This window comes from Plantibacter sp. ME-Dv--P-122b (genome assembly GCF_030209375.1).
Lineage (GTDB): Bacteria > Actinomycetota > Actinomycetes > Actinomycetales > Microbacteriaceae > Plantibacter.
Genome location: NZ_JARVSC010000010.1, coordinates 1 through 56001 on the forward strand (window position 1 = coordinate 1; position 56001 = coordinate 56001).

Consider the following 56001-nt stretch of genomic DNA (forward strand, 5'->3'; position numbering starts at 1 on the left):
TCTTCGTTGAAATGGCCACCCAAGGTTCTTGGGTGGCCATTTTGCGTTAAGTCGTAGAAACACGAATTTGCAAAACGCCTGGTCACAGCGTACGCTTGACCCTTGGTGTGGACGCTCCATGTCCACATCGTGTTCACGATCCCCCACCGCTCACGCCGACCGGGATCGCGCACGCCGACAAGAGATCTTGGGCAGGGCAGTCGCCCTGCGGTAATGAAGGAGAAACTACTATGGCAGCAGTGTGCCAGGTGACAGGAGCCGTTCCCGGCTTCGGTCACAACATCTCGCACTCGCACCGTCGCACGAAGCGCCGCTTCGACCCGAACGTGCAGAAGAAGACCTACTACGTGCCCTCGCTGCGTCGTAACGTCACCCTGAAGGTGTCCGCCAAGGGCATCAAGGTGATCGACGCCCGTGGCATCGAATCCGTCGTCAAGGACATTCTCGCTCGTGGGGTGAAGATCTAATGGCTAAGCAGCAGGACGTCCGTCCAATCATCAAGCTCCGTTCGACGGCTGGTACCGGTTACACGTACGTGACCAAGAAGAACCGTCGCAACAACCCAGACCGTCTCGTGCTCAAGAAGTACGACCCCGTAGTGCGCAAGCACGTTGAATTCCGAGAGGAGCGCTAAACATGGCTAAGAAGAGCAAGATCGCCCGTAACGAGCAGCGCAAGGTTATCGTCGACCGCTACGCCACGAAGCGCGCCGAGCTGAAGAAGGCCCTCGTCGACCCCGCCGGGACCGACGAGTCGCGTGAAGCAGCTCGCCTCGGCCTCCAGAAGCTTCCTCGCAACGCTTCGCCGGTTCGCCTCCGCAACCGCGACGCGATCGACGGTCGCCCGCGAGGCAACCTCTCGAAGTTCGGCATCAGCCGCGTTCGCTTCCGCGACATGGCGCACAAGGGCGAACTGCCCGGCGTCCGCAAGTCGAGCTGGTAACACCCGCTCAGTCGGAGCTCACATTCCGCTGACACAGCATCGCAACATCGAAAGGGCCGTCCGCATCGCGGGCGGCCCTTTCGCGTTGTCGGCGACAGCTGCAAGGATCGAACGATTCCCACATCCACCGAGGAGGCGCTGCTGGACGTCCGCACGCAACGAGCCATCGCCCTCCTGGTCGCCGGCTGCTTCTTCATGGAGAACCTCGACGGGACCATCCTCACCACAGCCGCACCGAGTATCGCCCGGGACCTCGGCACCTCGTCGACCGCCGTCGGGCTCGCCGTCACCGCATTCCTGCTCACGGTGGCCGTCCTCATCCCCGTCAGCGGTTGGCTGACGGACCGGTTCGGTGCCAAGCGCATCTTCGCGCTGGCGATCGCGGTGTTCACGATCGCCTCCGTGCTGTGTGCGTTGAGCTCGAGCCTGCCAATGCTCGTCGGCTTCCGGGTGCTCCAGGGTGTCGGCGGGGCGTTGATGGTGCCGGTCGGCCGCTTGGCCGTGCTCCGGGTGACGCCCAAGGAGCGGTTGATCCAGGCCATCGCCCTCCTGACGTGGCCCGCCCTCGCCGCCCCGATCATCGCGCCGTTCCTCGGTGGGGTCATCACCCAGTACGCCTCCTGGCATTGGATCTTCCTCATCAACGTGCCGATCGGTGTCGTCGCCTTCGTCGTGGCGCTCCGCATCGTCCCCGACTTCGCCGCCGACGAGGTGCCTCCGCTCGACTGGCTCGGCCTGTCGCTCGCCTGCGTCGGGCTCGCGTCGCTCCTCGTGGCGGCGTCCCTGGTGTCCGGCGCCGGGTTCGACGCCCGGTGGTTCGCCGGGTCGCTCGTGGCGGGCATCGTCCTGCTCGCCCTCGCGATCCGACACCTGTTCCGTGCGCCGCACCCGTTCGTCGACCTCCGTTCGCTGCGGATCGAGACCTTCCGGCTGGCCAACGCCGGCGGCAGCGTCTACCGACTCACGATCAGTGCCGTCCCCTTCCTCCTGCCGCTGCTGTTCCAGGACGCCTTCGGCTGGACGCCCGTGCAGGCCGGTTCGATGGTGCTCTTCCTCTTCGCCGGCAACCTCGCGATCAAACCGGCGACGACCTGGATGCTGCGGCGGTTCGGATTCCGGCTGGTGCTCGTGTCGTCGAACCTGATCGGGGTCCTGTGCATGGCGGCGATGGCGTTCCTCACCGCCGACACGTCGATCGTGCTGACGGCGGCGCTGCTCTTCCTCAGCGGGGTCGCCCGGTCGATCGGGTTCACGGCCTACAACACCATCACCTTCGCCGACGTCGAACCCGCTGCGATGTCGCGGGCCAACACGCTCAACTCGACCCTGCAACAGGTCGCGAGCGGCTTCGGTGTCGCTGTCGGAGCGATCCTGCTGACGACCGGATTCTCCCTCGAGGGCGGGATCGGTGGCGGCGAACTGCTGCCGTATCAGTTCGCATTCCTCGCGATCGCCGTCCTGACGCTCTTTCCGACGGTCGAGGCGTGGTTGCTGTCGCGAGCGGCCGGGCACAGTGTCATCGGCGTCCGCTGAGCGGCCATACCGACGCCTCCCAGCTGGGAAACGACCGACACGCGGGACCGTTTGTCCGCGTACAGCGGAGAAATCCGCGAAATCTCGCGGATTACTGCTACATTCGAGGCGGTCACACCGACCAGTTGGTGCCGTATCAGCGACACCTTCGCTACCAACACATCAGCTGTACGTTGCAGCAACGTCCGAGGAGGACCCTCACAATGGCAAATTTGAACAAGACCGAACTCGTCGCCGCCATCGCCGCATCGACCGGCCAGAGCCAGGCGACCGTCGGCAGCGTTGTCGACGCGCTGTTCACCACCGTCGCTGAGACCGTCGCCACGGGCGGCAAGGTCTCGATCCCGGGTTGGATCGCCTTCGAGCAGACCGACACCGCCGCTCGCACGGGCCGCAACCCGCAGACCGGCGCCGAGATCCAGATCCCGGCCGGCAAGCGCGTCAAGGTGACCGCCGGCTCGAAGCTCAAGGCTTCCGTCAAGTAAGTCGTCGCGGGCGTCAGCCCGCATGGACTCGGACCACGGAAACACTCCGCCGGTCCAGACCACACGGCAGGGCGTCGCGCGAGCGGCGCCCTGCTGTCGTTCGTCCAGGGGTGGACCAGGCACGGGGCGAGGTGTCGGCGGCTCCGCCTAGCATTGCTGTCATGCGGATCCTCCACACCTCGGACTGGCACCTCGGCCGTTCGCTGCACGGGGTCGACCTGCTCCCCTTCCAACGCGAGTTCCTGACGCACCTCGAGCAGGCGGTCGTGGACCACGAGGTCGACGTCCTCCTCGTCGCCGGCGACATCTACGACCGAGCGATCCCGCCGGTCGAGGCGGTGACGCTCCTCTCGGAGTCGCTCGGTCGTCTTGCCGGCCGCACCCGCGTCATCCTCGCCCCGGGCAACCACGACTCGGCCATCCGGCTCGGCTTCGGCGCCGCCATGCTGCGCGACGGGATCGACATCAGAGCCGACCTCGCGCGCGTCGGTGAACCGGTCCTGGTGGACGACGAACACGGACCTGTCGCCTTCTACCCGCTGCCCTACCTCGACCCCGACACCGCACGAGGTGTCCTCGCCCCGGACGACCAGCCGCTCGTGCGGTCGCACGCCGCCGTCATGGGTGCGGCCCTTGATCGAGTCCGCGTCGATCTCGCGCAGCGTCGCAGGCACGGAGCGGTCCGATCGGTCGTCGCTGCGCATGCGTTCGTCATCGGTGGTCTCGCGAGTGACAGCGAACGCGACATCCGGATCGGCGGGGTCGATGCGGTGCCCGCCCAGCTGTTCGACGACTTCGACTACGTCGCGCTCGGCCACCTCCACGGTGCGCAGCGCGTCGGGGCCGCGACGGGCGTCGACCGCATGCGGTACTCCGGGTCGCCGCTCGCCTACTCCTTCTCCGAACGCAACCAGGTGAAGTCGAGCGTGCTGGTCGACCTCGCCGCCGACGGTTCCGTGCACCTGGAGCTGCTGCCGACGCCGGTGCCGCGACGGCTCGTCGACGTCACCGGAACCCTCGCAGCGCTGCAGGGTCCCGCGGGAGACGACGCCGTCGACGCCTGGGTGCGCGCCACGGTCACCGACGACGTCCGGCCACCGGAGCTGTACGCCACCCTGACCCGCCGCTTCCCGCACCTGCTCGTCTGGTCGCACGCGCCGGCGAACCGCTCGGAGGAGGCACGTGCCGCCGCCGTCACGGCGGTCTCCGACCCGGTCGAGGTCACCGCCGAGTTCATCGAGTACGCGACGGGTGCACCGGCGACGACCCGCGAACGAGAGCTCATCGTGGCGGCGAACGAGGCCGCACTCGCCGCGGAGGTGAGCGCCTGATGCGACTGCACCGACTCACGCTGCAGGCCATCGGCCCGTACGCCGGTGAGCACACCATCGACTTCGTCGAACTCGGACGGGCGGGTCTGTTCCTGCTGGAAGGCCCGACCGGCGCCGGCAAGTCCACGATCATCGACGCCATCGTCTTCGGGCTGTACGGCGAACTCGCCGGGACCGGGGCCAGCAAGGACCGCCTCCACTCGCACCACGCGCAGCCCGGGACGGAACCGTTCGTGGAGCTCGTGTTCGAGACCGGGTCCGGCGTGTACCGGGTACGGCGGACGCCGGCCTACCAACGGCCGAAGCAGCGCGGTGCCGGCTTCACGCCGCAGCAGGCGAGCGCAACCCTCGTCCGCCTGACCGATCCCGACGCTCCGGCGGGAGAGACCCTGTCGACCCGCGCGCAGGAGATCGGTCCTGAGATCAGCCGGATCGTCGGTCTCACCCGGGAGCAGTTCGTCCAGACGATCGTCCTCCCGCAGGGCGAGTTCGCGAAGTTCCTCGCCGCCGGCGGTGAGGAGCGCAGCGAGCTGCTCCGGTCCCTGTTCGGGACGGAGCACTACGAGCGGCTCGCCAAGCATCTCGTCGAACAGCGACGACAGGCCCACCGCGACATCGAAGGGGCTCGCGAGGCGCTCGGCCGCGCGATCGCCCGGTTCGCGGGAGCGGCCGAGCTCGACGACGCACGGGAACTCGTCGCGGGCCGGGGAACGGACGCCCCGGCCGGGATGGATGCCGTGGCGACGGCTGACGCTCTCGGCGACGACGCCGCGACGGCCTCCGACCCGTCGACCGCAGCACCTGACCCGGAGGTCGACACCGACCAGGCGACCCTCGCGGTCCCGCTCGAACCCGATTCCGAAGACCTCGTCGGCGATGCCGGGCGCATCGTCGCCGTCCTCGAGCGCCACGCCGCCGCCGACGCCTCGACCGCTGCCGAGGCGCGGGACGCTCTCGACCGCGCTCGCGCCGACCACACTGCCGCTCAGACGCTGCTCGCGTCCATCGAACGTCGCGCAGAGCTGCTGACCGAGCGCGAACTGCTGTCGGTGGACGACGAACCGGTCGCGCGGCTCTCCGAGCGGATCGCGGCAGCGGCTCGGGCGGACACCGTGGCGTCCGCGCTCGCCGGAGCGGCCAGGGCATCGGCGGCGCTCGACGACGCCATCGCGTCGCTCGCCGCGGTGGAGGAGCAGGCTGACGAGGCGATCGTCGCGCTCGACGACGCGTCCGTTGCTGCGCGCCGCGAATCCCTCACCGTTGAGCGGGCGTCGATGGCCGCCGTGCTGGTCCTCGAAGCCGCCGCCGCCGAGCGAGAGCTCGCGCTCGCAGCGCTCACTGAGGAGCTCGCGACGGTCGACGAACGACTCGCCGAGCTCGCAGCGGAACAGACACGACGAGACGCGCGCCGGGCAGTGCTCGGCTCGGCACCGGAGCGCGCGTCGCGTGCCGCCGCCGAGCTGGCCACGGCCGCCCGGTCCGTCGAGCGCGTGGCTGAACGCCGCGCGGTGCTGGATCGGGTGGACGCGGCCGACGAACGCCTCGCCGGGCTCGCCGACGAGGTCACCGAGGCCGCCACGGCCGCGAAGTCCGCGATCGAAACCGAGACGTCGCTGCGTCTCCGCCGGATCGAGGGCATGGCGGGCGAGCTCGCCGCGGGCCTGCGGGACGGCGAGCCGTGCAGCGTCTGCGGGTCGCTGAGTCACCCGGCGCCCGCCGTGCTCGACGGAGACCACCCCGACGAGGACGCGGTCGACGCGGCGTCCGTCGTACGGGCCGATGCCGAGGCGACGATGCAGGCGGCGCAGAACACCCGCGACATCGCTCGAGCCGAGCACCGTCGCCTCGTCGAGCAGTTCGTCGCGCTGGCCGACGACCCGAGCGACGTGGCTGCGACCGGCTCCACCGACGATCCGACGGCAGCGACGACCGGCTTCGACCCGGTCACTGCGCGAGCGGCCGTCGAGGCGGCCGCTGCGGAGGCCGACCGGCAGCACGCGGAGGCCGTGGTCATCGCCGAGCTGGCGGACGCCGAGGTCGCGGAGGCCGGGCGCCTCGCGGACGAGCACCTGGCCGGCGTGGTCGCGGTGGCGGAACGCACTGCCACCCGGGCGACGCTGACCGAGCGGCTCGCCGCCGCGCAGCGCGTCCACGAGCAGGCCCGCGCCGAGGTGGCCGGCGCCCTCGACGGTCGGGCAGCCTCGCTGGCCGAGCTCGACGCGATGCTCGAGGCCGAGCTGTCCTCGCTGTCCCTGCTCGCGGCGGCACGGGCGACCGTCACCGACCGGCGGCAGCGTGACGCTGAGCGCACGGTCGAGCTCGCGACGGCGCTCGAACGGGCCGGGTTCCCCGACCGCGCAGCCGCGGAGGCCGCAGCCATGACCGGCGTCGAGCGGGCGAGTGCCGAAGCGCGGGTGGCCGATCACCTGCGTCACACGACCGCGAACGCGGAAGCGCTCGCGAGCCCGGCCATCGCCGGTGTCGCCGGGGCCGAGACCCCCGACGTCGAAGCGACGGCCCGTCGACTGGCCGACGCCGAGGCGGCGGCAGACACGGCGACCGCAGCGGCCGCCGTCTCCGCGCGACGAGCGACCAACGCGGCGGCGGCCTGTACGGCCCTCGCCGAGGCGGCCGACGAGAACGCCGACGCGGTCCGCGAGGCCGCGGCCGTGGTCCGCCTCGCCGACGTGGTGTCGGCCACGGGTAGTGAGAACAGCACGAAGGTCACCCTCGGCACCTACGTCCTCCTGCGCCGCTTCGAGGACGTCGTGGCGGCGGCGAACGCGCGCCTGGAGTCGATGTCCGGAGGTCGCTACGAACTCGTCCGCAGCGACCTCAAGGAAGGACCGTCCCGCAGTCAGCGCGTCGGGTTGTCGCTCACGGTCCACGACCACCGGACCGACCGGCGTCGCGATCCGAAGTCGCTGTCCGGTGGCGAGACGTTCTACGCCTCGCTCTGCCTCGCACTCGGGCTGGCGGACGTCGTGACGGGCGAGGCCGGCGGCGTCGAGCTCGGCACGCTCTTCGTCGACGAAGGGTTCGGCAGTCTCGACCCCGAGACGCTCGACACCGTGATGGCCGAGCTCGGTCGGCTCTCGGCCGGCGGGCGCGTCGTCGGCGTCGTCAGCCATGTGGAGGAGATGAAGCAGCGCATCGGTGAGCGCATCGAGGTGCGGCGGCTCGAAGACGGCTCCTCGACCCTGCTCGTCCGGGCGTGAGCGGCGCCCTTCGACAGGCTCAGGGACCAAGTGCCGGCTGAGCCCGCTGCGGTCTGGGTTCCCAGCAGCGCCGCGTAGGCTTGCAGCGTGAATCGTGTCGTCCGCCTCGCGGGTCCTGCCCTCCTGCTCCTCGTGGCTGTGGCGACCCTCCTCGCGGGACTGGCCTTCGGCGGCGGAGCGGATGCGCAACTCCTGGGTGATCCCGGTGCCGTCGTGCGGTGGGGACTCCCGATCGCACAACTGCTCGTCAACCTGAGTGCCGCCGTCACCATCGGCGCGCTGCTCATGGCGTGCTGGGCGCTCAGCCCGGACCGACGCGAGTACGGCGCGGCGCTCGACGTCGCCGCAGCCGGCGCCGCCGTCTTCACCGTCGCGTCCGGTGTGACGGGCTTCTTCACCTTCCTGAACGTCACGCAGGTGCCGCTCACCTTCGACGACGCGTTCGGCGCGAAGCTCAGCCTCTTCTTCACCGGTATCGAGTCGGGCCAGGCCTGGCTGCAGACGACCCTCATCGCCGCGGCCGTCACGGTGCTCTGCTTCGCCGTCCGCAACCACACGGTGCTCGTGTTCGTCTTCGGACTGTCACTCGTATCGCTGCTGCCGATGGCCCAGCAGGGTCACTCCGCCGAGGCGAGCGGGCACAACGCCGCCGTCACCGCGCTCGGCCTGCACCTCGTGTTCGCCGCCATCTGGCTCGGTGGTCTGCTCACGCTCGTCTTCATCCGCAAGACCCTCGAAGACGGCCGGCTCGCCCCCGTCCTCATGCGGTACTCGACCGTGGCGCTCGTGTCGTTCGTCGTCGTGGCGGTCTCCGGGTACGTGAGCGCCGAGCTGCGCATCGGCTCGCTCGACCGCCTGGGCACCCCGTACGGCATCCTCGTCCTCGTCAAGGTCTTCGCGCTGCTGGCGCTCGGCCTGTTCGGGGCGCTGCAGCGCCGGGTGCTCATCGGCCGCATCGAGCGCTCCGCTGCTGCACGTGCGGACACCCCCGCGGGCCGCACCGGCACCTTCTGGTGGCTGGTCGCCCTCGAGCTCGGGTTCATGGGCATCGCCTCCGGTGCCGCCGCAGCCCTCGCGAAGACGGCCCCGCCGGTCGACCAGACCGTGCCGACCGCGCCGACACCCGCGGTGCTGCTCACCGGTGAGGAACTGCCGCCGGAACTGACCTTCGCGCGGTACTTCACCGAGTGGAACATCGACCTCCTCTGGCTGCTGGCCTGCGCCTTCGGCATCTTCTTCTACGTCGCCGGCGTCGTCCGCCTCCACCGTCGTGGCGACTCCTGGCCGATCCTGCGCACCGTCAGCTGGGTCCTCGGGCTGCTCGTGCTCTTCTACCTCACCTGCGGCGGTATCAACGTCTACCAGCCGTACCTCTTCAGCGTGCACATGCTCGGTCACATGGGTCTCACCATGCTCGTCCCCGTGCTCCTCGTCCCCGGAGCCCCGGTCACGCTGCTCGCGCGCGCCGTGCGGAAGCGATCCGACGACTCCCGAGGGGGTCGGGAGTGGGTCCTCCTGGCCGTGCACTCGAAGTTCGCGGGGATCATCTCGAACCCGATCGTCACTGCGGTGCTCTTCGCCGGATCACTCTGGGTGTTCTACTACACGCCGCTGTTCCGCTGGTCGATGGAGGACCACATCGGTCACGAGTGGATGGTGGTGCACTTCCTCATCACCGGCTACCTCTTCGTGCAGTCGCTCATCGGCATCGACCCGGTCCCGTACCGCCTGCCGTACCCCATGCGTCTGCTGCTGCTCTTCGCGACGATGGCGTTCCACGCGTTCTTCGGGCTGGCGATCATCTCCTCGACCGGGCTGTTCCTCGCCGACTGGTTCGGGGCGATGGGACGGACCTGGGGGCAGGCGCCGCTCCTCGACCAGCAGACGGGCGGCGGGATCGCCTGGAGCGTCGGCGAGATCCCGACCCTGGCGCTCGCCGTCGCCGTCGCGATCTCGTGGAGCAAGAGCGACGCCAAGGACCAGAAGCGCCTCGATCGCAACGCGGACCGCACGAACGACGCGGAGCTCAACGAGTACAACGAGCGCCTCGCGCGCATGGCGGCCAACGACACCCGCTCCTAGCCCGCGAACTGTCACTCCGGAACAGTGTGAGGGGTGTCGGACTGTGCCGGAGTGACAGTTCGCGGGCTTCAGCGGAGGTCGATGTAGAGGGAACCGTCGTCGCGGATCGTCACGAACGCCGACAGGGTGAAGGGGACGTCCTCGTCGAGGGTCGAGACCGTGCCGTCGAACAGCGACTTCACGTCGACGACGAGGTGCGCGGCTCCGGCCGTCGCCGGCATCTGCCAACCGGTCTCGCCCGGCTGGACCGCGACCACGGGGTAGGCGGCGATGGACCACACCGGCAGGTCGTCCACGCGATCGCGGATCACCATGCCGAACGGGCACCCGGTGGGCTGGAGGACCTGTTGCGTGGCGCAGTTGTCGAGGTAGCCGTCGATCTGCGTCTGGACCTCGGAGACGAAGTCCGTGGTGGCGCTCGCCGTCACCTCGGCGTCGACGACGCTCGCGACCTCGGTCGTCGTCGCCGTCTCCACCGACGCCGCCAGGTAGGTGGTGTCGACGTCGAAGTCGACGCTGCCCGGTGTGAAGGTGAGGAGCGGGATGGTGGAGGTGAAGGCCCCCTCGGTGCCATCCGCGACCCGGCGGGTGTCGAGCTCGAAGCCGTTCGCTCGGAACCCGGTCGTGTGTGCGACGGTCAGCTGGACGACGCTCAGTGGGCTGGTCTCGAAGCGCCACGACGGGAACAGCCCGAAGGTACGCTCGCCGCTCGTGATCGAGAACGCCGTGCTGTGCGGCTGTCCCGCCAGTCGGTACGAGAACGTCACCTCGTGGGCGCCCGAGGCGGTCGTGACGTCGGAGACGAGGCGCACGTCTTCGATGGTGCCGAGCGCCTCGCTCCGGAGCAGGGCGTCCGAGCTCTCGGCGGGCAGGCCCGCGTCGGCGAGTTCGGTGGAGCTCAGGGCGACCCCTGGCAACGCGAGCGCGGTCGCGGCGTCGCCGTCTGCGAGGGCATCCAGGTACCCGCGCGCGAAGGAACCGGCGCCGTAGACGTCGCGCGCGACGGCCGACCAGGCGGAGACGATGGCCGCGACGAGCAGTGCCGCGATGCAGAGCCACAACACGACGGCGCGGATGAACGCACCGCGCACCGTTCCCGGGCGTCGCAGCTCCCCACGTGTCGCGACATGGCTCATCCTGACATCCTAGGCGGGCACCTCGCGTAGGATTGGAGGGCGAAAACGGGAGGGAACCGAAGCATCATGAGCGTAGCCCTCTCCGCCGAGCAGCAAGCCGTCTTCGACCGCATCGAGAGCACCCGCGAGCACCTGTTCGTCACGGGTCGAGCGGGCACGGGGAAGTCGACGCTCCTCAACCACCTCGCCTGGAACACCTCGAAGCAGCTCGCGATCTGCGCCCCGACCGGAGTCGCCGCGCTGAACGTCGGCGGACAGACGATCCACTCGCTGTTCCGCCTGCCGATCGGGCTCATCGCCGACCACACGATCGACCAGAACGATCAGACCCGCAAGCTGCTCAACTCGATCGACACTCTCGTCGTCGATGAAGTCTCCATGGTGAGTGCCGACCTGATGGACGCCATGGACCGGAGCCTCCGACAGGCTCGGCAGCGCCCTCGCGAGCCGTTCGGCGGCGTGCAGATCGTGCTCTTCGGCGACCCGTACCAGCTCGCTCCCGTGCCGGGCAGCCTCGAGGAACGGGCGTACATCGCCGACACCTATCGCTCGTTCTGGTTCTTCGACGCCAAGGTGTGGTCCGAGACGCCGCTGCAGCTCGTCGAGCTCACCGAGATCCACCGTCAGCACGAGGCCGAGTTCAAGTACCTCCTCAACGGCGTCCGGCACGGCCAGGTCACCGCCGAGATGGCCGGCCGGCTCAACGGCATGGGGGCGAGGACCCCACCGGAGGACGGCGTCATCACCCTCGCGAGCCGCAACGACACCGTCGACCGCATCAACAAGGCGGCGCTCGCCAAGCTCGACGGCAAGCCGCTCACCGCCAACGCTGAGGTCTCGGGCGACTTCGGCGGGCGGGCGTTCCCCGCCGACGAGGCGCTCGACCTCAAGGTCGGTGCGCAGGTCATGTTCCTCCGCAACGACAGCGAGCGTCGCTGGGTGAACGGCACGCTCGGGACCGTCGTGAAGATCGACTCCACCGTCTGGGTCGAGGTCGACGGCGAGCAGTTCGAGGTCGAGCCGGCGACGTGGGAGAAGTACAAGTACTCCTACTCCTCGGTGACGAAGCAGCTGAAGCGCGACATCGTGGCCGAGTTCACGCAGTTCCCGCTGCGACTCGCGTGGGCGGTCACCATCCACAAGTCGCAGGGCAAGACCTACGACCGCGCGATCGTCGACCTCGGCAGCCGTGCGTTCAGCCCGGGGCAGAGCTACGTCGCGCTCAGTCGGATCTCGACGCTCGATGGTCTCTACCTCTCCCGGCCGCTGCGCCCGAGCGACATCATCGTCGACACCGACGTGAAGCGGTTCATGTCGGGGCAGTAGCGTCTCCGGTCTCGGCCGAAGCCGTCCGGTCCCTGAGCCTGTCGAAGGGCGACGTTGCATCGGTGGCACGTGCCCTTCGACAGGCTCAGGGACCGGGTTGGGCTCAGGGACCGGGGTCGGGCTCAGGGACCGTCAGAGTTTCCGCGAGCGGGACGGCACCCGAAGAACTACGCTTATCGCTCATGACCTATGGACAAGCTCAGTGGCCGCAGCCCGGTCCGATCACCGCCTGGCGCACGCTCGAGCTGAACGCCAGCAAGCCGCCGTTCGCCGGATACTGGGGGTTCATCCCACTCGTGGTCCGCATCGACGGTTTCGAGCACCGCCCGAGCTGGGGCCCGTCGCAGTTCACGGTTCCGGCCGACCGGCCCGTGCAGGTCTCGTGCTCGATGGCCTGGCTGTGGGAGTTCGGCCGTGCCGACTACCTGCTGCAGCCGGGCGAGGCGCCGACGCTCGACTACATCGCCCCGGCGCAGCAGTGGGTCTCAGGCTCGCTCGCGCCGAGGGGTCAGGCGGTCATCAAGGGACGCGGCGCGCAGATCGCCGTGTACGCCGTCCTCGCGCTGGTCTTCGTCGCCATGTTCGGCGTGCTGGCGCTCTCGCTCGCGATGTGAGGTGACCACGCTTCGTTCGCCCGTCTTCAGGACGGCGAGCACCCGGTCGCCCGAGCGAATGGATGAACGGGTGCTCAGGCGACGGCGGTCGCTGCGGCCTTCGCCGTCGCGAGGTCGCGGAAGAGGTCGGTGTTGAAGCGGTACGCCACCATGACCTCGTCGATCACGCGGGCCTGCTCCTCGTCGTCCCAGGGGACGGCGTCGAGCTGCTCGCGGTAGGTGTCCTTGAACTCGCGCGGCTTCGCGATGTCGCCGAAGAGGTAGAAGCCGACGCCGTTGGTGTCGAAGCCGAACTGGCGCTGCATGAGCGTGCGGATGATCTGCCCGCCCGAGAGGTCGCCGAGGTACCGGGTGTAGTGGTGCGCGACGAAGCCGCCGGGCCAGACGGCGCCGACCTCGTTGATCCGTGCCACATACCGGGCGGTGGTGGGGAGCGGGGTGATCTGATCGCGCCAGTCCGGACCGATCAGGAACTCGAGGTCCTGCACGATGGCGGGGAGCCGCGTCAGTTTGTCGCTGATGAACGGAGCGGCGACGGCATCGGCGCGCATGCGGTCGGCTGCGGCCTCGAGCGCCTCGTAGATGAAGAAGTGCTGTGCGACGAGGGCGATGTAGTCGTCCTTCGAACCCTTCCCGGTCATGAGGTCGCTCATGAAGTCCGCCCCCTCGCTGGAGGAGTGGCCGGACGACGTACGCTCGCGCAGGGCCTGGGAGAAGGGGATCACAGTGCTCATGTCGGACTCCGCGTCGGCTGGTTCGGTAAGGGTTGCCTAAGTGTAACGGGCCGGGCTCGTGAACGGGAGGGTGGATCTGTCGCTGTGGAGGGAATTAGTGGCTGCTGTGCAGGGAACCGTGCGGGACCGCGAACGCACCGGCGTTGGTCTGGGCCAATGCAGGGGTGGTGATCGCCGCCACGACCGCTGCCCCGGCGAGCAGAGTGAGCACGTACCGTCCGGTGCTCGGCTCGCGATGTGGCCGACGGCTCGCGCGCGTCACCAGGGCGTCGAGCTCGAGTTCGTCCGGCGCCGTCGATGCGAGGGTGACCCGCCGGAGTCGCCGTGCGAGCACCCCGGCGACGATGAGCAGCAGGACCGTGGATGACAGGGTCGGCAGGAACGGGGGCACGGTCGTGACACCGAGGGAGGCGAGACCGTACAGCACCACCCAGACGACCACCGCGCCGACGGTGCCGGCGAACGACGCGCGGAGTCCCGGCACCCGGTCGCGGACGAGGACCACGACTGACCAGAGCAGCGCGGCGACCCCCAGCGTGACAAGCGGGATCGCCCCGACAGGGGAGGACCCCGCTCCGGTCGCGATCAGCACGAGACCAGCGCCGAGTGCGCACATCGCGAGCAGGCTGTTCGAGATCGACGTCGTCCCGGAGCGGACCGCGGTGTCGCCGACCGCCCGGGCGTCCTGACGTTCGACGTGGACCGACATGTCAGGCGGTCGCGACGCGGTGCGTGCGCTTGTCCGCGGCCAGTCCGGCGCCGAGGAGCACCACGGCGCTCGCGAGGTGGAGGAAGTGGTCGGCGGTGTTGAGCGCGAGGATGTTGAGCGCCGAGCCCACGATGAAGAACCCGACGACTCCGAGCAGGAGGTAGAAGCCGCCGACCACCGTGTTGACGGTCTTGGCCGCGACGACGTTCGAGAGCCCGGCGATGAGCAGGGCCGCGCCGATGAGGACGTGCGCGATGTTGTGCAGCGGGTTGACCTCGAAGATCCCGAGCAGGAGGCCGCCCTCGGTGGTGAGGAACGGTAGGCCGCCCGCGACGATCCCACCGAGGAGTCCGACGACCACGTAGACCGCGCCGAACACGGTCGCGAGCAGACGGTTGGGTGAGTGACGCATGAGTGCCTCCTGATCCTTCGTGCCGCGAGTCGTCTCGAGGCGTTGAGGAGTTCGGAGGTGCGGGTGTCGACGGTTTGGTCGCCCGATGCCGTGACCCGGGGCCGTCACCCGAGGTCGACGGCCGAGGGAGGCTGTCGCTCAGTCGTGCGGGCGTGGCTCCACGCCCAGTCGGGCGCACGCGGCGTCGTAGAGGGCCACGACCTCGCGCCGGATCTCGCCGCGCTCGGTGATCGCTCCGGCGGGCCAAGGCACCCGCCCACCCGCGGCGGTGCCGTCGACCGTCCAGGTCCACTCGCCACCCGTCCCGTCCAGCGCGATCATGGTGGCGGTCTCGGCCGCCGGCTCCAGGAAGGCGCGCACGATGAGCACGTTGTCGTCGGGGTGGTCGCCGTTCATGTGCGCCAGGACGGCGTCGACGGTGGTCTGCGGGAAGGCGTTCGAGGTCACCTCTCCAGGGAACACCATCGACGGGCCCCGCACCAGGTCCGTCGCCCGAGTGACCGGCACGCGGCGTGCGGCCGCAGCTCCCAGCCGAGCCCGGTTACAATCGGGAACAGTCTGCAGCTCCGCAGACCGCTCATCAGGGGGATGACTTGACTGCAACAGCTCCGAGGCGACGGCGTCTCGCCGCACTCCTTACCGCGGCGACCCTCGCGACGGTGCTCGTCGGCTGCTCGGGCCCTTCGGTGTCCGACACCGACTTCCCCGACCAGGTCAGCGGCACGCTCGCCGGCGACACGACCGACGCCATCACGGCGGCGGTCGAGGCCGCCGTCACCCAGTCCGGATCCTCCGGTGCCATCGTCGGCGTCTGGGCGCCGTGGGCCGGGAGCTACACGGCCGGCGTCGGCACGACCGAGCCGGGTGGCGAGACCAAGATGGACCCGTCCATGGTCTACCGCATCGGCGACACCACGCGCCCGATGACCTGCACCGTGCTCCTCGAACTCGTCGACGAGGGCAAGATCAAGCTCACCGACCAGGTCCACAAGACCCTCCCGCAGGTCCAGGGCATCGAGGGCATCACCTACCAGCAGCTGTGCAATGGCACGTCGGGGCTCGGCACCTACACGCCCGCGCTGAACGCCCAGTTCGTCACCAACCCGACCCGCAACTGGTCGATGGCCGAGATCCTCGCGAACGGCCTCGCGAGCGGCACGCGGACGGCTCCGGGGGCGCTCTTCGGCTCGAGCGACACCGGGTACATCCTGCTCGGCATGGCGCTCGAGGAGCTGACCGGTCAGTCGTGGCAGTCGTTGTACGACCACTACGTGTTCTCGCCGCTCGGCATGTCGAAGTCCAGCTTCCCCGACGCCTCCACCGTCGAGTTGCCGGGCTCGCATCCCAGGGGGTACCTGACGCCGCGCATCGCGGACGGCACCTACCAGTGCGACGCACCGACGGACGAGACCGAGCTGTCGCCCTCGATGGTGTGGACCGCCGGCGGCGTCGTCTCCTCGGTCGACGATCTGCGGAAGTTCACCCAGTCGTTCGCGTCCGGCTCGCTGCTGAACGACAGCACGTACAAGAAGCAGTGGAAGGACCCCGTCTCGCTGGGTGAGGCCGAGCCGACCTGGAAGAGCTTCGGCGTGGGTGGGCTGCAGATCGGTCCGCTCCGGGGGCAGGCCGGGTCGATCCCCGGGTCGCTCTCGGCGGCGTTCTCCGACCCGACCTCCGGCCTCACGGTCGTCGTCATGCTCAACAACTCGACGCTCGGTGCGGGCTTCGCGCAGACGCTCGCCATGCAGCTCGCGTCGATCGGTGCGAAGGCGGCACCGGCGAGCGGGCAGAAGGCCCCCGAGATCGCACTCCCGTGGTCCGAGCAGCAGATGGCGGAGCAGCTCGCCGCCTCGGCGATGGTCTGCGCCCCGCCGGTCGCCCCCGCCGGGTAACGGAGGCATCGGCACGGCGCCGCCCGCGGACGGTGGCGGCGGATCGCGGCACGATGACGCTTTCGCGAGGGCGCTGAGCCGCGCTGCTTCCTAGAGTGATCCCATGACGACGCACACCCCCGACGACGACACCATCGTCCCGGACACGAAGAACTGGACCTGGGTCCTCGAGCGCGCCTGTCCCGAGTGTGGGATGGACACCTCGCGGTTCGGGTTCCGTGACCTCCCCGGCTTGATCCTGGCGAACGCCGCCGCGTGGCCGGCCGTGCTGGAGCGCGCCGACGTCCGGGAGCGGCCCGACCCGCAGACCTGGTCGCCACTCGAGTACGCGGCCCATGTGCGTGACGTGTTCCGCATCTTCGACGTCCGGCTGCGGCTCGTCCTCGACGAGGACGATCCCGCCTTCGAGAACTGGGACCAGGACGCGACCGCTCTCGAGGAGCGCTACGGCGAGCAGGACCCGAAGCGGGTCTCGGCGGAGCTCGTCGAGGCCGCGACGGCGCTCGCCGCAGCGTTCGAGCGGGTGCCGGACGAGGCGCTCACTCGGACGGGTCGACGGAGCGACGGCGCGCGCTTCACGACCGAGACCCTCGGCCGCTACTTCATCCACGATCCGGTGCACCATCTCTGGGACGTGACGAGATCGCAGTAACGGTCGGCATCCCGGTCTGGTGACGACCGCTACTGCGCTCTCGCGCGGAACGCGATCGTGTTGACGCGATTGCTGCAGCGGACGGAGCAGTAGCGTTTCGAACCGTTGCGGGACAGGTCGACGAGGAGGCCGTCGCAGTCGTCGGCGGCGCAGAGCCGCAGGCGGTCCCAGGCGTCGGACCGGACGACGTCGACGAGTGCCATGGCGATCTCGGTCTGAACGCGGTCGACGAGCGGCGCGTCGAACTCGGTCGCGTGGAGATGCCAGTCGAAGCCGTCGTGGCGGCGCAGTTGGGGGAGTGCGGCGGACTCCCGGAGCATCGAGTTGATCTCGGCGACGGCGCGGTCGCGGCTGTCCGGAGCGTCCGCATCGGAGGCCCAGAGCGCATGGATCCGCTCCCGGAGCCCGGCCACCGCGGCCCGCTCGGGCTCGTCGCCGTCGACGCGGCCCGAGTACCGGCTGACCCGCAGGAGCTCGACGAGCTGCGGCGGTGTCGCGAGCTCGTCGGATCCGCTTCGGGATGCCGATGCGCGGGTGTTCACGAGCAGCGCGGCGAAGAGCAGCGCATCCTCGGTGTCAGGGGCAAAATGCAAGTTGACTCCTTACTCTCTGCGAGAGTAGCTTCATCTCAGCCGGGCGTCCACCCCTTCTGCCGGCCCCACTCGCGGCAGCTGGAGGCTCGCATGAAGCACTCATCCTCGACCACGGTCGGTCTGCTCGTCGCGGTGCTCGCCGCGGTCGCGTTCGGCACCTCCGGAGCATTCATCAAACCGGTGCTCGCGTCGGGGTGGAGCCCCGCTGCCGCGGTCACTGTCCGCGCCCTGATCGGCGGCCTGGTGCTCGCGCCGTTCGCCCTCATCGCGCTCCGCGGTCGCTGGGACGCGGTCTGGCGTGGCCGCTGGCGACTGCTCGGCATGGGCCTCATCGGGGTGGCGGCGACGCAGCTCGTCTACTTCGCGGCGCTGCAGACCATCGCCGTCGGGACCGCGATCCTCGTCGAGTACATGGCACCGCTGCTGCTCGTCGTCGTCGCGTGGGTCCTGACCCGACGTCGTCCCGCGACGGTCGTCCTCGTCGGCTCCGTCGTATCGCTCGTCGGGCTCGTGCTCGTCGTCGCTCCGAGCGGTGGTTCGACGCTCGACCCCGTCGGTCTCCTGTTCGCCATCCTCGCGATGGTGGGCTGCGCCGCGTACTACGTCATCTCGGCCCGACCGGCCAAGGGACTGCCGCCGGTCGCGTTCGCGTCCATCGGGCTGCTCATCGGGGCGCTCAGTCTGTGGCTCGCCGGGCTCGTGGGCGTGCCGTTCACGACCTCCGACGCCGACGTCACGGTGCTCGGCACCGACGTCGTGTGGTGGGTACCGCTCCTGTTCGTCGGGGTGGTGTCGACGGCCGTCGCCTATGCGGCGAGCATCACCGCGAGTCAGATGCTCGGCTCGCGGCTCGCCTCCTTCGCCGGTCTCCTCGAGGTGGTCGCGGCGACCGGCTTCGCGTGGATCCTGCTGGGAGAGCAGCTGTCGCTCGCGCAGCTCTTGGGCGGGGTCTGCATCCTGCTCGGGATCGGCTTCGTGCGCTCCGAGCGGGCTCCCGCCGTGCCGATCCCCGTGCCGGTGCAGTGACGGACTCAGTGCAGCGGGACCGGGACGGCTGCGTCGAGGTCGGCGAGGATCGCCAGGACCGCCGCCCGACCGGCCCGGTTCGCGCCGACCGTCGACGCTGACGGGCCGTAGCCGATGAGGTGCACCCGCGGCTCGTCGGCCGCCCTGGTGCCGTCGATACGGATGCCGCCCCCGGGCAGCCTGATGCCGAGCGGCGCGAGGTGGTCGAGCGCGGCCCGGAACCCGGTGGCCCAGAGGATGGCGTCGACCGGAAGGAACGAGCCGTCGGCGAGGACGACCCCGTGCTCCTCGATGCGGCGGAACATCGGCTGACGCGCCAGGACGCCTCGCGCCTCGGCCGCCCGCGCCCACGGCGTCCAGTGCATCCCCGTCACGGAGATCACGCTGCCCGGTGGGAGGCCCTGGCGCACGCGTTCCTCGACGCCCTTGATCGCCTCCACCCGGGCGGCGGTGTCGAAGTCGTCCTCCACCCACTCCGGTTCGCGCCGCGTCATCCACACCGTCTCCGCCACCCGCGAGATCTCCTCGAGGAGTTGGATGGCCGAGATGCCGGCACCGACGACGACGACGCGTTGGCCGCGGAACTCCTCGGCGGAGACGTAGTCGGCCACGTGCAGCTGGCGTCCGGCGAAGCGTTCGCGCCCCGGATAGGCGGGCCAGAACGGTTTCGTCCAGGTGCCGGTCGCGTTGACGACCGCTCGTGCCCGGAACGCAGCGACGGGGGAGTCGGCACCCGAGGATGCGGCGCTCGCAGCGGTCTCGACGAGGAGTCGGCCGTGTGGATCGTCGTCCTCGCGGCGGACGGCACGCACCTGTACCGGGCGGCGGACCGCGAGGGCGAACCGCTCCTCGAACGCGGCGAAGTACGGCGGGATGACGTCGACACTCGGCGAGGCCGGATCGAGCTCGGGCTTGGGCATGCCCGGCAGGTCGTAGATCCCGTTGACGGTCGACATGGTGAGCGACCGCCACCGGTGCTGCCAGGCGCCGCCCGGCGCATCGTTCGCGTCGAGGACGACGAAGGTGCGCGCTGCGCTCGCGCCCTCGGTGGTGCCCAGTGGCACGAAACCGCGGCGATGCAGGTGGTACGCGGCCGACAGCCCCGCCTGACCCGCGCCGATCACGACGACGTCGACGGTCTCCGGAGTGCTCACGTGCTCTGCAACGTCGTCGAGCGTCCGGGCATTTCCGAGGTGGTCCGAGCTCGAGTGAGCGGTTCAGCCGTGGGCCAGGACCTGCACGCCGATGACGAGGACACCGAGCAGCACGAGGGCCGCGAGCGCGACGAGCTGCTGCCAGACGGACAGCCGCGCGCGCCGGACGGCGAACCATCCGCTCAGTCCCAGGGTCACGAGGTAGACGATCGCGGACACCCGCAGTGAGGTCTCCACCTCCATGACGTCGAAGACGGCGAGGACGAGCAGGATCGTGGGCGTCGCGACGGTGAGGAGGGATCCCCAGGCGATCCGGAGCATCGTGCGCCAGCCTCGTTCGTCGGGGAAGGCTCCGTGCGCGGCGAGGTGCGCGATCATCTCGGCGACGAGACCGGCGAGGGTGATCCCGACGACACCGATGACGAGGGAGAAGAGCGCGTCGGCAGCGTCATGGTGCTCCGCGTTCGCCGCCAGCACGAGGACGATCGCGAGGCCGGTGAAGCTCGCGTAGACGCGCTCCTTCAGGTACTTCGAGACGGTCTCGACATCGCCCGGCGGGAGTCCTCGGCTGGCTGGACCGTACTCGTTCCCCCGTCGTCCCCGTCGTCGATCCGCCCACGTTCCGCCGTCCGTCATGGTCCAGAGCGTAGCCGCCGTCGGGGATAGAGTGCCGGGTATGAGTGAAACGATCATCACCGTCGAAGGGCGCTTCGACTACCACCACCCGGCCGAGCGTGGCACCGTCCTCATCTCGGCGGGGTTCCAGGGGCCGGAGCGTGAGCCCGTCGTCTCGCACACCACCTCGCTGCACCGCGCACTCAGTCAGGCGGCGGAGCAGTTCCGCTCGCAGTCGGCCGTGACCTGGTGGTCCGCCGACCGGCTCCGAGTGTGGAGTGAACGGCCGTGGAACAAGGACGGGAAGCAGTTGCCGCTCGTGCACCACGCGACGGTCGCGCTCGAGGTGAAGTTCGCCGACCTCCAGGCACTGGCCCGCTGGGCCGAGGAGATCGCGGCCCAGGACGGTGTCACGGTCACGGGGGTCACCTGGGCGCTCACCGAGGCGACGAAGCACCGCATCACGGCCGAGGCCCAGCACAACGCCGTCCGAGACGCGGTGGACCGCGCGACCGCGTACGCCAGGAGTCTCGGGCTCGGCTCCGTGCGGCCCGTCGCGCTGGCAGAACCCGGCATGCTGGGCGACGACACCCGCTCGCCGTCGAGCCAGGCCGCGGCACCGATGATGCGCGGGGCCGCGGCTCCTGCCGGCGACACCGCACTCGATCTCAAGCCGGAGGACATCACCGTCTCCTCCCGCGTGCACGCCCGCTTCGCAGCGGCATGAGCTGAGGTTCAGCTCGGCGCGATGCTCGGCTGCACCTCCGGTGCACGACCGCGCCGGGCCGAGAGCACGGCGCCGATGCCGGCACCGACCACGCAGACGATGCCGAGCCACTGCGGTGTCGTGAGCTGCTGACCGAGTACGAGGAGTCCGGCGATCGCGGCGATGGCCGGGGCCGAGGCGAGCAGGATCGAGAACGTCGCTGCGCTGAGTCGGCGGAGGGCGACGAACTCCAGCGCATACGGCACGGCCGACGAGAGTGCGGCGACGCCCAGGCCGAGCAGGAGGATGACGGGGTTGAACAGGGCGGTGCCGGCGGTCGTGGCAGCGAGCGGGATGGTCACCAGGGCGCCGATCGCGGCGGCGATCGCCAGACCGTTCAAGCCGGGGAACTCCGCGCCCGTCCGCGCCGACAGCAGGATGTAACCGATCCAGAGGGCGCCGGCGGCGAGTGCGAGGACGACGCCGAGCGGATCGAGCGCAGCGGTCGGTCCGCTGTGGAGGAGCACCCCGCCGAGGAGGAGGACGCCGACGAGGGCGACGCCCGCCCAGAGCGCGCTCGTCCATCGACGACCCGCGACGACGCTGAGCGCCAGCGGGCCGAGGATCTCGAGGGTCACCGCCGGGCCGAGCGGGATGCGGTCCAGTGCCAGGTAGAAGCAGACGTTCATCGCGGCGAGGACAAGCCCGAAACCGATCGCCGATCGCCAGGCGCTCCTCGGGTGTCCGCGAAGGGCCGGGCGGGCGACGGCCAGCAGGATGACGGCGGCGAACACGAGGCGCAGCGTCACCATGCCGATCGGACCGACCTGCGGGAAGAGCGTGACCGCGATCGACGCGCCGAGCTCCTGGCACACGAGTCCGGCCAGGACGAGGAGGGCGCCGGTCGCCGCCTGGCTCGGTCGCGGACTGCGGATCACTGCACCACGCTAGCGCGCCCCGGTCGCCGCGCTGCATCCGGTCACCGAGCGCCACCCCCGGTCACCGAGCTTGTCGAGGTGCGCCCCAGCCGGGCTCGCCGGTGCGGCATCATGAGGGCATGAGGATCGACGAACTCGCGTACCTTCGGGCGCTCGCCGAAGACGGTCACGTCCCGTACGCCGCTGAGGCGCTCGGCATCTCCCAGTCGACGCTCACGCGGGCGATCGGCCGGCTCGAGGCGGACGCCGGTGTCGAGTTGTTCGACCGTCACCGCAGTCGGCTCGAACTCAATCGCTACGGCGAGATCCTCCTCGTGCACGCGCTCCGGGCGCAGACCGAGCTCGACAACGCGCAGTCGCGGATCGACGAGCTCCGCGACCCCTCGGCCGGCCTCGTGTCCATCGCCTACGTGTCATCCCTCGGCGGCTGGCTCATCCCGCGCATCGTGAGCGAGTACCGCCAGCTGTTGCCGGACATCCGGTTCGTCCTCGACGGTGGGAAGGCCGACAGCGTGCTGGACGCGCTCCGCTCCGGCTCGGCCGACGTCGCCTTCCTCAGCCCGGAACCGCGTGATCCGGACATCGAGTGGCGTCCGCTCACCTCCGAGCGGCTCGCGCTGGGTGTGCCGGTCGGGCACGCGCTCGCCGATCGGACGTCGTTGGCGGCGTCCGACCTCGAGCAGACGGAGTTCCTCGCGATGACGACGGACTCGGGGCTCCGGCAGATCGCGGACGCCTACTTCGCGAGGCACGGCGTCGTGCCGCGGGTGACGATGGAGGTGTCCGAGCTGTCGACGCTCCGGGGTCTCGTGCGCGCCGGGGTCGGGATCGCGGTCCTTCCCGATTCCACGAGCATGGAGGGCGTCGTGCTCGTCCCGCTCGACGACGAGGCGGTCCGGGTGATCGGCGTCGCCACCAGCCGTGCCCGGGCGGTGTCGCCCGCCGTCGAGCAGTTCGTGCGGTTCGTCCGCGAGGAGTGGGTGAGCGCGCGGATCCACTGAGTCGCCCAAACCTGCACGAAATCGACCGAGATCCGAACCGTTTCGGGCAGTTGACGGGCCCGCTGCTCAGTGTTCGTGGGTGGTGCTCCATGGCGTGAAGGCGTCCGGGTAGTGCGCCCACGCCGCTGGCCCGGCGAGGAGTTCCTCGTCCGTCAGGGTGCAGGCGTGCAGGGCGGCGGTGATGGCGACCTCGTCGAGGTCGATCCCGGTGACGACGAGCTCCTGACCGAGCGGTGCGCCGGGGTCGTTCGTCTCGAACGACGTGGGTTCCAGATCGATCATCGAGCCGACGTGCTGCAGCACCCCGACGCGGGAGGCGCGCGTCGCGAGGACGAGGAACCCCGCCGTACGGAGGACCTGTCCGAACCGCCCCGCCTCGATCGGTCCGTCGAAGCAGGCGAGGAGTCGTTCCGGGTGCATCGGTCGGGGGCTGTCGAACCGCAGGGTGGTCACGCGGTCGTGATCCACCCAGGGCCGGTGCTCGCCGTTCAGCATCGCGATCCACCCGGGGGACGTGCTGAAGCGGTCCAGTTCGAAGGGGGAGTCGCGGTAGCGGGCGAGCGGCTCACGGGTGCTCACGGTGGCCGGAGCGCCGGGTGTGGCGCGCGGTCGGGCCGCGACCGGCTCGACCATCCGCGTCAGCGCCGTCGGGTTCAGATGGCTGAGGAGGGCGAGGAGCACCGCGAGTCGTTCGTGCGTCACGCCGCGTCGACCTGCGACGGCGATGGTGTCCGCATACTCGAGCTGCTCCACGGTGATCATCGATCGTGCGGTGTACGCCGTGTCGCCGTCCTCGTCGTGGGTGACGTACTCGTCGTCCTGGAGGTCGTGCAGGAGATGGGCTGCGTCGACGACGGTCACGACGGCGTCCAGGACGGCCGTGTCGCGGTGCCCGAGGACGGCGGAGACCGCGTCGACGGGACGGACCGTGCTCCCGCAATCGAGGACGAGATGCCGGGGAGCGAGCGGGTGTCGTACGACGGCGTCGATGGCGTCGTCGATGTCGGGGTGGGCGCTCTCGTTGTCATCCTGCCGCTCGATCGTGACGAGCGCCGCGGATCGTCCGGCGATCTGTCGGGCCACGGTGCGACGCTCCGGCGGGCAAGCGCCGAGGACGAGCGTCACGGTCAGCGGGATGCGAGGCGTGGTCACGGCGGGTGCTCCTGGTCGATGGGGTGCTACAGTGCGTTCTGTTGAGAACCGTTCTCAACAAGGTAGCACGCATCGTGATCACAGGAGGTCGCCATGAAGGTCCGCGCATCACTCAAGTCGCTCAAGGACAAGCCGGGGTCGCAGATCGTCCGCCGCCGTGGCCGGGTGTTCGTCATCAACAAGCAGAACCCGCGGTGGAAGGGTCGCCAGGGCTGAGTGTCAGCCGCGCACCACGTTCACGACGATGGTGACGACACCCAGTGCGCCGATGACGTACGCCCAGAAGCGGACGGGGATGAAGAAGAGCGTGGAGCTCGGACGGCTGTAGAGCTGCTCGCCGGTCTGCGGGTGGCGCACGGGGACGGCCTCCTGCTTCACGGTGATGCCGTGCTCGTTGACGTACGGCTGCGCGAGCGGCTGCCAGACGACGACCGGCCGCGGTGCGTCCAGCTTCGCCAGCGCGAACTTCCCGAAGGCCCAGCATGCGACGGCGCCGAGCAGGAACCCGATGCCGACGAACACCCCGGACTGCGCCGATCCGCCGTCGGGTGAGACGATCGCCTTGAGGAGGAAGCCTGCGCCCACGGAGAGCCCGAAGATCAGGAAGACGACGATGCCCCAGCGGGTCCAGATGATCATGTGTGCTCCTCTTCGGGTGTCGGTCGCGACGCGCAGCTGAACGCGCTGTGCCCGCGCGACCGGCGGTTCGTCCATCACGGTACCGAGGTCGGGTGGCCGTCGGCGATGGGCACCACTCCCCATCTGCGGAGTGTTATCGCTCACAACGTTGTCGTGGCGCGGGGAGTCGTCGCAATGCCACGTGACCATTTCGTGACCAATCATCCTTGTGTGGCGAGAATTGTGAGCGCTAACATCAACCAGGCCAGAACGAACTGGTCCCCGGCACCCGCACCACAGCACCCTGGAGCACGCCGGTTCGCTGAACAAGGAGGTTCATTGTGAACAAGAAGATTCTGGGCGGAGCCCTGGCCGGCGCCATGCTGCTGGCGCTCGTCGGCTGTGCATCGGGCGGCGACGATTCCGCTGGAGGCGCGAAGGACCCGTCGGACATCGTCGTCGGATTCGCGCAGGTCGGTGCGGAGAGCGGTTGGCGCACGGCCAACACGAAGGACATCCAGTCCGCGTTCAAGGATGCCGGCATCGAGCTGAAGTTCTCCGACGCGCAGCAGAAGCAGGAGAACCAGATCAAGGCGATCCGCTCCTACATCTCGCAGCAGGTCGACGTCATCGCCTTCTCGCCGGTCGTCGAGTCCGGCTGGGACGCGGTCCTCAAGGAGGCGAAGGACGCCGGCATTCCTGTCGTCCTCACCGACCGGGCCGTGGACTCCAAGGACGACAGCCTGTACGAGAGCTTCCTCGGCTCCGACTTCGTGCTCGAGGGGCAGAAGGCCGGCGAATGGCTCGTGAACGAGTACAAGGACACGACCGAGCCGGTCAAGATCATGCAGCTCGAGGGCACGACCGGTGCCGCTCCGGCGATCGACCGGGCCGAGGGCTTCGCCGAGGCCATCAAGGACGACGGCAAGTTCGAGGTCGTCGCATCGCAGACGGGCGACTTCACGCGGGCCGGCGGCAAGCAGGTCACCGAGGCGCTCCTGAAGTCCAACCCGGACGTCGACGTGATCTACGCGCACAACGACGACATGGGCCTCGGCGCGATCGAAGCCGTCGAGGCGGCCGGTCTGAAGCCGGGCACCGACATCAAGATCATCACCGTCGACGCGGTGAAGGACGGCATGCAGGCGCTCGCCGACGGCAAGATCAACTACATCGTGGAGTGCTCGCCGCTCCTCGGGAACCAGCTCGTCGACGTGGTCAAGAAGGTCGTCGCCGGTGAGCCGGTCGAGAAGCGGATCCTCACGGAGGAGACGACGTTCGACCAGGAGCAGGCCAAGGCGGCACTGCCCGATCGCAAGTACTAGGCACCACGCCACCGGACACCGGCCGACCGCTCATCCGATCGGTCGGTGTCCGGCACCCCGCGACGACCAGACCCGCCTCGACGAAGAGAGCGCACCATGACCACTGTGCCGAGCACGCAGTCGACCCCGCACACCGCGACGATCACGCCCGTCGTCGACATGGCGGACATCTCCATCACCTTCCCGGGCGTGAAGGCGCTCGACGGCGTCGACTTCCGGATGTACCCGGGCGAGGTCCACTCGCTCATGGGCGAGAACGGCGCTGGCAAGTCGACGCTCATCAAAGCCCTGACGGGCGTCTACCAGATCGACTCCGGCACCATCACCCTCGAGGGCCGCTCCGTCTCGTTCAGCGGCACGGCGCAGGCCCAGGCGGCCGGTATCAGCACGGTGTACCAGGAGGTCAACCTCCTCACGAACCTCAGCGTCGCCGAGAACATCATGCTCGGCCGTGAGCCACGACGCTTCGGCGGCATCGACTGGCGGGCGATGCGCCGCCGGTCGGCCGAGCTGTTGACCCGCGTGAACCTCGACATCGACCCGGGTTCGCTGCTCGGGTCCCATTCCCTCGCCGTGCAGCAGCTCGTCGCCATCGCCCGTGCCATCGACATCAACGCGCGCGTCCTCATCCTCGATGAACCGACCTCCAGCCTCGACGTCGACGAGGTGCAGGAGTTGTTCCGCATCATCCAGACGCTCAAGGCCGACGGGGTCGCGATCCTGTTCGTCTCCCACTTCCTCGACCAGGTCTATGAGATCTCCGACCGACTGACAGTGCTCCGCAACGGCAAGCTCGTCGGTGAGTACCGCACGGAGGAGATCCTCCGCATCGAGCTCGTGCAGAAGATGATCGGCAAGGAGCTGACGATCCTCGACGACCTCGAACAACGCGCGAAGTCCACGACGGCCGAGAACGGCGACGACGAGGAGACGCCCTTCGTGCTCGCCACGGGCCTCGGACGGAAGGGCTCCATCGAACCCGTGGACCTGCGCGTGTACGAGGGTGAGGTCGTCGGGCTCGCCGGTCTCCTCGGTTCCGGTCGCACCGAACTCGCCAGATTGCTGGCCGGCGTCGATCGTTCCGACTCCGGTGAGCTGCAGGTGACCGGCAAGCCGACGCGGTTCCGCAACCCGCGCCAGGCGCTCCGCGACCGCGTCGTCTACTCGAGCGAGAACCGGCGCACGGAGGGGATCGTCGACGAACTGTCGATCCGCGACAACATCGCCCTCGCGCTGCAGGCCGACCGAGGATGGTTCCGCCCGATCCCCAAGCGTCGTCTCGACGAACTCGCGGACAGCTACATCACCGCCCTCAACATCCGTCCGGCGAACCCGGATGCGCTCGTCAAGAACCTCTCCGGCGGCAATCAGCAGAAGGTCCTCCTGGCACGGTGGCTCGCGATCGCGCCGCGCCTGCTCATCCTCGACGAGCCGACCCGCGGCATCGACGTCGGGGCGAAGGCCGAGATCCAGAAGCTCGTCGCCAACCTCGCCGACAACGGGATGAGCGTCATCTACATCTCGGCGGAGCTCGAGGAGGTCCTACGGCTGAGCCACCGGATCGCCGTGATGCGCGACCGGAAGCTCGTCGCCGACCTGCCCAACGAAGGGCTCACCACCGACACGTTGCTCGCGATCATCGCCGACGGCTCACAGGAGGAACCCACCGCCGAGGTCGACGTCGACACCGGCCCCGACCCCTTCGGGCCGGACCTCCCGGAGCGCCCCGCCATCGACCAGGAGACGACCCGATGAACCTCCTCGCCCACCGCCTGTTCTGGCCCATCGCCATGCTCGTGGCACTGCTGCTCGTGAACCTGATCGCGTTCCCGGGGTTCTTCGCCCTGCAGGTCCGAGACGGTCACCTGTTCGGTAGCCTCATCGACATCCTCCGGAACGGTTCGCCGACGATGATCATCGCGGTCGGCATGACGCTCGTGATCGCCACCCGCGGCATCGACCTGTCCGTCGGTGCGGTCTGCGCGATCTCCGGTGCCGTCGCCTGCTCGATCATCCTCGGGGCTCCAGACCCGGACAACCTCGGCACGGTCCTCGTGGCCGTCGTCGTCGCGATCCTCGTGTCGCTCGTCCTCGGCGTCTGGAACGGCTTCCTCATCGCCGTACTCGGCATCCAGCCCATCATCGGTACGCTCATCCTCATGACCGCCGGACGTGGCGTCGCGATGCTCATCACCGAAGGCCAGATCCTGACGATCCGCAGCGATCCGTTCAAATGGCTCGGCTCCGGCTTCATCCTCGGACTGCCGGTGTCGGTCGTCATCGCGGCGGTGATCCTGGCGCTCGCCGCGATCATCACCCGGCGGACCGCCCTCGGGCTCTTCATCGAGTCGGTGGGCATCAACCCGGAAGCCAGCAGGCTCGCCGGTGTGCGGTCGAAGAGCCTCCTGATCGGCGTCTACGTGTTCACCGCCTTCTGTGCGGCGATCGCCGGCCTGATCATGACGAGCAACCAGACCTCGGCCGACGCGAACAACACCGGCCTGTTCATCGAACTCGACGCGATCCTCGCGGTGGTCATCGGCGGCACCTCACTCGCCGGTGGTCGGTACTCCCTCTTCGGAACGCTCATCGGAGCCCTGGTCATCCAGACCCTCGTCACCACCGTCTACACGGTCGGTATCCCGCCGATCACGACCATGGTGTTCAAGGCGGCGGTCGTCACCGCCGTCTGCCTGCTGCAGTCGCCGCGTACCGCTCAGGCGATCGCGGGCTGGCGCCGGAGAGCGAACCGCACGAGCCCGAAGGAGGTGGTGGCGTCATGACCGCGACCCGTCAGGAACCGAAGCTGCGCCGACCGGTCGACGGTCGACCCAGCCGTCCGGGTCGGCCCGGCCGAACCGCCGCGGGTGGACCACTCGCCCTCGTCCGCGACGTCTTCACGAACCCGAAGTACGGGCCGGTGCTCGTCACGGCGATCCTTCTGGTGCTCATGTTCGTCGTCGGTGCGTCGCGATACCGCGGGTTCACGAACCCGCAGATCGTGTTCAACCTGTTCATCGACAACGCGTACCTCATCGTGCTCGCGGTCGGCATGACCTTCGTGATCCTCACCGGTGGCATCGACCTGTCGGTCGGTGCGGTGCTCGCGATGTCGACGATGATCACGGCGAAGCTGCTCGAGGCCGGTTGGCCGCCGGCGGTGATCATCCCACTCATCCTGGTGATCACCTCCACCCTCGGCCTGCTCGTCGGGTTGATGATCCATCGGTTCAAGATCCAACCGTTCATCGCGACCCTCGCGGCGATGTTCCTCGCCCGTGGCCTCTGCTACGTCATCAGCAACACGACGATCACCATCACCGATCCGCTGTTCGTGGACCTCGCTAACACCCGCATCCCGCTCGGTGGGCGGTTGAGCATCACCTGGAGTGTCGTCGTCGCGGTGGTCGTCGTGATCGCGGCCGTGCTCGTGCTGCAGTTCACGCGGCTCGGGCGGACGGTGTACGCGATCGGTGGGAGCGAGCAGTCCGGCAACCTGATGGGTCTGCCGGTCGCCCGCACAAAGGTACTCGTCTACGTCATCAGCGGCTTCTGCTCGGGGCTGGCGGGGATCCTGTTCACCTTCTATACGCTCTCCGGCTACGCGCTCACCGCGATCGGGACCGAGCTCGATGCGATCGCCGCGGTGGTGATCGGCGGGACCCTGCTCACCGGCGGGTACGGCTACGTGCTCGGTTCGGTGCTGGGGGTGCTCGTGCTCGGCACCATCCAGACGCTGATCACCTTCGACGGCAATCTCACGTCGTGGTGGACGAAGATCTTCATCGGTGCGCTACTGCTCGTGTTCATCATCCTGCAGAAGGTGCTCACCTCGAGACGGACTTGAGCGACGGGAGGTCGGCGCCGTCGCGGCGACCTCCCGGACAGCCAGATAATCTTCTCTGAGAGCGACGTGCGGAAGCCGTCAGGTGGGAGCCGGCAGGACTGGTGGGTAACGACGACGAGAAGGCACGGGTCGCGAACATCTTCGATGTGGCGCGCCTCGCCGGGGTCTCGCACCAGACCGTGTCCAGGGTGCTCAACGAGTTGCCGAACGTGCGACCGGCGACGCGGCAGCGGGTCGAGCAGGCGATCAAGCAGTTGCGGTACACGCCCTCGCAGGCTGCGCGGGCACTCGTCACCCGCCGTTCGCGGACGATCGGCCTCATCACGACCGGGGGGCCGGACTACGGGCCGTCGAGTACGGCGCTCGGCTTCAACGAGGCAGCACGGGACGCCCGATACGCGGTGAGTATGGCGAGCATGCTCGAGTCGGATCCGGCTTCGCTGCGGCAGGCCGTCGAGTTGTTGCTGCGGCAGAACGTGGAGGCGATCGTGCTCATCGCGGCGCATCGCGGGGCGCTCGACGCGGTGCGCGGGATCGAGCTCGGGGTGCCGCTCGTCGCGGTCGAGTCGAGTCGTCGGGACGGGTTCCACAGTGTCTCGATCGACCAGTACCAGGGGGCGCGGATCCTCGTCGACCACCTCGTCGGGTTGGGCCATCGCCGTATCGCGCATCTCGCGGGCCCGGCGGATTCGGTGGACGCGTTGGAGCGGGTGCGGGGGTGGCGGGATGCGCTGTCCGAGCACGGGCTCGTCGCCCGCGAGCCGTTGGTGGGCGACTGGACGCCGGCGAGCGGGTTTCGACTCGGGCGGGAGCTCGTGGCGGACTTCAGGGTCGATCGCGGGGACGGCGGCGCTGGGCGGTCCGGTGGTCGGGTCGGCGAATCGTTCACGGCCGTGTTCGCGGCGAACGACCAGATGGCGCTCGGCATGATCCATGCGCTGTCGGAGCGCCGCCTGCGGGTGCCGGGCGACGTGAGCGTCGTCGGGTTCGACGACATCCCGGAGGCCGAGCATTTCGCGCCGCCGCTGACGACGATGCGGCAGGACTTCCCGGAGCTCGGGCGGACGATCATGTCGACGCTGCTCGAGGTGCTGAGTGATGCGGACTCCGTCGGCGTGGTGCGTTCGGTGCCGCAGCTCGTCGTGCGGGAGTCGACGGCGGCCCCGAGCGCTTGAGCTGAACTCTTCCCGTCCCTCGAGCTGGCGCCCTGCGCCGAGGTAGCGGCCCAGGTCTTCGAGGCGGTGTCCCCGCCCCCTGAGCAGGTGTCCCCGGTCCCTGAGCCTGTCGAAGGTCAGGTGGTCGCTCGTGTGCCGACAGGCTCAGGGACCGGGATGGCCGGTCTGTCGAAGACAGCGTCATTCCCTGACGTGTCTGGGTGTGCTGGGTCCCCGTTTCGGTCCCTGAGCTTGTCGAAGGGTGGTGGTTGTCCGTGTGCCCTTCGACAGGCTCAGGGACCGTGGGGTCGGGTTCTCGGCTCTGGCGCCGGTGGCCGGTGGCTGGGGCGCGCGGTGGTTCCTGTGTCGGTCCCTGAGCTTGTCGAAGGGTGTGTGCAGGCAGAGGGGTGCCCCGGGTTCAGGCGGCGAGGTGGATTCGTCCGCCTCGGATGGGGGTTCGGTGGCGGTCGATGTGGCTGGGTGGGATGAACCAGGGGATGCCGTTCTGGATGGTGATGGTCCAGTGGTCGTCGTGGATGCGGTGGTGGTGGAAGGGGCAGAGGAGTACCCCGTTGTCGAGGTTGGTGGGTCCGCCTTGGGACCACCATCGGATGTGGTGGGCTTCGGTGAAGGATGGTGGGTGGGTGCAGCCGGTCCAGGCGCAGCCGCCGTCGCGTTCGGCGAGGGCGAGTTTCTGGGCGCGGGTGAAGAGGCGGGTGCTGGTGCCGAGGTCGAGGACTTGGGAGGGGCCGTTGAGGATCATGGGGATGAGGTTGGCGTCGGCGGCGAGGCGGCGGAGGGCGCCAGGGCCGATGGGTTCGTCGATGCCGTCGATGGTGGCGGTGCCGAGGCCGGTTTGCAGGGTGTCGTGGTCGGTGCGGATGATGACGGTGACGGGGGTGAGTTCGGTGGCGGCGGCGCTGCAGCCGGCCAGGTGTCGGAAGGTCTCGGTGAGGGCGATGGCGCGTCGTCGGTCGATGGGGATGAGGGTGGGCCCGTCGGGCATCGGGGTGCCGGATCCGTCGGGTTGCTCGGCGGGGTCGGCCGTGTCGGGGTGGATGAAGTGGGGACGGCGGGTGGTGGCTGCGATGAGGGCGTCGAGGCCGGCGCGGATGAAGGCGGCGCTTTCGGGGGCGAGTTCGGCGCGGAGGAGGGTCATGCCGGTGGGGAGTTCGTGGATGGTGCAGCGTTCGGCTCGGCGGAGGAGTTCGTCGCGGGGTTCGCGGCCGTCTTGGTCGAGGCGGGTGCGGACGAGTTTCGCGATGCGGGTGACGTCCTGCAGGGGTGCATGGGCGGCGTGCTCGATGGCGATGACCGATGCGGCTTGCAGTTCGGGTTTGGTGCAGATGCGGCCCGCGTTGCGGAGCTCGCGGACGATGACCGCAGCACCATCGACGCTGAGGGGTGATCGGGGGCTGCCGAGCGTGCCGTGGTCGTGTGGATCACCTTCGGCCACGGCGGAGCGGGGATCGGCGGTGGGATCGGTTGTGCCGTCGAGAACGTGGGTCGGTTCGGTGTCGTCGTCGGGTTCGGGCGTCGGTTCGAGGGCGGCGGCGATCTCGGGGAACGGGCATTCCTCCAACTCGCCGAGCAGCCCGCGCGGTTGGGTGATGGCGGCACCGACCTCGGCGATCGCCGCGCCGCGGGCGCGGGAGACGCGCCACCGTTCGGCGACCATGACGCCCGGGTTGGCGTAGCCGGCGGCGCGCACGAGGGTGCCGTCGCGGCCACTGGGCGACGGCCGCAACGCGATCGCGCCGACGACGCGGGCCGCGAGGACCTCGACCGCATGCTGCACGGCACCGAGTTCGTCGAGGACCCGCAGGATCGCCTCGTCGTTCATGTTCTCGAGCTGCTCCGCGACACCGGAACCTGAACGGATCGCGTCGAGCGCACCCTGCCACACCGCATTGAACCCGGCCGCGGCGGCGGCGAGCGGGCTTGGTGCGGTGCTGGTCATGGATCCATCCAAACACGGACCACTGACATTCGAACGCACGCCGAATCAGCCTTTGATCTGGTTATTTATCCGACAGGTGACGTCCGCTCGGGGCGCCCTTCGACAGGCTCAGGGACCGGCGGTGACACGGTCGCGGAGTCCGTGGAGGTGCGGTGGGGTAGGTCGCTCGGGGTGCCCTTCGACAGGCTCAGGGATCGGCGGTGATGCGGTCGTGGAGTCCGTGGAGGTGCGGTGGGGAAGGTCCCTCAGGGCGCCCTTCGACAGGCTCAGGGGTCGGCGTGACGCGCCGTGGGAAGGTCGCTCGTGGCCGCTTCGAGAGGCTCAGGGAGCGAGGTTCGGCGGTTCTCGAGGAACGGGGCGGGAGATTCCCGCGGGTCGCACGATCGGTGCAGAGACTGAGACGCCGGCGATCGGCCCTTGAGCTTGTCGAAGGGCCCCACGCGGACACCTTCCCCGACCGCAGCGCCAGGCCCGCGCGTAGGATCACCGCATGCGTCCATCGGCGATCGACACGGTTCTGGCGTTCATGCGGGCGTTCCGCGAGCAGGATCGGGCTGCCGCCGAGGCGCTCATGCACGAGGACTTCGTCTTCACGAGCCCGCAGGACGACCACATCGACCGAGCGGCGTGGCTCAAGCGCTGCTTCCCGAGTGCCGACCATTTCGACACTCCGGGCGTGACGCTCCAGATCGTCGAGACCGACGGCATCGTCCTCCACCGCTACGAGTACGTCGTACAAGGGAAGACGTACCGCAACCTGGAAGCGACTCGTGTCGTCGCCGGCACCGTCCGGGAGGTCGAGGTCTACTTCGGTGGCGCTGTCTGACGGGTCTCCGCCGATTCGCCCGGCAGGTCCGCGACTCAGTGGGCGAGCAGCGCGTCGAGCCGTTCGAACCCCTCGACGACGCCGCGCTCCATCCCGTTCTCGATCATGCCGTCGCGTCCTTCGATGCTCGGGAACACACTCCATCCCGACACGCGCGTGCGGCCGTCGCCGAGGTCTGAGAACCGCATCGTCTCGAGGCTCACCTCGTCCGGCATGCCCTCCCATTCGAACGTCTGGATGATGAGCTCATCGGGCCGCACCCGGTGGAAGACGCCGGTGAAGGCGTACTCGTTCCCCTCCGGATCGGCGTGGACGTAGCGGTAGCGGCCGCCGGTCGTGAGGTCGTAGGCGTCGATCCGCATCTCGTAGCCGTTCGGGCCGTTCCACCTGCGGACGAGGTCCGGGTCGGCGTAGGCGTTGAAGACGGCGGCGATCGGGGCGTCGAAATCGCGGACGATCTCGATGAAGGGTGTGCCCTCAGGTGCGGTGATGGTCACGGGACTGGTCATGATTCCTGCTCCTCTGCGGCGAGGTGGTGTGGTGGTGTCGGTCGCTCCGGCGTCGACGTCGACGCCAAGAGCGTGTCCAGCCGGCGGAAGCGCTGCTCATGGTCGAGGCGGTAGTGGTCGATCCAACCGGTGAGCCGCGCGAGCATGGCGGGCGCGAGATGGACGGGTCGGCGCTGGGCGTCTCTCGTCCGGGTCACGAGGCCGGCCGTCTCCAAGACCTGGATGTGCTTGGACACCGCCTGCACCGTGATCGAGAACGGCTCCGCCAGCTCGTTGACCGTCGCTGGTCCACGACTCAGGCGGGCGATCATGCGCCGCCGGATCGGATCCGCCAGCGCGAGGAACGCTCGGTCGAGCAGTGGTTCGTCCTGCTCGATCTCCTGTTCGCCCACGTCGTCCGATCCGATCTATATTCAACTGTACAATTGAATACGACTCTAGAGTGGTCGGTCGAGATCCGTCAAGGTTCGTGCTGCCCATCGGGCCGAATGACTCGCTCTGACAGGATTGAGTCATGCGCATCACTTCTCGTCGAACGACCCTGGCCGCAGCTCTCGCGGTCGCTGCCCTCGCCCTCGCCGGTTGCTCCGCCGGCTCATCGTCGGACGCCGACCGCGCCTCCGCCTCACCGACACCGTCGGTGTCGCAGCCGCCGAGCACACCGGTGCAGGAGCAGACGCTCACCGACGCCGTCGACGGCACGAAGGTGACCGCCCTCGCGATGGTCGACGACTTCCCGGCGCCTGCAGGCACCACCGATGGCCTGCGTCCGATGCTCGTCCAGGTCCGACTCGAAGCCGGCGACGAGTACGGCGGGAGCGTCTTCCCTCATCGCGTCTCGGTCACCACCCGTGCCGTCAACCTCGATTACGTGACACTCGGCCTCGGCACGCCCGAAGAGTTGAAGGCGCCGATGGCGTCGGCCGGCTACTCGCTCCTGCAGGCGACACCGGCCGGCGAGACGGCGACCGGCTGGATCGGCGCCTGGGTCCGCACCGACGAGACCGAGTTCGACCTCGTCTACGACCGCCCGGAGGGCAAGGTCATCGGCGGCAGCAAGAGCGGCGAGGTCGTGCCGCCGAGCCGTGACATCGTCCCGCTCATTCCGCAGGACTAGCCGGACCATCGAGCTGACGAGGCCTCACAGCAGGACGAGTACGCCGCCCGTCGTGTCCTCGAGGAGCGCGGCGAGGCCCGCCTGGAAGGCGTCGCCCGCACGCTGAGCCACCTCGGGCATGCCGTTCGGCGCCGTCCGTGGTTCGTCGGCCCGCCGAGCGGACGCACCCGGCCAGACCACCGCGGTGACGTTCACCGTCGGTTCGGGCAACTGCGCACCGACGACGAGGAACTGCCGCCCGAGGTTCGACGCCGACGAACGGTCCGCCGCATCGAGCAGCTCGGGGCCGAGGACGACGACGAGATCCGGCGCGTCGGCCAGCACGTCCGCGAAGGGATCGCCGGAACCGGACGCACCGGGAGACACCGTCGCCGTGCGAACCGTGGCAGAAGTCGCACGTGAGCGGATCGCGTCCACCGCGGCGTCGAGCTCGGGGTCGGTGCCAGGTGCCACGGCGGTCACGATCACGACGGTGAACCCGGCCGGCGCGACCGCGGTCGACCACGTCGTCGGGTCGGGCGTGCTCGATGCTCCCGGCACCGGCTGCGTGACCGCGTTCGGGCCGACCGGTGCCCTGGGCGTGCCGGTCGCGTCCGCCACCGACCCCGTGACGTCGCTCGCGGCTGGACCCGTGCACGCGGTGAGGGCGATGGTGAGCGCGACTGCGGCGGTGACCGCCGAGACGGAACCGACCGTTCGCCGGTCGGATGTGCGGAACAGTGGCATACAGGATCCGATCACGGGATGAGTGGTTGGTCCAGCCGGGGCCGGACGACGGGAACGCGGGCGTCCCCGTCGTCCGCTCGCTGACGAGCACGGGCGACGAGGACGCCTGCGGGGTTGCGTCAGCCCTCGCGACGCGCGCGGGCGCGACGCTGCAGCAGCGTCAGCGCGCCGCCCAACAGGAGCATGAACGCGATCGCGACGATCCCGCCGATCTCCGCGCCCGTGTTCGCGAGCGGGTCGGAGCCGGATGCGACCGGAGCCGGGGATCCCGCCCCGGTACCGCCCCCCGCACCAGGCGTGCCGGGCACGGCGGGAGCCGCGGTGACCGTGACCGTGCGGCTCGCCGTCGCCGTGTTGCCGGCGGCGTCGGACACCGCGTAGCTCAACGCGTATGTGCCCGGCGTCGTCGTGTCGACGGAGCCCGAGACGGTGATCGCCGCCGTCAGGTCGCCGTCACGCGCATCCGAGGCGGTGACGCCGGCGAGCGCGTCGAAAGTCGCGCCCTGCTCGACCGTGGTCTCGGCCTCGGGGAGCACGAGGCTCGGCGCGGCCGTGTCCTCACGCTGGAGGGTGACCTCGTCGACGACGCTGTTCACGGCCGCCCGAGCAGCACTGTTGGCTTCGCTTCGGAGCGTCGTGATCGTGATGGAGTCGTCGGTCACCGTGATGTTCGAGTAGTTGCGCGTGTACTCCTGGTTGATGACCGAGGCGAACCAGGCGTCAGGCGCCTTCACGTCGTAGTACTTCGACCCGCTCGCGGAGTTGGCCGTGACGTAGAGGACCTCGCCCGCCCCGGCGGTGACCGTGCCCTGCGCGGCGGTCTCATCCGGGTTCGCGAGCTCGCCGTCCTTGATGAGGTAGCTGCGGGTGTAGCTGTGGTCGTGCCCCTGCAGGACGAGGTCGACACCGAGGTCGGAGATGATCGACGGCAGCTTCGCCCGCATGTCCACGATCTGCGTATCGTTCGTGTGCGCCGCCACCGAGTAGATGGAGTGGTGGAACGCGAGCACCTTCCACTTCGCGGTCGCGCCCTGCTCGGCGACGACCTGCTCGAGGAACGCGGCGTGCGAGTCGTAGTCGCTGCTGTTCGAGTTGATCACCATGAACAGGACGTCCTTGTAGGAGAACCAGTAGTCGCCGCCTGAGGAGGTGCCGGAGGTCGCCGCGCCGGCGGTGGGGTCCAGGTTCGGCACGTTGTAGTGCTGCTCGTAGGCCTTCGAACCGACGTCGTGGTTGCCGTTGACGGGCACGAGCGGCATGGTACGCAGCTGCTCGGGCGCGAGGAAGGCGTCGTAGTGGTCCTCGTTGCCGGCGCGCTCGACCTGGTCGCCCGCTGAGAACAGCAGTTCCGCATCGGGGTAAGCGGCCTGTGCGACGTTCAGGGTGTCGGCCCAGCCGGCCTGGTCGTTCGCGACGTTCCCGGAGGCACCGATCTGCGGGTCCCCGACGAAGAGGAAGTCGTAGTCACCGGAGAAGGACTTCGTCGTGAACGCCGAGACCTCCGACCAGCCGTTGTCGTCACTACCGACCCGATAGACATAACCGGTGCTCTCGGCGAGTCCCGTGATCGTCGCGAAGCGGTTGAACTCACCACTCGTCGTGACGCCGCCGACACCCGGCACGTTCACCGCCGACGCCTCGGGGAAGGCGTCACCGGTCATCGCGGACGCCGGTGCGACCTGGGCGACCTGGGCCACATCACGGTCGCTGTACCAGGTGATGCCGCGTTCGCTCTCATCGGCGCCGATCGTGAGGACGACGTCGGAGATGGAGACGGGTTCGTCAGCGGCGACCGGGGCGAGCGAGGTCAGGTCGAAGTAGATGTCCGAGCTCGTGGCCCGGTCCTGGTAGAGCGCGACCGCGACGGTGTTCTCGCCCGCGACGAGCGCGCTCGCCGGGACGGTGAACGCGGAGGTGAGCGGATCGCCGTTGCTGGCGCCCGCGTACATCTGGTTGCGTGATGCCTCGGGCGCCGCCTCGACCTGCTCGTCGACGAAGCCGGCGACCTTGGTGCCGTTCACGAAGACCTGCACGGCGTCGTCGTACACGATGCTGCCCTGGAGGCTGTCGAGTCCGTCGAGCTGCTCACCGGTCAGCTCGAAGTCCGAACGGAAGTGGTACGTCGGCACATCGGGTGCCGCGCTGCCGTCGATGTACTGGTTGAGCAGGGTCTTCGCGGTGTAGGGGCCGATGCCGGTCGCGCGACCGTTCTTCGCGCCGAAGCTGCCGTTCGCGGTCTTCCAGGCGCTGTCGTCGAAGCCGCCCTGCGTCCAGACCAGGCGATCGGTGGAACCGGCGGCCGGGTCGCTCGCGTCGTCGGAGTAGCTCCAAACGGTCGACGCGGTGTCGAGGAAGGTGTCGGGGTACGAGGCCGCCTGCGCCGGTGCGGCGGCGGTGGTGCCGACGCCCGCGAGGAGCACGAGCGCTCCGAGGGTACCGCCGGTGAGTCGCGTCGCGCGGTGTCGCGAGCGGTGGCGCGTGTCAGTCGCGCCGGTGATGTCATTCACGCAGATCTCCAGTGTTCTTCCGAGGTGCGAGCATCGCCCGCACCGCCGAGCGAATCGCAACGCTCGGCAGCCGATCACGGTACGGAGACCGGATGAATGCGCGGTTGCGGGCGGACGACCCCGCGGTGACCGAACGGTGACCCCGCCCGCCAGGTGTCGTCCAATCACGCGTCAACCCCGGGCGGATCCGCTGATATTCGGTACGCTGATGGCATAGCATTCGCCGACGAAGGAGATCCCGCATGCCCGTGCCCTCAGCCAACCCGCCCGTCGAGCGTCGTTCACTCCGCGAGGTCGCCGTCGAGCGCATCCGCACGGCCATCTTCGACGGCACCCTCGAGCCGGGCGAGCACCTCAACGACGGCGAACTGCAGTCGTGGCTCGGGATCTCCCGCACGCCGATCCGCGAGGCCCTCAACGACCTCGCCCGTGTCGGCCTCATCGAGATGGCGGCCCAGCGGTACACCCGTGTCGCTTTGCCGGACCCGGCACAGCGCACCGAGGTCATGCAGACGCTGGGCGCGATGCTCGGCGGTATCGTCCGCGTCACGGTACCCGGACTCGGCGCGACGCAGAAGAAGGCGCTCGTCCGCGCGATCAACCAGGTGATCGTGGTCGTCGAGCAGCGCGACATCGCCGAGCACGGGCGACTCAGCTGGGAACTCTTCGACGCGTTCATCACCGCCTGCCCGAACGCCACGCTCGTCGCGGCGACCAAGGACATCATCGACGGCCTCACCTACCGGTCCTCCGCGACGCGCACCGAGGAGAACACCGACTGGGCTGCCAAGGAACAGGGCTACCCGGCGCTCCGTGAGGCGGTCGAAGCCGGCGACGCGATCGCCGCCGAACTGGCCGTCGAGAACATCTTCCGCCTCTCCGCGCAGCTGTAGCCGGTCGGCCCTTCGACACGCGGATCCTGAGCGTGTCGACGGGGAGGGACCAGGAGACGGTCACCGAGCCTGTCGAGGTGCCAGTACCGCCCGCCCGGCGAACCCGAGGAGCACGACCACCGTGCCCACGACGACCGACGTCGGCGGCAGGGTGAACATGAGGACGACACAGCCGACGGCGCCGAACACACTCACTGCGCGCGGGTACCGACGGTGTTCGCGCGTCTGCCGGAGCGCCGCGACGTTGGCGACCACGTAGTAGAGCAGGACGCCGAACGAGGAGAAGCCGATCGCGCTCCGGAGGTCGACGAGCAGCACCAGCAGGATGACGACCGCGCCGACGAGCAGCTCCGCGCGGTAGGGCGTCGCGAAGCGCGGGTGCACCGCATCGAGCACTCTCGGCAGGTCGCCGGTCCTCGCCATCGCGAAGGCGGTCCGGCCGATGCCCGCGAACACGGCGAGGAGCGCCCCCAGACAGGCCCCCGCCGCCCCGAGCCGGACCAGGGTCGCAGCCCACGGCCAGCCGTTCGTCTCCACCACCGCGGCGAGGGGTCGCGCGCTGGACGCGAGGCCGTCCGCGCCGAGCGTGAGCAGTGACACGACCGCGACGGCCGCGTAGACGACCACCGCGACGGCGAACGCGATCCCGATGGCGCGCGGGATCGTCCTGGCCGGGTCGCGGACCTCCTCGCCGAGGGTCGCGATCCGCGCGTACCCGGCGAAGGCGAAGAACAGTAGCCCCGCGGACTGCAGTACGGCGAGCGGGCTGGCGTCGAACCCGAGCGGCGCGACTCCCGTCGAACCAGCGTCCGGCCCGACGACACCTGAACCGACGACCACGGCGAGCACCAGGAGGACGGCCACCACGATCACCCGGGTCGCGGTCGCGGTGCGGGTGACCCCGAGACAGTTGGTCACGACGACCAGGGCGACCGCGAGCGCGGCGACCGGACGACTCCACTCGGCAGGTGCCGCATACGCGGCGAAGGCGACCGCCATGGCTGCGGCGCTCGCCGTCTTGCCCACCGCGAAGCTCCAACCGGCGGCGAAGCCCCACCACGGCCCGATGAGTTCGCGTCCGTAGCGATAGGTGCCGCCGGCCGACGGGAGCTGTGCGGCGAGCTGCGCCGACGACATCGCATTGCAGCAGGCGACGACCGCGGCGATGACGAGCCCGATGAGGAGTGCAGCACCGGCGACCTGCGCCGCGGGCTGGAATACCGCGAAGACGCCGGCGCCCATCATCGAGCCCAGGCCGATGAACACCGCGGCGCTCGTGCCGAGGCGTCGCTGCAGTCGGGGATCGCTCACCCGATCACGGTAGTGCCGTCAGGTGAACAGCCGGGTGGTCCGCTCACCGACCCCGGCGGACGACGGTCTGCCGCAGAACGCGCAACAGACCGAGGAAGCCGAGGAACCCGATGAACGCCGCGATCAGGTCGAACACCCGCAGGCCGCCGGGGAGGACCGGTCCGGCGCCCGTGACGACGAGGACGACGGCGATCACCAGGGCGGCGATCGAGATCAGGGTTCCGACGATCTCAGCGGTCACGCCCTCCACGAGCCCCTTGGCCGGTTCATCGGCGAAGCCCTTCAGCGTCACGCCGACCGTCCCGTCTTCGAGCCCGGACAGCAGCGAGTCGAGTCGACGTGGAAGGTTGCGGGCCAGTGCGGCGGTGACCGCGGCCTGCGCCTGCAGCGTGACGGCCGTCTGCCGGACCGACCGCGAGCGGCGGAGCAGGCGCGGGACCATCGGGAGCGCCTGTTCGAACATGTCGAAGTCGGGGTCGAGCGCTTTGAGGCACCCCTCGAGCGTTGCGAAGCTGCGGAACGCGGCGGCGAGGTCGCCGGGGAGCGCGATGTGGTGCTGCCGGATGACGTCGAGGAGTCGGCTGAAGATCGAGCCGTCGCCACCCGGCCGGTGGCGCTCGGTCGTGATGACGATGCCCACGTCGTGGCGCAGCGCGTCGAGATCGGCGTCCTCCGGCAGGTCGACGATGAGGAGGAGGGCGTCGGTCGCCGCGATGTCGTCCTCGCTGACGGTCGCGAGCATCACCGCGGTGAGTCGCTGCCGCTGGCTGCGTTCGATGACGCCGACGGCCCCGAAGTCGATCAGCCCGAGCGAGCCGTCCTCGCGGAGGATGACGTTGCCCGGGTGGAGGTCGGCGTGGAAGACGCCGTGCACGAGGATCTGTTCGAGCACGACCTCCATGAGGCCGGTCGCGAGGGTCTCGCGTTCCTCTTTGGGGATGGTCGCGATCCGGTCCCGCGCTCGACTGAGGGGCAAACCGTCGACGAGGTCCATGGTGAGCAGACGGGCACCGGAGGCCGCCGGGTAGACACGTGGCACCGTGATCCGGACGCCCTCGTCGCGCTCCTCACGGCGCTTCAAGGTGCTGCGGATCATCTCCACGTTGCGGGCTTCGATCCGGTAGTCGAGCTCTTCGAGCAGCGTCGAGGTGAAGGCGCGCGCGACGGAGGCGAGGCGGAGGTCCTGCCCGAACTTGGTGTGCGTCTCAGCGCGCTCGGCGAGGCGGACGACGATGTCGGCGTCGGCCTCGACCTGCACCCGGGCGGCGGGTCGCTGGACCTTCACGACCACGGGGGTGCCGTCGAGCAGCTCGGCGGTGTGCACCTGGGCGACGGACGCAGCGGCGAGCGGTTCGGAGTCGATCGACGCGAACACGGTGTCGATCGGTGCGCCGAGTTCGGTCTCGATGACGACCTGCACTTCGTGCCAGGGCAGGGTGGTCGCCTCGGACTGCAGCGATGCGAGGGCGCTGAGGTAGGGCTCGGGGACGAGGTCGCGTCTCGTCGAGAGCACCTGTCCGAGCTTCACGAAGGTGACGCCGGAGTCGTTGATCGTTGCGATGATCGCGTTGGCGCGCTGCTCGCTCGTGGTGAGTTCGAGCTGGACACGGGACCGGCCGTGCACGAGCCAGCCGGCACCGTGCCGTGACGCGATGGCGAGGATCTGCAGATATCGCCTCGTCCGTCGCCGTCGTTTGATCGCGGAGCGGACGACGTCGATCGGGTTCATCAACGGGCGGGTGGGGATGATGACCTCGATGGCGACGAGGACGCCGAGCCCGAGGGCGAAGATCCAGCCGATCGCGAGGAGCGCGACGGCGATCGCCGCGAAGGCTGCACGGGCGTCCCCGGACTCACCCGGCTGGACCAGGCCGGTCTGCTGCAGCAGCCAGTTCACGAAGGGCGGGCCGGTGACGAACACGACGAGCCCCACCAGGATGCTGCGCGGCCATCCCACCGGGGCGTCGAGCACGCGGCGGGCGGCGAATCCGAGGAGGAGCGCCGACACGACCGCCAGCACGATGGTGAGTGCGTCAGTCAGCATCCGGCATCCCCTCGTCCGTCGAGCGGTCGTCTCGCCCCGACCGCCAGCGTATCCGGACTGGCTGAGCGAGCGCGAGCGGTGGTGCGCTCACCGAGAGCGCACAAGACGCTCTCAAACGCAGTCTGAGCGAGCATCTTCTGCACTCTCGCCGGGTGAAGCATCACTCGAGGGCGTCGCGTTGTCGGATGAGTTCCTGCAGGTGCTCGTCACGGCGGTCGGCGTCCGCCCTGACCATCGCGCGGAGCGATGCGTCGTAGACCGATGCCGCCTGCTCCGTCGTGGTCCCGAGCACTGCCGCGATGCGCTCCATCGCCTCGTCGTCCGACACCGCGCTCCCGATCACCTCGGCGATCTCGGGCCAGGACTGATGGGCACCGACTTGCAGCTGCTCTGCTTCGATCTCTCGATCGAAGGCTCGGCGCTGACTCGCGGGATCTGCCCGGTGGCGGTCACGCTTGGCGACCTGACGCGCCACCAGCTCAGCGGTCAGCTCGACCCGGAGCGGCTCGGCGAGGCGCAGGCCGAGTTCGACGACCACGACCTGCAGGTCGTAGGGGCCGGGCCGCAGTGACGTCGGGTCCGACGGCGGTTGCAGCTGCACGGGGACACGGGCGTACTCCCCGGGGTCGAGCGGGACGGCACGGCCCGCCGCGGAACCCATCCACCCGAAGGAGAACCCGGTCTCGCCAGGAGCGGTGAGCGCGCCGACGGCGAAGAACCCCTCATCGGTGGGCGTCCATCTGGTGGTGCCCGCGTTGACGATGTCGATGACGAGCTCGATCGGGTCGGCGATCTCCTCGACGAACGGCGGCCACCGCAGCACCAAGCCCTGTCGGCGCTCGGCTCGGCTCGGTCGCACGTCCAGCGTGTCCGGGTGCACGCGCACGACCGGAGACAGCTCTCCCGGATGCACCTGCGCGACGCGCCAGGTCCGGTGGTCCGCGTCGACCGGCGAACCGAGATACACCGCGCCGCCCTCCAACCGGCGGAGCACCCGCCAACCAGCCGCCGGTGCCTCGGCGGTGGTGGTCTCGTCGACGCCACAGGCCAGTTCCTCCGCCAGCTCCGAGAGTGTCGTGCCGTCGCCGGTGAGTTCGTCGCCGTCGACCTCGAGGTCCCCGATCCGCGGTGCAGTGTCCATGGAAGCCATGCCCGATGGTCTCACGACGGTGCCGTCTCACGAGAGCGCAGCAGACGCGCTTCCAGGGCGGATGTGAGCGCATCTGCTGCGCTCTCGCGGAGCACGATCAGGTGTCGATGCGGTGGTCCTGGATCGACTCGTAGGTGACGCGGAGCGACTCCGCCGCGGCGTCGTAGCGACGCTGGGCGACGCGGATGAAGAGCAGGTCGACGAGCGCGAGCTGGGCGATGCGCGAGGACATCGCACCCGAGCGGTAGCGGCTCTCCCTCGCCTGGGTCGCGAGGACGAGGTCGCAGCGGCTGGCGATCGGGGAGTCGGGGAAGTTCGTGATGCACACCGTCGTCGCGCCGGCGGCCCGCGCGAGCTGCATCGCCTGCTCGGTCTCGACCGTGAGCCCGGAGTGGGAGATGCCGATGGCGACCCCACCGGGCCCGAGGAGCGCGGCCGAGGGCAGCGCGAGGTGGGCGTCGACGAAGGTGTTGGCCGGCATGCCTATCCGGTAGAGCTTCTGGTGGAGGTCCTGTGCCGTGAGGTTCGAGGACCCGAAGCCGATGATGTCGATCCGTGGGGCGACGAGGAGGGCGTCGACGACCGCGTCCAGGGCGTCTCGGTCGAGTGAGCGGGCGGTGAGCTCGATCGCCTGCACCTCCTGGTACGCGACCTTCGCGACGACCGTCTCCACCGAGTCGTCCGGATCGATGTCGGCGTCGTCGACCTCGAACCGGTCCCGCTCCGCCTGCTCGCGACTCGTGGAGGTCGCGACGGCCACCCGGAACTCCCGGTAGCCGGTGTATCCGATGGTCTGGCAGAACCGTGCGACGGTCGCCTGCGAGGTGCCGCACGCCTTCGCGAGTTCCGTGATGGTCAACTCGACGACGAGCGAGGGGGTGCCGATGATGGTCTCGGCGACGCGCGTCTCGGCGGCGCTCAGACGAGGGATCGCCTGGCGGAGCACGAGCAGCGCGTCAGTGGACATCCGGTGCGGCCCCCGTCGAGTCTTCGACGGCGTGCGCTGCGATGGCCGCGCTGAGGGAGCCGTCGCCACCGCGGAGGCGGGCGACTGCTTCATCTGCGGCGATGCCGGTCACGAGGACGAGGATAGCGGCCTTCACCCAGCCGTCCACGGATGCGAGCGTCTTCGCGGCCGTGGCGGCGTCGACGTCGGTCGCCAACATCACCGTGCGTTCCGCCCGCGCCCGCAGCTTCTCATTCGTGGTGAGGAGGTCGACCATGAGGTTCCGGTACGTCTTCCCGAGCCGCACCATCGAGATCGTCGAGAGCATGTTGAGCACGAGCTTCTGCGCCGTCCCCGCCTTCAGCCGGGTCGATCCCGTGAGGAGCTCCGGACCGACGACCGCCTCGATGCCGATGTCCGCGTCCCGGGCGAGCGGGGAACCGGCGTTGCACGACAGGCCGATGGTGATCGCACCGATCGAGCGCGCGTACTCGAGGGCGCCCAACACATAGGGCGTGCGGCCGGACGCGGAGACCCCCACGACGGCGTCGTCCGCGGTGATCGACAGCGATTCCAGATCCGCCCGACCGAGGTCGTCGCGGTCCTCGGCGTTCTCCACCGCCTGCTGCATGGCGCCCGGACCGCCCGCGATGAGCCCGACGATGAGGCCGGGGTCGGTCCCGAAGGTGGGTGGGGCCTCGCTCGCGTCGAGGATGCCCATGCGTCCCGCGGTGCCGGCGCCCAGATAGATGAGGCGCCCGCCCCGGCGGAGGCGCTCGACGATCGCTTCGACGGCCTCGGCGATCTCGGGTTCGACGGCCGCGACGGCGTCGGGGACGGAACGGTTCTCCTCGTTCATCGCGGCGACGAGTTCCCGGGTGGAGAGGGCGTCGAGGTCGGGGTGTCGCTCGTTCACCTGCTCCGTCGAGAGCGTGGCGAGCTCCGCGCGGATGGTGTCGCGGTCGGAGGTCAGCCCTGCGGTGATCGGCCCAGGCCCTTCGACAGGCTCAGGGACCGGTGGTGAGGCGCTCTCAGGCTGCGTGGACATCGTCGCGCACGACCCTTCCGTCGTAGGAGATCGCGGTGTCGAGTGCGACGAGTCTGGCTCCGTCGAGGGCGTCACCGCGGGGTGCGACGAGGTCGACGCCGACCTCGTGCACGGCCGTCGCGAGATGCGCGGCGACGTAGGGGTGGGAGGCGATCCCGCCGACGACGCACACGGCGCCCGTGCCGGCAGCGGCGGCGCTCACGGCGAGATGGGCGCAGGCGGCGTCGACGATGTCCGCGGCGACGGCGTCGCCCTCCTCGGCGCGCGTGATGACCGTGGGCGCGAAGGTGCCGAGTTGGCGGGCCGGCGCTCCGGTGCTGGAGACCCAGCGGGGGAGCGCGGGGATCGACCCGATGAGCGCCTCGGCGTCGGCGAGCATGGTGGTGGCGGGGCCGCGGCCGTCGAAGGCACGCATGCACGCCTCGAGGCCCTGCTGCCCGATCCACCGACCGCTGCCCTCGTCGCCGAGCCAGGGACCCCAACCGTCGATCTGCTTCACGGAGCCGTCGGCGTCGACGTCGAACACGACGGATCCGGTGCCGGCGATGAGCACCGTGCCGGGACCGCCGGCGAACGCACCGGCGTGGGCCGCGAGGGCGTCGTTCACGACGGCGATCGTCGCTCCGAGCGCCAGGCGGAGCTCGGCGGTGAACGCGGCGACCTCGTGCGGTGCCGCCTCCACCCCGGCGGCGCCGATCCCGACGTGCTGCACCTCGGCGAGGAGGTCGGCCGGGAGGTGTGCGACCGTCTCGAGGACCGCGCGGGCGGACAGCTCCGCACCCTCGTGATCGGCGAGCCCCGGTGCCCCGTGTCCGCGGGCCTCCGCGAGGACGGTCAGGTCGTCGCCGGATCCGTTCGTGATGCGGGCGCGACAGGAGGTCTTCCCGAGATCGATGGCGAGGACGGGCGCTGCGAGGTGGTTCATGATCCGTTCCGGTGGTGCTGGTCGTGCAGGTGGTGCGTCGGCGCTGCGGTGGAGCCAGCGGTGAGGAGTTCGGTGACCCGGTCGGCGGACGCTCGAGAGGCCGCGAGCGTGTCGATCACCGGCAGGGGGAGGACGGCGTCCTCGGAGAGCGGCAGTCCGACGCTCACGACGACGGCGTCCGGGCGGACCAGCGCGACGCGGTCCACCGCGAGCCGCTGCGGGGTGTCGTCGCCGAGGCGGTCCGCGAGGAGGACGACCCCGTCGTCGGCGGGGATCGTCTCGAGCAGGAGGGTCAGCTCGTCGGAGGCGGGTGCCTCGGCGTCTGGATCTGGTGTCCGGAGGCTCGGGCCGGCAGCGAGCCGGGTGACGTCGAACCGTTCGGCGAGCGACTCGGCGAACGGATCGTGGGCCGAGGCGACGGCGAACGTCGGTCGGTCGCGGAGGTCGACGAGGGTGATCGCCGACGCGTCGATCGCGACGTCTCCCCGGACGCGCACGACCCGACGGATGGCGTCGGAGAAGCACCCTCCGACAAGCTCAGGGACCCGGGCTGGTGCTGGCTCAGGGACCGCGGAGGGCTCGGGGACTGATTCCCCGGTCCCTGAGCCTGTCGAAGGGCTGACGGACCGTGCGAGCCACGCCACCCGGGCGGCCGCGCGCTCGACGATCGCTCGATCGAGCTCACCGTCGGCGATTGCGGCGCAGACCGCCTCGAACACCTCGAGGTAGTCGTCCTCGTCGGTCGTCGCGCCCTGCTTCGGCCCGAGGTTGGACGGGTTGCCGATGCAGAGCAGGTCGACCCCGGCCTCGAGGGCGAGGACCGCCCCGCGTCCGGAGCCGGTCGTGGAGCGGATGGCGGCCATGTCGAGCGCGTCGGAGATGATCACGCCGTCGAAGCCGCTCTCGCGCAGCCGGCGGAGGGGGATGGGGTTGAGTGTGGCCGGGGCGTCGCCGAACGCCGGGACGACGATGTGAGCGGTCATGACACTCGCGACACCGGCGGCGATGGCCGCGTCGAACGGTGGCAGGTGCTCGGCTTGGAGCTCTGTCAGGTCCAGGTCGATGCGGGGCAGGTCGAGGTGCGAGTCGCTCGCCGTGTCGCCGTGGCCGGGGTAGTGCTTGACGCACGCGGCGACCCCGCCGGTCTGCAATCCGTCGACCATCGCGGCGACGTGGCGGGAGACGAGGTCTGCGGTGGGGCCGAACGAACGCACCCCGATCACCGGGTTCGCAGGGTTGGTGTTCACGTCGGCGACGGGCGCGAGGGCGACGTTCGCCCCGGCGGCGAGGAGCCGCTCGGCGAGTGCCGCACCCACCGCGCGCGTCGTCTCGATGTCGTCGAGTGCACCGAGCTGCGCATGCCCGGGCAGGGTGGAGCCCGTCAGCGCCTCGAGGCGGGAGACGTTGCCACCCTCCTCGTCGACGCCGATGAGGACCTCGGGTCGGTGGTCGCGGAGTTCGGCCGACAGTCGCGTGACCTCCGCGGGGTCCGAGGAGAGGTTCTGCCCGAAGTACACGACGCCCGCGAGGCCGCCGTCCAGCTCGCGCAGCAACCAGTCAGGGGCGGTCCGGCCGAGGAACCCCGGCCAGAGGACGCCCCGGACGAGCCGCGCGACGTCGGGGTCGATCATCCCTTCACCGCTCCGGACACCAGTCCGCCGGAAAGGCGGCGCTGCACGAGGATGAAGAAGATCATGACCGGGATCGTGATGATGGTCGACGCCGCCATGACCGAGCCCCAGTCGTTGGAGTTGAGGCCGAAGAACTGCTTGAGGCCGATGGCCACCGTGTAGTTCTCCGTCGAGCCGCCGAGCAGGGTCATCGCGAAGATGAACTCGTTCCAGGCCGTGATGAAGCTGAACACGCTCGTCGCGACGAGGCCGGGGGCCACGAGCGGGAGCATGATCGAGCGGAACATCCGCCACCAGCTGGCACCGTCGAGGAACGCCGCCTCTTCGAGCTCCACCGGCACCGCCGCGACGAAGCCGCGCAGCATCCAGATGCCGAACGGCAGCGCGAGCGCGACGTACACGATGATGAGCCCGAGCAGCGTGTTGAGCAGCTGCAGGTCGCGGATCTGCACGAACAGCGGGATCACGAGCGCCTCGAGCGGCACCATCTGCACGACGAGGATCATGAGCAGCACCGCGGTGCGGAACTTGAACCGGAAACGGGCGACCGCGACCGAGGCCAGGAGGGCGACGGCGGCGGAGATGAGCACCGTCGCACCGGCGACGATCGCGGAGTTGCGGAGGAAGACCGCGAACCCGCCGTCGGTCAGCACCGACTCGAAGTTCGTGAACGACAGCTCCTTCGGGAAGAAGGACTGGCCGCCACTCGACGCCTGAGCGTCGAACGCGCTCGACAGCATCCAGTACGCCGGGAACAGCGTGAACACGAGCAGGAGGGTGACGAGGATCGCCTTGACGGTGTTCGAGCGGATCTTCCGACCGCTCGCCTTCCGGTGCATCGGGACCTGCGGCTTGGCGGACCGGTCGGTGCCCGGTCCCTCAGCCTGTCGACGGGCGGCCGTGGGGGCGGGAGCGTGGGTGGTCACAGTTCGTCCTCCTTCATGAGGGCGCGGATGTAGACGATCGTGATGCCGAGCAGGACGAGCGTCAACAGCACCGCGATCGCGGAGCCGAAGCCGTAGCGGTTCTGCCCGAAGGACTCCACGTACGACCACACGCCGAGGTTCAACACCTCGCGGTTCGAGCCGGAACCACCCGGCATGAGGTAGATCTGCGCGAACACCTTGAAGTCCCAGATGGTCGACAGGATGATCACGACCGAGAACACCTGGCGCAGCGACGGGAAGGTGATCTGGAAGAAGCGACGGATCGCGCCCGCCCCGTCCATCTCGGCGGCTTCGAGCATCTCCTTGGACACGCCGAGCAGGCCGGCGAGGACGGTGATGGCCACGAACGGGAAGCCGTGGTGGATCACGTTCAGCAGCGCGATGCCGTAGAACGTGAACTGGTTCGTGAACCAGTTGAAGGGCTCGTCCATGAGCCCGAGCCCCATGAGCGTCTGGTTGACGATGCCGCGGTCGGCGTCGAAGATCCAAACCCAGACGTAGGTGCCGGTGACGGCGGGCATCGCCCAGGCGACCATGATGGCGCTGCCGACGATGGTGCGCCAGAAGGAGCCGAGGTTCGCCATGAGCAGGGCGACGAGGGTGCCGAGGACGACCGTGCCGATGACGGCGGCCGCGGCGAAGAAGACGGTGTTCGGGAGGACGACGGTCCAGAGGGTCGGGTCGGCGAAGACCTCGGCGTAGTTCGCGCCGCCGTTGAAGTTGGTGTCGCCGCTGACGATCTCGCGCAGGCCGTAGTCCTGCAGGGAGAACAGGACGACACGGATGAGTGGCCAGAGGAGGAGCACGGCGAGGATGAGGAGCGCCGGCGCGAGCAGCAGCCAGGGGCGGGTGCGCATGAGGAGGCGCAGCCGCTTGGGGGAGGGGCCCCCGGCCACCCGCGAAGCGGGGGCTTCGCGGGTGACCGTGGGCGGGGTGAGGGTCGACACGATCGGCTACTTGCCGTTCATGATGTCGTCCATCTCCTTGGCGGCATCGGTCGTCGCCTGGTCGACCGACTTGCTTCCGGAGAGGATGGCCTGGATCATCGCGTTGGTGGTCTTCTTCGCCTGCACCGCACCGAACTTCGGCGTCACGGGGAGGGAAGCGCCGCCGTCGACGAACTGCTCGGCGAAGGGCTTCACCAGCGGGTCGTCGCTCTCGGTCGCGTCGCTGAGGAGCGAGGTCTGGCCGGGGAAGTACCCGGTCTGCTCGGCCCACTCGGAGGCGTACTTGCCGGTGGTCATCATCTCGATGAACTGGAACGCGAGGTCCTTGTTCTTCGAGGTGTTGAACATGCTGAGGTGCGAACCGCCGAGCACGGAGGGCGACATGCCGCCGTCTTCACCCGGGATCGGGATGGCGGCGAACTTGCCCTCGAGCTCCGGGTTCTTCTGGACGATCGTCGCCGGGGTCCAGGAGCCCATGATCGCCATGGCGACCTTGTCCTGCACGAAGTTGTCGAGGACGTCGGTCTCCTTCCACGTGGTGGCACCCGAGGAGGAGAGGTCGTACTTGGTGGCCAGGTCGGTCCAGAACTGGATGCCCTTGCGCGAGTCGTCGCTCGCGAGACCCGACTTCCAGGTGTCGCCGTCGAGCTCGGAGACCTCGCCACCGGCGCCCCAGACCCAGGGGTACGCCGTGAACTCGGCGTCACCGGGGACGGGGAACGGGATCATGTCGGGCTTGGCGGCCTTGATCGCGGTGCCGGCGTCGATGATCTCCTGCCAGGTGGTCGGTGCCTTGAGGCCGAGCTCCTCGAAGACGTCGGTGCGGTAGACGATCGAGCGGACGCCGGCGTACCACGGCATGCCGTAGAGCTCGCCGTCGTACGTGCCGGAGTCGGCGAGGCCCTGGACGAGGTCGTCCTTCAGGCCGGCCTTGTCGACATAGTCGCCGATGGGGGCGAGGGCGCCGGCGTCGGCGAACTCGGCCGTCCAGGTGGTGCCCGTCTCGGCGACGTCGGGGGTGGTGTTCCCGGCGATCGACGTCACGAAGCGGTCGTGGGCGTCGGCCCACTGCACATACTCGACCTTGAGGGTGGCGCCGGTCTCCTTCTTGAAGGCCGAGCCGACCTCCTTGAAGAAGGCCTCGGAGTCGGGGTTGGTGCCCTGCATGATCCAGACGGTGAGCGTCTGGCCGTCTGCCGAGACGTCGCCTGAGCCGGAACCGCCACCGGCACAGGCGGTGAGGCCGAGTGCCGCGGTGGCGAGGACGGCCAGCGGAAGGGTGCGCTTGCGCATGGTGCTGCTCCTCGATTCTGGGATCGGGAGTCCGAGCCGTCGTTGGCCCGGGATCCGTGATGACCGGGAAACCGCGGTCGATCCCTGCTGTTTTCAGTGGGTGTGGAAACAGTATTCAATAAGTACAGGAAGCTTGCAAATATTTTCCGGCACTGCAACACGGTCGTTACCTGCGTGACGGACGTGTTTCACGAAGCTGCGAGAACCGTGTGTGAGGACGGTGGTCGGGCGCCGCCGTCGTCAGGCCGTGCGGAGGATGATCACGCGCATCGTCGCGGCGGCCCGCTCGCCGTCCTGCGCCTCGATCGCCGACGCGAGGTCCGTGTGCAACGCCGCGTCGTGGTGGTCGATACCGTCGCCGGGCAGCCGGTCCACGCGATCCCGGAGAGCCTCGTCGACGGCGTCGCCGACCCGGTCGAGGATCGGGTTCGCCGCCGCGCGCCGGATGAGGCGGTGCAGCAGGAGGTCGGCCTCGAGGAACGCGATCGGATCTTGTCGAGCCGCAGCCGAGCGGAGTGCCTCGCTCGTCGCGCGGAGCTCACGGGCGTCGTCGTCGCTGCGTCGCTCGGCCGCGAGTCGTGCCGACTCCGGCTCGGTCGCGGTGCGGAGTTCGCGGATCGCGAGGAGGGTGGACTCCCGTCGTCCGCTCGCCAGTGCCCAGCGGAGCACCCGAGGCTGCAACCAGTCCCAGCTCGACGACGGCTGCACCGTGTGACCGACGTGCGCCTTGCTGGCGAGGAGCCCGAGGCCGGCCAGGACGCGGGTGGCCTCCCGGACGACCGAGCGGGAATGCCCCGCCCTGGCGACCAGCTCGTCCACCGTGCACACCGTGCCGGCGGGCAGTCCGCCGTCGACGATGTCGGTGCCGATCCCGTCGAGCGTCCGTTCGAAGGCCGAGGTCCCCGGTGAGCGGCTCACGCCCGCGCTGACGGGCGGGTTGGGGAGATCACGAGTTCGTCGATCCGCACGTGCGGTGGGCCGTCGAGGATGAACCGCACGGCCCGGCCGATGTCCTCGGGTTTCAGCATCGTCTCGCGCGCCGACGCGTCCGGCACCTGCGGCCGCATGGAGAGGAACGGGGTGTCGACGTCGCCCGGGCAGAGGTGGGTGGCGCCGACGCCGTGGGTCCCCTCCTCCTCGTTGAGGGTCGCGCAGAGCGAGGCGAGCGCGGTCTTGCTCGCGCTGTAGGCGACCCCGCCCTTCGTCGAGAAGCGCCAGCCGGCGAAGGAGGAGATGACGACGATCCGTCCCTGTGCGTCGCGGATGGTGGGCAGCGCGAGGTCGATCGTGCGGGCGACCGAGGTGAGGTTGGTGTCGACGATCGCGGCGAACTCCGTCATCGACTGGTCGTCCCACCGGCGCCGTGGTGCGTTCAAGCCCGCCGCGGTGACGAGGTCGTCGACCGGGCCGAGCTTGGCGACGATGCGGTCGTGGGCCCGGGCGAGCGAAACGGGGTCCGTCGCGTCGGCCTCCGCGGCGACGGCCGTACCGCCCGCGGAGGTGACGGCTTCGACGGTCTCGAGGAGTGCCTCACGCCGCCGCCCCGTCACGGCGACACGCCATCCCGCCTCGGCGGCCGACACCGCCACGGCCTGTCCCATACCGCTGCCGCCACCCGTCACCCAGAGCATTCGATCCGTCATGACGCCAGTGTATCGAGCCGGTCGAACATAAGTATGTTTTACTCGCCTGGTGCGCACATGGCCGTCGACACCGGGTCGACGCATCGCCGGATGCGCTCGGACGACGGGAGACACCGATGCTGCTGGACCTGACGGACCGCCGGGTGATCGTGACCGGAGGCGCTCGCGGGATCGGACTCGCCCTCGTGGAGTCCTTCCTCGCCGAGGGGTCCCGCGTCGCGGTGCTCGACCTCGACGTCTCCTCCCTCGACGCGCTGGTGGCGTCCCATCACGGTGACCTCGTCGCCATCGCGTGCGACGTGCGTTCCGAAGACTCGGTGGCGAGCGCGGTCGCGGCGGCTGCCGCCGGGCTCGGAGGGATCGACGTCCTCGTGAACAACGCCGGGGTCAACGTGCAGTCACTGCTCGAGGAGACGAGCGACGCCGCGTGGACGAGGTGCTTCGACGTCAACGTCGGCGGCGTCTTCCGGGTGTCGAAGGCGGTCATCCCGTATCTGAAGGAACAGCGCTCCGGCCGCATCATCAACGCGGCGAGCTTCGCCGCGGTCATCCCGAGCGTCGGCAGCGCGGCCTACGCGGCGTCGAAGTCCGCGGTGGTCCAGCTGACCAGGGTCCTCGCGAGCGAGCTGGGGCCGTGGGGCATCACGGTGAACGCCTACGCGCCCGGGATGGTGCCGACGGCGATGAACGGTTTCGCCGAGCTGCCGACGGCACAGCAGGACGAACTCCTCGACACGCTCTCGGTGCGCCGTTGGGAGGAACCGGAGGACGTCGCGAACGTCGTGCGGTTCCTCGCGAGCGACCAGGCGGGCTACATCACCGGAGCGCTGATCGACGTCAGCGGCGGCAAGTTCGCGACCCAGTTCCCAGCCCGCGCCCGCGGCTGATCCTGAGCTGAAACCCGCGGGATCCGGGCGGTGGACCGACCGGATTCGCGGCTGATGGAAGCGACGGATGTCGGACCGACGCGCCCGGGATCGAGGTTCCCGGGCCCAGATTCGCAGCCAGCGCGAAGGCCGCTTACGATACCGTGGACGGCACATCCGGAGGCCCGCAGCGCGGGTCGCCGGACGGCCGTCGAGTGGGCTGACCGGGGCAGGTCCACACCCGCAGGATCGTCGGGATCACCATCTGGAGCAGAGGAGTTCGGTCAGCCGTGGCTTCACGAGTGCACGAGTCGGAACGTCGCCGTTCGCGCGATGCGCGTCGAGGGCGCCACCGTGCCTCAGCCCAGATCGAGCCCTTCACCCGTGGATTCAGCGCACTCGGTGAACTGGCCGCGTCGGGCGCGCAGGTCAGCCTCCGGATCAACGACATCACCACCGGCGAGATGCTCATGTCGGCAGACGACCACGTGGTCGTGCCCACCGCCTCGATCGGCAAGGTCCTCCTCCTCATCGAGGTCGCGGCCCGCCTCGGCGACGCCGACTTCAGCGGCCTCACCATCCTCGACCGCGAGCCGCTCGACGCCGTCGCCGACTCCGGGATCTGGCAGCACCTCCAGGCGCCGTCCCTCCCGGTGGCCGACCTCGCGGCCCTCGTCGGCGCCACGAGCGACAACCTCGCCACGAACGTCCTGCTCCGCCACATCGGTCTCGACGCCGTCCGCCACCGTGCCGAGGCGATCGGGCTGAAGCGCACGGCCCTCCTCGACATCGTCCGCGACCACCGCGGCCCCGACAACGCTCCGCAGCTCTCCGTCGGTTCCGCCCGTGAACTCGCCTGGCTGTTCCAAGCGCTCGCGACGGGCGAGATCGTCGACGCGACCACGAGCCGCCGGGTCCTGGCCTGGTTGTCCCTCAACACCGATCTCTCGCTCGTCGCCTCGGGCTTCGGGCTCGACCCGCTGGCCCACCGTGAGCCCGACCACGGCATCCAGCTCTTCAACAAGACCGGCTCCGGCGTCGGCGTGCGAGCCGAGGCGGGCATCCTCCGCGGCCCGAACGGCGCAGTGAGCTATGCGGTGTGCACGAGCTACGACGACACGGAACTCGGCACGCGCCTCGGGGTGGTCGACGCCGTCCGGATCCTCGGCCAGGACCTCCTCGAGTACGTGCACTGACCCGGTCTCGCTCGTCCGGTCTCGGGTGTAGCGGTCCCTGAGCTTGTCGAAGGGCTCACCCCCCCCGCTCCCTGAGCTTGTCGAGGGGCTCACCCCCGCTGGTCCCTGAGCTAGTCGAAGGGCTCGCCCCCCCCCGCTCCGGTCCCTGAGCTTGTCAAAGGGCTCGCTCCTGCTCCGGTCCCTGAGCTTGTTGAAGGGCTCGCTCCTGCTCCGGTCCCTGAGCTTGTCGAAGGGCATGACCCGCGAGCAGGGCGACTGCCGCTCAGTCGATGAGCCCAGCCGCCGCCAAGCGCTCGAGCACGTCGCGCCCCGCGGGTGGGC

General features: G+C 69.6%; 55 protein-coding genes (1 of these 55 only partly in view). 26 read left to right on the forward strand and 29 right to left on the reverse strand.

The window, feature by feature from the left end; genetic code table 11:
- Positions 1-230: 230 nt before the first annotated feature.
- The 8 genes from rpmB (at position 231) to QRN19_RS16530 (ending at position 9591) form a co-directional block, all read left to right on the forward strand.
- Complete coding sequence (gene rpmB, locus QRN19_RS16495; protein WP_056010522.1) at positions 231-467, forward strand: 50S ribosomal protein L28; 237 nt, start codon at positions 231-233, stop codon at positions 465-467.
- Entirely contained in the window at positions 467-634 is a 168-nt protein-coding gene (rpmG, locus tag QRN19_RS16500) for a 50S ribosomal protein L33 (RefSeq protein ID WP_056010525.1), read from the forward strand. Before rpmB ends, rpmG begins: the two co-directional genes overlap by 1 nt.
- Before the next feature lie 2 nt (positions 635-636).
- On the forward strand, positions 637-942 hold the full coding sequence (gene rpsN, locus QRN19_RS16505; protein WP_064294760.1) for a 30S ribosomal protein S14: 306 nt from the start codon (positions 637-639) through the stop codon (positions 940-942).
- Positions 943-1116: 174 nt separating this feature from the next.
- Positions 1117-2475, forward strand: a complete 1359-nt coding sequence (locus QRN19_RS16510) for a DHA2 family efflux MFS transporter permease subunit (RefSeq protein ID WP_502928321.1) — start codon at positions 1117-1119, stop codon at positions 2473-2475.
- Positions 2476-2678: 203 nt separating this feature from the next.
- On the forward strand, positions 2679-2960 hold the full coding sequence (locus tag QRN19_RS16515; protein WP_064294762.1) for an HU family DNA-binding protein: 282 nt from the start codon (positions 2679-2681) through the stop codon (positions 2958-2960).
- Between the two features lie 161 nt (positions 2961-3121).
- A complete protein-coding gene (locus QRN19_RS16520; RefSeq protein WP_285028278.1) occupies positions 3122-4291 on the forward strand; it encodes an exonuclease SbcCD subunit D in 1170 nt (389 codons plus the stop codon).
- Positions 4291-7509 (forward strand): AAA family ATPase, encoded by a 3219-nt coding sequence (locus tag QRN19_RS16525; RefSeq protein ID WP_285028279.1) that lies wholly within the window; start codon positions 4291-4293, stop codon positions 7507-7509. The genes QRN19_RS16520 and QRN19_RS16525 overlap by 1 nt, the downstream gene beginning before the upstream one ends.
- A gap of 87 nt (positions 7510-7596) precedes the next feature.
- Positions 7597-9591, forward strand: a complete 1995-nt coding sequence (locus QRN19_RS16530; RefSeq protein WP_285028280.1) for a bifunctional copper resistance protein CopD/cytochrome c oxidase assembly protein — start codon at positions 7597-7599, stop codon at positions 9589-9591.
- A gap of 68 nt (positions 9592-9659) precedes the next feature.
- Here QRN19_RS16530 and QRN19_RS16535 read toward each other — a convergent pair whose 3' ends face one another.
- Positions 9660-10727 (reverse strand): hypothetical protein, encoded by a 1068-nt coding sequence (locus QRN19_RS16535; protein WP_285028281.1) that lies wholly within the window; start codon positions 10725-10727, stop codon positions 9660-9662.
- Positions 10728-10793: 66 nt separating this feature from the next.
- Between QRN19_RS16535 and QRN19_RS16540 the strand changes: the two genes are divergently transcribed.
- On the forward strand, positions 10794-12053 hold the full coding sequence (locus QRN19_RS16540) for an ATP-dependent DNA helicase (RefSeq protein WP_079003639.1): 1260 nt from the start codon (positions 10794-10796) through the stop codon (positions 12051-12053).
- Positions 12054-12235: 182 nt separating this feature from the next.
- Positions 12236-12667, forward strand: a complete 432-nt coding sequence (locus tag QRN19_RS16545) for a hypothetical protein (RefSeq protein ID WP_285028282.1) — start codon at positions 12236-12238, stop codon at positions 12665-12667.
- 74 nt (positions 12668-12741) lie between these two features.
- Here the strand turns inward: QRN19_RS16545 and QRN19_RS16550 are convergent, their stop codons facing one another.
- The 4 genes from QRN19_RS16550 to QRN19_RS16565 form a co-directional block, all read right to left on the reverse strand.
- A complete protein-coding gene (locus tag QRN19_RS16550; protein WP_285028283.1) occupies positions 12742-13401 on the reverse strand; it encodes a biliverdin-producing heme oxygenase in 660 nt (219 codons plus the stop codon).
- A gap of 94 nt (positions 13402-13495) precedes the next feature.
- Positions 13496-14110, reverse strand: coding sequence for a hypothetical protein (locus QRN19_RS16555; protein ID WP_285028284.1), 615 nt, complete (start codon positions 14108-14110; stop codon positions 13496-13498).
- 1 nt (position 14111) lies between these two features.
- Positions 14112-14522 carry a DUF4383 domain-containing protein gene (locus tag QRN19_RS16560; protein ID WP_285028285.1) on the reverse strand — a complete coding sequence of 137 codons (411 nt, stop codon included), beginning with the start codon at positions 14520-14522 and terminating at the stop codon, positions 14112-14114.
- 138 nt (positions 14523-14660) lie between these two features.
- Positions 14661-14969 (reverse strand): DUF2470 domain-containing protein, encoded by a 309-nt coding sequence (locus QRN19_RS16565; RefSeq protein WP_350224041.1) that lies wholly within the window; start codon positions 14967-14969, stop codon positions 14661-14663.
- Positions 14970-15115: 146 nt separating this feature from the next.
- On the opposite strand from QRN19_RS16565, the gene QRN19_RS16570 reads away from it, so the two are divergent.
- The gene (locus tag QRN19_RS16570) at positions 15116-16414 is read left to right on the forward strand and encodes a serine hydrolase domain-containing protein (protein ID WP_285028286.1); all 1299 of its coding nucleotides are present in this window, start codon (positions 15116-15118) and stop codon (positions 16412-16414) included.
- Positions 16415-16517: 103 nt separating this feature from the next.
- Positions 16518-17066: a DinB family protein gene (locus QRN19_RS16575; RefSeq protein ID WP_285028287.1), complete on the forward strand. Its 549-nt coding sequence runs from the start codon at positions 16518-16520 to the stop codon at positions 17064-17066.
- 29 nt (positions 17067-17095) lie between these two features.
- Here the strand turns inward: QRN19_RS16575 and QRN19_RS16580 are convergent, their stop codons facing one another.
- Positions 17096-17659, reverse strand: coding sequence for a CGNR zinc finger domain-containing protein (locus tag QRN19_RS16580; RefSeq protein ID WP_285028288.1), 564 nt, complete (start codon positions 17657-17659; stop codon positions 17096-17098).
- A 90-nt stretch (positions 17660-17749) separates the two neighbouring features.
- On the opposite strand from QRN19_RS16580, the gene QRN19_RS16585 reads away from it, so the two are divergent.
- Positions 17750-18685 carry an EamA family transporter gene (locus QRN19_RS16585; RefSeq protein WP_285028289.1) on the forward strand — a complete coding sequence of 312 codons (936 nt, stop codon included), beginning with the start codon at positions 17750-17752 and terminating at the stop codon, positions 18683-18685.
- Positions 18686-18690: 5 nt separating this feature from the next.
- On the opposite strand, the gene QRN19_RS16590 is transcribed toward QRN19_RS16585, so the two are convergent.
- A complete protein-coding gene (locus QRN19_RS16590; protein WP_285028290.1) occupies positions 18691-19839 on the reverse strand; it encodes an NAD(P)-binding domain-containing protein in 1149 nt (382 codons plus the stop codon).
- A 63-nt stretch (positions 19840-19902) separates the two neighbouring features.
- Positions 19903-20475, reverse strand: a complete 573-nt coding sequence (locus QRN19_RS16595; RefSeq protein ID WP_285028291.1) for a hypothetical protein — start codon at positions 20473-20475, stop codon at positions 19903-19905.
- 40 nt (positions 20476-20515) lie between these two features.
- Here QRN19_RS16595 and QRN19_RS16600 point away from each other — a divergent pair, with 40 nt between their 5' ends.
- Complete coding sequence (locus QRN19_RS16600) at positions 20516-21181, forward strand: SIMPL domain-containing protein (protein WP_285028292.1); 666 nt, start codon at positions 20516-20518, stop codon at positions 21179-21181.
- Between the two features lie 8 nt (positions 21182-21189).
- Here the strand turns inward: QRN19_RS16600 and QRN19_RS16605 are convergent, their stop codons facing one another.
- Positions 21190-22098 (reverse strand): EamA family transporter, encoded by a 909-nt coding sequence (locus tag QRN19_RS16605; protein WP_350224042.1) that lies wholly within the window; start codon positions 22096-22098, stop codon positions 21190-21192.
- Between the two features lie 119 nt (positions 22099-22217).
- Between QRN19_RS16605 and QRN19_RS16610 the strand changes: the two genes are divergently transcribed.
- Positions 22218-23099, forward strand: a complete 882-nt coding sequence (locus QRN19_RS16610) for a LysR family transcriptional regulator (RefSeq protein WP_079707425.1) — start codon at positions 22218-22220, stop codon at positions 23097-23099.
- 66 nt (positions 23100-23165) lie between these two features.
- Here the strand turns inward: QRN19_RS16610 and QRN19_RS16615 are convergent, their stop codons facing one another.
- Entirely contained in the window at positions 23166-24251 is a 1086-nt protein-coding gene (locus tag QRN19_RS16615; protein WP_285028293.1) for a GTP-binding protein, read from the reverse strand.
- A 93-nt stretch (positions 24252-24344) separates the two neighbouring features.
- Between QRN19_RS16615 and ykgO the strand changes: the two genes are divergently transcribed.
- Positions 24345-24467, forward strand: a complete 123-nt coding sequence (gene ykgO, locus QRN19_RS16620; protein ID WP_079707423.1) for a type B 50S ribosomal protein L36 — start codon at positions 24345-24347, stop codon at positions 24465-24467.
- A gap of 3 nt (positions 24468-24470) precedes the next feature.
- On the opposite strand, the gene QRN19_RS16625 is transcribed toward ykgO, so the two are convergent.
- Positions 24471-24890 carry a hypothetical protein gene (locus QRN19_RS16625; RefSeq protein WP_285028294.1) on the reverse strand — a complete coding sequence of 140 codons (420 nt, stop codon included), beginning with the start codon at positions 24888-24890 and terminating at the stop codon, positions 24471-24473.
- 320 nt (positions 24891-25210) lie between these two features.
- Here QRN19_RS16625 and QRN19_RS16630 point away from each other — a divergent pair, with 320 nt between their 5' ends.
- The 5 genes from QRN19_RS16630 to QRN19_RS16650 all read left to right on the forward strand — a co-directional run bounded on the left by QRN19_RS16630 (position 25211) and on the right by QRN19_RS16650 (position 31216).
- Positions 25211-26194 (forward strand): ABC transporter substrate-binding protein, encoded by a 984-nt coding sequence (locus QRN19_RS16630; RefSeq protein WP_350224043.1) that lies wholly within the window; start codon positions 25211-25213, stop codon positions 26192-26194.
- 96 nt (positions 26195-26290) lie between these two features.
- Complete coding sequence (locus QRN19_RS16635) at positions 26291-27949, forward strand: sugar ABC transporter ATP-binding protein (protein ID WP_285028295.1); 1659 nt, start codon at positions 26291-26293, stop codon at positions 27947-27949.
- Complete coding sequence (locus QRN19_RS16640; RefSeq protein ID WP_285028296.1) at positions 27946-28977, forward strand: ABC transporter permease; 1032 nt, start codon at positions 27946-27948, stop codon at positions 28975-28977. Before QRN19_RS16635 ends, QRN19_RS16640 begins: the two co-directional genes overlap by 4 nt.
- A complete protein-coding gene (gene yjfF, locus QRN19_RS16645) occupies positions 28974-30041 on the forward strand; it encodes a galactofuranose ABC transporter, permease protein YjfF (RefSeq protein WP_285028297.1) in 1068 nt (355 codons plus the stop codon). Before QRN19_RS16640 ends, yjfF begins: the two co-directional genes overlap by 4 nt.
- A gap of 101 nt (positions 30042-30142) precedes the next feature.
- Positions 30143-31216 (forward strand): LacI family DNA-binding transcriptional regulator, encoded by a 1074-nt coding sequence (locus QRN19_RS16650; RefSeq protein WP_285028298.1) that lies wholly within the window; start codon positions 30143-30145, stop codon positions 31214-31216.
- Positions 31217-31613: 397 nt separating this feature from the next.
- Here QRN19_RS16650 and QRN19_RS16655 read toward each other — a convergent pair whose 3' ends face one another.
- On the reverse strand, positions 31614-33155 hold the full coding sequence (locus QRN19_RS16655; protein ID WP_285028299.1) for an HNH endonuclease signature motif containing protein: 1542 nt from the start codon (positions 33153-33155) through the stop codon (positions 31614-31616).
- A 490-nt stretch (positions 33156-33645) separates the two neighbouring features.
- Here QRN19_RS16655 and QRN19_RS16660 point away from each other — a divergent pair, with 490 nt between their 5' ends.
- Positions 33646-33981 carry a nuclear transport factor 2 family protein gene (locus QRN19_RS16660; RefSeq protein WP_285028300.1) on the forward strand — a complete coding sequence of 112 codons (336 nt, stop codon included), beginning with the start codon at positions 33646-33648 and terminating at the stop codon, positions 33979-33981.
- 35 nt (positions 33982-34016) lie between these two features.
- Here QRN19_RS16660 and QRN19_RS16665 read toward each other — a convergent pair whose 3' ends face one another.
- Together QRN19_RS16665 and QRN19_RS16670 are read right to left on the reverse strand one after the other, a co-directional pair.
- Positions 34017-34490 carry an SRPBCC family protein gene (locus QRN19_RS16665; RefSeq protein WP_285028301.1) on the reverse strand — a complete coding sequence of 158 codons (474 nt, stop codon included), beginning with the start codon at positions 34488-34490 and terminating at the stop codon, positions 34017-34019.
- A complete protein-coding gene (locus QRN19_RS16670) occupies positions 34487-34882 on the reverse strand; it encodes an ArsR/SmtB family transcription factor (protein ID WP_502928310.1) in 396 nt (131 codons plus the stop codon). Before QRN19_RS16670 ends, QRN19_RS16665 begins: the two co-directional genes overlap by 4 nt.
- A 122-nt stretch (positions 34883-35004) precedes the next feature.
- Between QRN19_RS16670 and QRN19_RS16675 the strand changes: the two genes are divergently transcribed.
- A complete protein-coding gene (locus tag QRN19_RS16675) occupies positions 35005-35607 on the forward strand; it encodes a hypothetical protein (protein ID WP_285028302.1) in 603 nt (200 codons plus the stop codon).
- A gap of 24 nt (positions 35608-35631) precedes the next feature.
- Here QRN19_RS16675 and QRN19_RS16680 read toward each other — a convergent pair whose 3' ends face one another.
- Positions 35632-36333 (reverse strand): BMP family ABC transporter substrate-binding protein, encoded by a 702-nt coding sequence (locus tag QRN19_RS16680; protein ID WP_285028303.1) that lies wholly within the window; start codon positions 36331-36333, stop codon positions 35632-35634.
- 119 nt (positions 36334-36452) lie between these two features.
- On the reverse strand, positions 36453-38840 hold the full coding sequence (locus QRN19_RS16685) for an immunoglobulin-like domain-containing protein (RefSeq protein ID WP_285028304.1): 2388 nt from the start codon (positions 38838-38840) through the stop codon (positions 36453-36455).
- A 242-nt stretch (positions 38841-39082) separates the two neighbouring features.
- Here QRN19_RS16685 and QRN19_RS16690 point away from each other — a divergent pair, with 242 nt between their 5' ends.
- Positions 39083-39733 (forward strand): GntR family transcriptional regulator, encoded by a 651-nt coding sequence (locus tag QRN19_RS16690; RefSeq protein WP_285028305.1) that lies wholly within the window; start codon positions 39083-39085, stop codon positions 39731-39733.
- A 60-nt stretch (positions 39734-39793) separates the two neighbouring features.
- Here the strand turns inward: QRN19_RS16690 and QRN19_RS16695 are convergent, their stop codons facing one another.
- From QRN19_RS16695 to QRN19_RS16750, 12 genes are all read right to left on the reverse strand, one after another.
- Entirely contained in the window at positions 39794-41044 is a 1251-nt protein-coding gene (locus QRN19_RS16695) for an APC family permease (RefSeq protein ID WP_285028306.1), read from the reverse strand.
- A gap of 43 nt (positions 41045-41087) precedes the next feature.
- Positions 41088-43088, reverse strand: a complete 2001-nt coding sequence (locus QRN19_RS16700; RefSeq protein WP_285028307.1) for an ABC1 kinase family protein — start codon at positions 43086-43088, stop codon at positions 41088-41090.
- Between the two features lie 160 nt (positions 43089-43248).
- Positions 43249-44229 (reverse strand): hypothetical protein, encoded by a 981-nt coding sequence (locus QRN19_RS16705; RefSeq protein WP_285028308.1) that lies wholly within the window; start codon positions 44227-44229, stop codon positions 43249-43251.
- Between the two features lie 106 nt (positions 44230-44335).
- Positions 44336-45205, reverse strand: a complete 870-nt coding sequence (locus QRN19_RS16710) for a MurR/RpiR family transcriptional regulator (protein ID WP_085514317.1) — start codon at positions 45203-45205, stop codon at positions 44336-44338.
- Positions 45195-46232: an N-acetylmuramic acid 6-phosphate etherase gene (gene murQ, locus QRN19_RS16715; protein ID WP_285028309.1), complete on the reverse strand. Its 1038-nt coding sequence runs from the start codon at positions 46230-46232 to the stop codon at positions 45195-45197. The genes QRN19_RS16710 and murQ overlap by 11 nt, the downstream gene beginning before the upstream one ends.
- Complete coding sequence (locus QRN19_RS16720) at positions 46216-47157, reverse strand: N-acetylglucosamine kinase (protein ID WP_285028310.1); 942 nt, start codon at positions 47155-47157, stop codon at positions 46216-46218. Before QRN19_RS16720 ends, murQ begins: the two co-directional genes overlap by 17 nt.
- Positions 47154-48788, reverse strand: a complete 1635-nt coding sequence (locus tag QRN19_RS16725) for a glycoside hydrolase family 3 N-terminal domain-containing protein (protein WP_285028311.1) — start codon at positions 48786-48788, stop codon at positions 47154-47156. Before QRN19_RS16725 ends, QRN19_RS16720 begins: the two co-directional genes overlap by 4 nt.
- The gene (locus QRN19_RS16730; protein ID WP_079706980.1) at positions 48785-49627 is read right to left on the reverse strand and encodes a carbohydrate ABC transporter permease; all 843 of its coding nucleotides are present in this window, start codon (positions 49625-49627) and stop codon (positions 48785-48787) included. Before QRN19_RS16730 ends, QRN19_RS16725 begins: the two co-directional genes overlap by 4 nt.
- Before the next feature lie 83 nt (positions 49628-49710).
- Positions 49711-50592 (reverse strand): carbohydrate ABC transporter permease, encoded by an 882-nt coding sequence (locus tag QRN19_RS16735; RefSeq protein ID WP_285028412.1) that lies wholly within the window; start codon positions 50590-50592, stop codon positions 49711-49713.
- Positions 50593-50688: 96 nt separating this feature from the next.
- A complete protein-coding gene (locus QRN19_RS16740; protein ID WP_285028312.1) occupies positions 50689-51975 on the reverse strand; it encodes a sugar ABC transporter substrate-binding protein in 1287 nt (428 codons plus the stop codon).
- A 240-nt stretch (positions 51976-52215) separates the two neighbouring features.
- Positions 52216-52893: a FadR/GntR family transcriptional regulator gene (locus QRN19_RS16745; protein WP_285028313.1), complete on the reverse strand. Its 678-nt coding sequence runs from the start codon at positions 52891-52893 to the stop codon at positions 52216-52218.
- Positions 52890-53618, reverse strand: coding sequence for an SDR family oxidoreductase (locus QRN19_RS16750; RefSeq protein ID WP_285028314.1), 729 nt, complete (start codon positions 53616-53618; stop codon positions 52890-52892). The genes QRN19_RS16745 and QRN19_RS16750 overlap by 4 nt, the downstream gene beginning before the upstream one ends.
- A gap of 116 nt (positions 53619-53734) precedes the next feature.
- Here QRN19_RS16750 and QRN19_RS16755 point away from each other — a divergent pair, with 116 nt between their 5' ends.
- Both QRN19_RS16755 and QRN19_RS16760 read left to right on the forward strand, forming a co-directional pair.
- Positions 53735-54505, forward strand: a complete 771-nt coding sequence (locus QRN19_RS16755) for an SDR family NAD(P)-dependent oxidoreductase (protein WP_285028315.1) — start codon at positions 53735-53737, stop codon at positions 54503-54505.
- A 269-nt stretch (positions 54506-54774) separates the two neighbouring features.
- Positions 54775-55680, forward strand: coding sequence for a serine hydrolase (locus tag QRN19_RS16760; RefSeq protein WP_285028316.1), 906 nt, complete (start codon positions 54775-54777; stop codon positions 55678-55680).
- Positions 55681-55942: 262 nt separating this feature from the next.
- Here the strand turns inward: QRN19_RS16760 and QRN19_RS16765 are convergent, their stop codons facing one another.
- Positions 55943-56001, reverse strand: the final stretch of a protein-coding gene (locus tag QRN19_RS16765; protein ID WP_285028317.1) for an NUDIX hydrolase. The gene runs 373 nt beyond the window's last position; the window shows 59 of its 432 coding nt (coding positions 374-432); the start codon falls outside the window, past its right edge; the stop codon is at positions 55943-55945.

Coding starts and splice junctions, on each gene's coding strand:
- rpmB (WP_056010522.1), top strand. CDS start 231: ATGGCAGCAGTGTGCCAGGTGACAGGAGCCGTTCCCGGCTTCGGTCAC.
- rpmG (WP_056010525.1), top strand. CDS start 467: ATGGCTAAGCAGCAGGACGTCCGTCCAATCATCAAGCTCCGTTCGACG.
- rpsN (WP_064294760.1), top strand. CDS start 637: ATGGCTAAGAAGAGCAAGATCGCCCGTAACGAGCAGCGCAAGGTTATC.
- QRN19_RS16515 (WP_064294762.1), top strand. CDS start 2,679: ATGGCAAATTTGAACAAGACCGAACTCGTCGCCGCCATCGCCGCATCG.
- QRN19_RS16520 (WP_285028278.1), top strand. CDS start 3,122: ATGCGGATCCTCCACACCTCGGACTGGCACCTCGGCCGTTCGCTGCAC.
- QRN19_RS16525 (WP_285028279.1), top strand. CDS start 4,291: ATGCGACTGCACCGACTCACGCTGCAGGCCATCGGCCCGTACGCCGGT.
- QRN19_RS16535 (WP_285028281.1), bottom strand. CDS start 10,727: ATGAGCCATGTCGCGACACGTGGGGAGCTGCGACGCCCGGGAACGGTG.
- QRN19_RS16540 (WP_079003639.1), top strand. CDS start 10,794: ATGAGCGTAGCCCTCTCCGCCGAGCAGCAAGCCGTCTTCGACCGCATC.
- QRN19_RS16545 (WP_285028282.1), top strand. CDS start 12,236: ATGACCTATGGACAAGCTCAGTGGCCGCAGCCCGGTCCGATCACCGCC.
- QRN19_RS16550 (WP_285028283.1), bottom strand. CDS start 13,401: ATGAGCACTGTGATCCCCTTCTCCCAGGCCCTGCGCGAGCGTACGTCG.
- QRN19_RS16555 (WP_285028284.1), bottom strand. CDS start 14,110: ATGTCGGTCCACGTCGAACGTCAGGACGCCCGGGCGGTCGGCGACACC.
- QRN19_RS16560 (WP_285028285.1), bottom strand. CDS start 14,522: ATGCGTCACTCACCCAACCGTCTGCTCGCGACCGTGTTCGGCGCGGTC.
- QRN19_RS16575 (WP_285028287.1), top strand. CDS start 16,518: ATGACGACGCACACCCCCGACGACGACACCATCGTCCCGGACACGAAG.
- QRN19_RS16585 (WP_285028289.1), top strand. CDS start 17,750: ATGAAGCACTCATCCTCGACCACGGTCGGTCTGCTCGTCGCGGTGCTC.
- QRN19_RS16595 (WP_285028291.1), bottom strand. CDS start 20,475: ATGACGGACGGCGGAACGTGGGCGGATCGACGACGGGGACGACGGGGG.
- QRN19_RS16600 (WP_285028292.1), top strand. CDS start 20,516: ATGAGTGAAACGATCATCACCGTCGAAGGGCGCTTCGACTACCACCAC.
- QRN19_RS16610 (WP_079707425.1), top strand. CDS start 22,218: ATGAGGATCGACGAACTCGCGTACCTTCGGGCGCTCGCCGAAGACGGT.
- ykgO (WP_079707423.1), top strand. CDS start 24,345: ATGAAGGTCCGCGCATCACTCAAGTCGCTCAAGGACAAGCCGGGGTCG.
- QRN19_RS16625 (WP_285028294.1), bottom strand. CDS start 24,890: ATGATCATCTGGACCCGCTGGGGCATCGTCGTCTTCCTGATCTTCGGG.
- QRN19_RS16635 (WP_285028295.1), top strand. CDS start 26,291: ATGACCACTGTGCCGAGCACGCAGTCGACCCCGCACACCGCGACGATC.
- QRN19_RS16640 (WP_285028296.1), top strand. CDS start 27,946: ATGAACCTCCTCGCCCACCGCCTGTTCTGGCCCATCGCCATGCTCGTG.
- yjfF (WP_285028297.1), top strand. CDS start 28,974: ATGACCGCGACCCGTCAGGAACCGAAGCTGCGCCGACCGGTCGACGGT.
- QRN19_RS16655 (WP_285028299.1), bottom strand. CDS start 33,155: ATGACCAGCACCGCACCAAGCCCGCTCGCCGCCGCCGCGGCCGGGTTC.
- QRN19_RS16660 (WP_285028300.1), top strand. CDS start 33,646: ATGCGTCCATCGGCGATCGACACGGTTCTGGCGTTCATGCGGGCGTTC.
- QRN19_RS16665 (WP_285028301.1), bottom strand. CDS start 34,490: ATGACCAGTCCCGTGACCATCACCGCACCTGAGGGCACACCCTTCATC.
- QRN19_RS16675 (WP_285028302.1), top strand. CDS start 35,005: ATGCGCATCACTTCTCGTCGAACGACCCTGGCCGCAGCTCTCGCGGTC.
- QRN19_RS16680 (WP_285028303.1), bottom strand. CDS start 36,333: ATGCCACTGTTCCGCACATCCGACCGGCGAACGGTCGGTTCCGTCTCG.
- QRN19_RS16690 (WP_285028305.1), top strand. CDS start 39,083: ATGCCCGTGCCCTCAGCCAACCCGCCCGTCGAGCGTCGTTCACTCCGC.
- QRN19_RS16700 (WP_285028307.1), bottom strand. CDS start 43,088: ATGCTGACTGACGCACTCACCATCGTGCTGGCGGTCGTGTCGGCGCTC.
- QRN19_RS16705 (WP_285028308.1), bottom strand. CDS start 44,229: ATGGACACTGCACCGCGGATCGGGGACCTCGAGGTCGACGGCGACGAA.
- QRN19_RS16710 (WP_085514317.1), bottom strand. CDS start 45,205: ATGTCCACTGACGCGCTGCTCGTGCTCCGCCAGGCGATCCCTCGTCTG.
- murQ (WP_285028309.1), bottom strand. CDS start 46,232: ATGTCCACGCAGCCTGAGAGCGCCTCACCACCGGTCCCTGAGCCTGTC.
- QRN19_RS16720 (WP_285028310.1), bottom strand. CDS start 47,157: ATGAACCACCTCGCAGCGCCCGTCCTCGCCATCGATCTCGGGAAGACC.
- QRN19_RS16725 (WP_285028311.1), bottom strand. CDS start 48,788: ATGATCGACCCCGACGTCGCGCGGCTCGTCCGGGGCGTCCTCTGGCCG.
- QRN19_RS16730 (WP_079706980.1), bottom strand. CDS start 49,627: ATGCACCGGAAGGCGAGCGGTCGGAAGATCCGCTCGAACACCGTCAAG.
- QRN19_RS16735 (WP_285028412.1), bottom strand. CDS start 50,592: ATGCGCACCCGCCCCTGGCTGCTGCTCGCGCCGGCGCTCCTCATCCTC.
- QRN19_RS16740 (WP_285028312.1), bottom strand. CDS start 51,975: ATGCGCAAGCGCACCCTTCCGCTGGCCGTCCTCGCCACCGCGGCACTC.
- QRN19_RS16750 (WP_285028314.1), bottom strand. CDS start 53,618: ATGACGGATCGAATGCTCTGGGTGACGGGTGGCGGCAGCGGTATGGGA.
- QRN19_RS16755 (WP_285028315.1), top strand. CDS start 53,735: ATGCTGCTGGACCTGACGGACCGCCGGGTGATCGTGACCGGAGGCGCT.